We start from the raw sequence: 55,834 nt of genomic DNA, 5'->3' as shown, positions 1-55,834 counted from the left end.
GCCCAGCAGCTTGCAGAAATCCAGAAAGTTGAACTTGTACGGCTCCGCGGTCTGGGAAAAGAGCGGCGTCCCCCGGGCCATGGAGGTAAGCGACGCCAACAGGGCCCTCAGCCGATAGAGCGTGTCGTACTGCCCGTCGCCGGTGGCGACGATGATCAGCTTTTCCAGGTGCTCGCCCTTGGCGAACAGGTGATAGCCCGGAATATGGTTCTGTTCGAACTGCTGTGCGGCCAGCCCGACGACGAACGCCGCCCGGGAGCTTTCCGTTGCTTCGGCAGCCGGCTTGGTGTCGGAGACGTAGGTTTCGCGCGTTTGCGGTTCCGGATAATAATACCCGGCATGAGAATCGAAGCCTTGCGCCCGCACAGTCAGGACTGACAGCAAGACCGCGATGACCAACGAACCGGACAAGACCGGTAATCCCAGCAAATGACGCATGACTTCCCCCTGTTTCCAGGGAACGTTAGCGTCTCGGGCTGCGATAATACAAACGGATAATCGGGCCTAGGGTTTCGGCCCTGCCATCACCAGGGACCAGAACACCTTGTGTTTGGCATTCGGCGCGTAAGCCGTCGCGATCCCCAGCCGGGTCGCCTTGTCGTCGAGCATGACCTTGTTGTGCTTGGGCGAGTCCCGCCAGCCGGAAAAGGCTTCGGCCAGCGTGCGGTAACCGCCGCTGACGTTTTCGACCGCGTAAGTTCCCGGCTCGCCGATCGAGGCCATGCGGGTTTCAAGCTGTTGCGCCTTCGGCAAGGACGCCCGGACGTCGCCCGCCTTGGCCATGGCCCGCGCCTGGGACAGGGCGATGGCGGTCAGCGCCGGATCGACCGTGACCGGTCCGAGCCCGCTGTTGGCCCGGTACTGGGAAATCATCTGCGCCGCGGTCTGCTGATCGACGGCGGCATCGACCCGGGCCATGCTCCTGTAAAACGACGGCGTCTCCGTCGTCTCCGAAACACAGGCAGACAGGAGAAGAGCGGCCAAACCGGCAAGGCCGATTCGCTTTGCCGAGCCGGTCAACATCTTGAATGCATTCATGAACTTCGCTCTGCCTGAAATAAATCCCCGAAGGGACCGTCCGATCCTGAAACAGGAATTGCCGCCGAACAAAGCATATTTGAGGCGAAGCGCGGGATATGCGGGAAAAAGCGGCGCAGTTGAAGGCGCCCCCCGACCGTCACCCCGGACGCAGCGAAGCGGAGATCCGGGGCCTACTCGTTTGCAGAGCTCTTGTCGTCCCGATTGAAGCTGCGGCAAGCGGTGTTGCGAGTAGGCCCCGGCTCAAGGCCGGGGTGACGGTTGTGTGTGGGGTAAGGCCGTGCCTAACCCCAACACCAAAGGCGCCAACATCCCAAAACCAACCCACCGGAGTGGGCTGCCACCACCTCAAAAACAAAACCAGCCCGCCGAGGCGGGCTGGTCGGTGTGGCCTGCCGCGAGAGACAGGCCCGGGCGGCTCAAGCAGACCTTGAGCCCCTGGGAGCTTTTAAAAAATCAACTTTTGCCCGCGTCGAGCACGTCCTCGAAGGTGCGCAGGCCCGTGGTCGGCGCGTTGACCAACACGGCCATGTTGCCCGGCGCATGTTCGTTCTTCCACATCTTGGTATGCGCCTTGGGGATCTGCGACCACGGGAAGACCTCGCTCATGCACGGATCGATCCGCCGCTCGATCATCAGCTTGTTGGCGGCGGACGCCTGCTTCAGATGGGCAAAGTGCGATCCCTGGATACGCTTCTGGTGCATCCACACGTAACGGGCATCGAAGGTGATGTTGAAGCCGGTCGTGCCGGCGCAGAACACCACCATGCCGCCGCGCTTGGCCACGAAGGTGGAGACCGGGAAGGTCGCCTCGCCCGGGTGCTCGAACACCATGTCGACGTTGACGCCCTTGCCGGTGATGTCCCAGATCGCCTTGCCGAACTTGCGCACCTCGTTGAACCAGGCCTTGTATTCTTCCGAATTGACCTTCGGCAACTGGCCCCAGCACTTGAAGTCCTTGCGGTTGATCACGCCCTTGGCGCCGAGGCTCATGACGAAATCGCGCTTGTCCTCTTCGGAAATCACCCCGATGGCATTGGCGCCGGCCGCAGCGCACAGCTGGGTGGCGAACACGCCGAGCCCGCCCGATGCACCCCAGACCAGGACGTTATCGCCCGGACGCAGGATGTGCGGACGGTGGCCGAACAGCATGCGGTAGGCGGTCGCCAGCGTCAGCGTATAACAGGCTGATTCTTCCCAGGTCAGGTGCTGCGGCCGCGGCATCAGCTGGCGCGCCTGGACGCGGGCATACTGGGCAAACGACCCGTCCGGGGTCTCGTAACCCCAGATCCGCTGCGAGGGCGAGAACATCGGATCGCCGCCGTTGCACTCCTCGTCGTCGCCGTCGTCCTGGTTACAGTGGATCACGACCTCGTCGCCCACTTTCCAGCGCTTCACCTTCGACCCGACCTTCCAGACGATGCCCGAGGCATCGGATCCGGCGATGTGATACGGCACACTGTGCACGTCGAAGACGGAGATCGGCTCACCCAGGCCGGCCCAGATGCCGTTGTAGTTGACCCCCGCGGCCATCACGAGCACCAGCACCTCGTCGTCGCCGATTTCCCACGTCGGCAGCACTTCGAGCTGCATCGCCTCTTCGGGCGGACCATGACGCTCGCGCCGGATCGCCCAGGCATACATCTGCTTCGGCACATGGCCGAGCGGCGGAATTTCGCCCAGTTCGTACAGATCTTTCACAGGTGCCGTCACGAGTTCAGCCTCTGGCGTCTGGTTGTCATTGGCTTGTGCCGTTGACGTCATTCTTGTCTCCTCCGGTTCCGTCCTTGCTTGCGAAAGCTGGCTCAAACTATCGCAATGCAAAAGCCGATCAGGGCCCAAAACCCCTGTTTGCGCAACTATCCTGCTTAAAACAGCCGATTTCTATACGACTATTGCTTAACTTGCCTTTCAATCCAAGCTGCTTTTTGCATTGCATATAAAAGGGCTTTTCAGCCCCCGCAGAAAACGGCATGGTTTCAGAAAACAAAAACCAGAGCGCGAATAGGGCATCAAACGGCGAAAACGAGCCGAATTTGAGGCCCCTTGGGAGATAAAAGATGAGCACGCCCGAACAAGGCCGCGACCGCCCGTGGATTTTCCGCACCTATGCCGGCCATTCCACGGCCTCGGAATCCAACAAGCTCTACCGGTCCAACCTGGCCAAAGGCCAGACCGGGCTGTCGGTCGCCTTCGACCTGCCGACCCAGACGGGCTATGACCCGGACGATCTGCTGGCGAAGGGCGAAGTCGGCAAGGTCGGCGTGCCGATTGCAAATCTCGGCGACATGCGTGCCCTGTTCCACGAGATTCCGCTTGAACGCATGAACACCTCCATGACGATCAACGCGACGGCGCCCTGGCTGCTGGCGCTTTATGCCGCTGCCGCCGACGAACAGGGCGCGGATCGCAAGCTCCTTTCCGGCACCACCCAGAACGACATCATCAAGGAATATCTCTCCCGCGGCACCTATGTGTTCCCGCCGGCGCCGTCTTTAAAGCTGACTACGGACGTGATCGCCTGGACCTATTCCAACATGCCCAAGTGGAACCCGATGAACGTCTGCTCCTACCATCTGCAGGAAGCAGGCGCGACGCCGGTCCAGGAACTCTCCTTCGCGCTGGCAACGGCAGTCGCCATTCTCGACAGCATGAAGGCCTCCGGCGCCATCCCGGACGCGGAATTCCCCCAGGCCGTCGGCCGCATTTCCTTCTTCGTCAACGCGGGCATGCGCTTCGTTACCGAAATGTGCAAGATGCGCGCCTTCACCGAACTGTGGGACGAGATCTGCCGTGAGCGCTACGGCGTCGAGGACGAAAAATACCGCCGCTTCCGCTATGGCGTGCAGGTAAACTCGCTTGGCCTGACCGAACAGCAGCCGGAAAACAACGTCTACCGCATCCTTCTGGAAATGCTCGCCGTGGTGCTGTCGAAAAACGCCCGCGCCCGCGCGGTCCAGCTGCCGGCCTGGAACGAGGCCCTCGGCCTGCCGCGGCCCTTCGACCAGCAGTGGTCGCTCCGCATGCAGCAGATCGTCGCCTACGAGACCGACCTTCTGGAATACGCCGACATCTTCGACGGTTCGACCGAGATCACGAAAAAGGTCGAGGCCCTGAAGGAAGAGGCCCGCGAAGAACTCGCCCGGATCGACGACATGGGCGGGGCGATTGCCGCCGTGGAATCGAGCTACATGAAGCGCAAGCTGGTGGAATCCAACTCCGCACGCCTGGCGGCGATCGAGGCCGGCGAGCAGATCGTCGTCGGCGTCAACAAGTGGACCGAGACCGAGCCCTCGCCGCTGGCAGGCACAGAGGGCGGCGCCATCCTGACCGTGCCCGAGCACGTCGAGGACGAGGCCATCGAAAAGATCAAGGCCTGGCGCGAGGCGCGAGACCAGGCCGCCGTCGACGCGGCGCTCGCCGAACTGAAATCCGCCGCCAGCGAAGGCCGCAACATCATGGAACCGTCGATTGCCGCCGCGAAGGCCGGCGTCACCACCGGCGAGTGGGGCCGGACCTTGCGTGAGGTCTTCGGCGAATACCGCGCGCCCACCGGCGTCGGCCAGTCGGCCCGTGACGATGCCGGCGACCTGGCCACCGTGCGCGAAGGTGTCGACGCGCTCTCGGCCAGGCTCGGCCGCCGGCTGAAGTTCCTGGTCGGCAAACCCGGCCTCGACGGTCATTCCAACGGCGCCGAACAGATCGCCGTGCGCGCCCGCGACTGCGGCATGGAAGTGGTCTACGAAGGCATCCGCCTGACCCCGGCCCAGATCGTCAACGCAGCGGTGGAAGAGGACGTGCACGTCATCGGCCTCTCCATCCTCTCCGGTTCCCATCTGGCACTGGTGCGCGATGTCATGGACCGGCTGCGCGCCGCCGGTGTCGACGACATTCCGGTCGTCGTCGGCGGCATCATTCCCGACGAGGACGCCGCCAGCCTGAAGGCCATGGGCGTTGCCGCCGTCTATACGCCGAAGGACTTCCAGCTCACCGACATCATGGCCGACGTGGTCAATATCGTTGGCGCGGGAACCGAAAAGGCGGCCTAGTTATGCCGGTGTCGAGCGACACGATCCCGGCGCAACCGGCCCTCCGCGCTTTTTTGCAGGAGGCGTCAAATCGCAACTCGCAGATATCACTCGACTATGGAATTTCACTTTTTAATAACTCACCCCGGTTATTATTTAACCGGCTTGTGTTGAATTTATGCAGGTTTTCTCACATTGACCCTGGCCGCACCCGAAAAAATTTCAGGGCAAAATCTCGGCGCGAATTTCGCCGTAACGAGATATGACCAGCCTACGCTGGCTGAATTGAAGGATCTGTGGTCCTCAATGCCCGGCGGTCCGGTCTCGACCCCCTTTCAGTCACCTCATGTGCTTCATGCCATTCAAACGGAAAGAGCCGGTTTTTCCAATCCGACCTTCTCCGTTTTCAGCATCCGCCGGCAGGATGATACGCATCCGCTTATGTTGGTGCCGCTGATGACGATCGACAGAGGCATTTTCAAAGTTGCCACCATGGCGGATCTGGACGTCGTGGATGTCAATGCGCCCGTTCTTGCGAAAGAACGGCCCATTCGAAAATGCGAATACGACAGTATCCTCGATGCGATTTTGGAGAAGCTGACGGATGTCGATCTTTTTGATGCCTTCAATCTCCCGGAAAAGATAGGCGGCCTGGACAATCCTTTTTTCCATTCGTCCCGAATGAAAAAACTGACGGAAGTCCTGGCTCTGTCTCTGGATGGAGAGCAGAGCATAGCGCAACTGAAAACCAAGTCCGTGTTTAAGGAGGCCAGACGAAAAGGCCGGAAACTGGCGGAGCAAGGTGTCGAATTCTCGGAAATCAAGACCGCAGCCGAGCGCGAAAAAGCCCTGTTGTCGCTGATGGAATACAAGAGGCGCCACTTGCGGGAGGCCGGTATTACCCGTGATCCCTGGAGTGAAAAGCAGGAACGGTTTTTCAAAAATGCGCTGAACAGTTATTCCGATGGCTATGCGCAGACAACACTTCTGGCATTGAGACGAAATGACGAAATAGTCGCGGTCGCCCTCGCCTTTGTCTCAGACAGCGAGTTTCACGGCTCGCTGATCTCAATGGGTGACGAGCACTGGTATAGATACTCGCCAGGTTCAGTGTTGATCTGCAAGACGATCGAATGGGCTCTGGAAAGAGGGATTCGTCAGTTTTACTTTGGACCGGGCCCACACGACTACAAGAAGCACTTCGGTGCGCAAACCTATCCGCTAGGCCGCATTCTGGTTCCGCTCACCGCGAAGGGGCGATCCTATTTGGCCCTGAGAGCCTTGAAGCGCATTAAAAACGAGCTGATTCAGACCATCAAATTGTGTGATTAGAGCGAATCGCGTTTGCGTTGATATTTGACGGCAACCCGCTCCAGGACTACCGGTGCGCACTGCCGATCAGCAGCGCCGCCACCTTGTCCAGATGGGCGTTGCCGTTCTGCCGTGAGGAGACGGTGAGCACCAGGTTGCGGCCGGTCTCAACGCGGGTTGCAAACGGCGCCACGAGCCGGCCCGCTTCCAGATCGGCGCGGACCAGGGCCTCGTGCCCGATCGCGATCCCGGCCCCGTTGCGGGCCTCTTCGATCGCCAGCGCATAGAGCGAAAACGCCGGCCCGCGCGAGAGTTCGAGATCCTGCGCTCCGGCGGCTTCCAGCCATGCCGGCCAGTCGCTGCTCCAGGTGACGTCCTCCAGGCAGGCGAACCCGGCAAGGTCTTCGAGCTGCCTGATCTGCGCAGCCAGCTCCGGCGACGCCACGGGAAAGATCACGTCCCTTGCAAGCACGATCCCGTCGCCGCGTTCGCCGTCTTCCCTGTAGAACAGGCTGAAGTCGAACAGTTCCCGCTTCGGATTGGGCGGCTGCTCCATGGCCGTCACCGAAATCGAGACGTCCGGCAACGCCTGGCGGATGGCCGGCAGGCGCGGCGACAGCCAGAGCTGGGCGACGCTCGGCAGCGCCGCAATGCTGAGCCGATGGGGCGAGGCCTTTGATTTCAATTTCCGGGTCGCCTCGCCGAGCCGGTCGAAGGCATCGGTGAAGTCGGGAAGGACGCTGGCACCGGCCGCCGTCAGCCGGACCCCTTGCGACCGGCGCTCGAACAGCTGCGCCCCGGCCCAGTCCTCCAGCGACTTGATGTGCTGGGCGACCGCTCCGGACGTGACCGACAGTTCTTCGGCGGCGGCGGCGAAGCTGCCGAGCCGGGCCGCGGCCTCGAACGCGCGCAGCGCATTGAGCGGCGGTCCCTTGGGACGGGGTGGCGCAACCGGCATATTTTAAGCCCTAAAATTTAGCCCTAATTTTTCTAGGCCTAGTATTCAGAAAAACTGGTTTGCGGCAATTGGGAAACGCTGCTTTCCTGTGGTCATTATCAAACCGGAGTTGCCCGAATGACCGCGCTCAGCCCCCGCCCTTGGGTTCCCGCCACCTGTGAAGCCCACGTCCAGGCCCTCGCCAGGCATGCCGAGGAGCCATCGGCCAATGTGGCCGGGCGCATCGACGCGCTGATTGCGGAAAACCGCCGCATTCACGAAGAGGCCTGTTTCAACCTCAACCCGGCCTCCAACGTGATGAACCCCAAGGCGGAGGCTGTGCTTTCCGCCGGGCTCGGGTCACGCGCGTCCCTCGGCTATCCGGGCGACAAATACGAGACCGGCCTGGAGGCGATCGAGGAAATCGAGGTCATTGCCGCCGAGCTCTCAGCCGAGATCTTCAAGGCCAAATACGCGGAATTCCGCGTTCCCTCCGGCGCCATCGCCAACCTTTATGCCTTCATGGCGATCTGCAAACCCGGCGACACGATCATTGCCCCGCCGGCTTCCATCGGCGGCCACGTCACCCATCACGAGGCAGGCTGCGCCGGGCTTTACGGTTTGACAATCCACAACGCCCCGGTCAATGCGGACGGTTACACGGTCGACCTCGGCGGGTTACGTGAGCTGGCGAAAAAGGAAAGCCCGAAACTGATCACCATCGGCGGCAGCCTGAACCTGTTCGAGCATCCGGTGAAAGAGATCCGCGCCATTGCCGACGAGGTCGGCGCCCGCGTCCTGTTCGATGCCGCCCACCAGTGCGGGATCATCGCCGGTGGCGCGTGGTCCAACCCGCTCGACAACGGCGCCGACCTGATGACCATGAGCACCTACAAGAGCCTCGGCGGCCCGGCCGGCGGCCTGATCGTTACCAATGACGCCGACCTCGCCAGAAGGCTCGACGCCATCGCCTTTCCCGGCATGACCGCCAATTTCGATGCCGGCAAGACGGCCGCCCTGGCGCTCACCATGCTCGACTGGCGTGATCATGGCGCAGCCTACGCCAAGGCCATGCAGGACACGGCCAAAGCCTTCGCAGCGGAACTCGACTCACGAGGTATCCCGGTCTTCGCCAAGGCGCACGGTTTCACCACCTCGCACCAGTTCGCCGTGGAAGCAGCTTCCTTCGGCGGCGGTCAGACGGCGGCAAAGAAGATCGCCAAGGCCGGCTTCCTCGCCTGCGGCATCGGCCTGCCCATCGCGCCGGTCGACGGCGACCTCAACGGCTTGCGCATCGGCACGCCGGAACTGGTCCGCTGGGGCGTGACGGTCGAGGACATCCCCGCCCTCGCCGGCCTTCTGGCCGAAGCCCTGACCAGCGAAACCCCGGAGGTCCTCGCCCCGAAGACCGCCGCCCTGCGCAAGACCTTCAACAAGGTGCATTACGTCAACGGGTAGGCCGCATACGCCGACAGGTCAGGCGCTTGCAGCGTCCCGTTCGACACCCCTCACCGAAACGCCCCTTCCGGCCGGTAGCGATCCATCACCGAATCCAGAAACTCGTTGGTGATCGCCGGGTTCGCCTTTTGCAGGCAGGGGAGCAGGATGGCCTTGTTGGCGCGCTGTTTTTCGCGGCTTGGATATTTGTTTGGTTCCGGCCGGACCGGATCGAAGCAGTTTAAAAATACCTCTTCCGGAATGCCGAGATCGGCGGCGATCTTGTCGGTCGGGCGGTTCGGATCCCGGTCGGCATGGGCAATGGAGCCCGGAAGGCCGAGGCCCGGACCGAGGACAAGACCGAGGACAAGACCGAGGACAAGCGTCGCCATCCGGATCAGTTTTTTCATGGCAAATCCATTCCCTGAAAGTGTCCGGTCACATGCCGCCGGCGCGGCTGGGAACGCTATTCGAAAAGATGGAATGGGGAAAGGTAACTGGAGCCTGTGGCCTGTGAATGCGCTTCCCCTCCCCCAAACGGCGGACTTGCACTTGTGCGGTGCAAACGGCTTAATCGGCAAAACGAGAACCAGAAGGCGGGAGCGAGCCGGTGACCAAGACCAATGCGGGCAATTTCTTTGAGGACTTTTATGTCGGCCAGGTGATCCGGCACGCGACCCCGCGCACGGTTACCAGCGGCGATGTGGCGCTTTATACCGCGCTCTATGGCTCCCGCTTTGCCGTCCAGTCCTCCGATGCCTTCGCCAGGGAACTCGGCTACGCCCATGCGCCGGTCGACGACCTGCTGACCTTCCACGTGGTCTTCGGCAAGACCGTGCCGGATATTTCGCTCAACGCCGTCGCCAATCTCGGCTACGCGGGCGGGCGCTTCCTCGCCCCGGTCTATCCGGGCGATACCCTGTCGGCCGTCTCGGAAGTGATCGGCAAGAAGGAGAATTCCAACGGCAAGACCGGCGTCGTCTATGTCCGCTCCACCGGTTATACGGCGGACGGCACCGAGGTGCTGGACTATGTCCGCTGGGTCATGGTCAACAAGCGCGATCCGGAAAGCTCGGCGCCAGACACCGTGGTTCCGGACCTGCCCGGCGCCATCACCCCGGACGCCCTCGGCAACGCCGTGCCCATGCTCGACACCGCCTATTGGGACAACGATCTTTCCGGCTCCAAATTCCGCTTCGGCGACTACGAGGTCGGCGAAAAGATCGACCATGTGGACGGCATGACCGTGGAGGAAGCCGAGCACCAGCTCGCCACCCGGCTGTTTCAGAATACGGCCAAGGTGCATTTCAACCAGCACACGGAAGGCCAGGGCCGTTTCGGCCGCCGGCTGATCTACGGCGGCCACGTCATATCGCTCGCCCGGGGCCTGTCCTTCAACGGCCTCGGCAATGCCTTCCATATCGCAGGGATCAACGGCGGCCGCCACGTGGCCCCGCTCTTTGCCGGCGACACGGTCTATGCCTGGTCGGAAGTGCTCTACAAGTCGGAGCTGGAAGGCCGCACCGATGTCGGCGCCCTGCGCCTGCGGCTGGTCGCCACCAAGAACCGCCCCTGCGCCGATTTCCCGCTGAAGACGGACGACGGCACATACGAAGACGGCGTCATCCTCGATTTTGATTATTGGGCGCTGATGCCGAAGTAGGGTGGGGCTGCCGCCTCAGTCCCCCGTCATTCCAGACCGTGTGGCGCGCCAGCGCCATCACGAGATCCGGAATCCAGCTGACAGCGCGAGCGCCAGCGAGCACTTCTCCGAAGGGGAGTTTTCAGCGGTGTTTACGCAAGCCCTTTTTGAGGCAACCAATTCTGATATTATGCGGCTAAGCTAATCACCAATATCAATTATTTGATGTAGGTTTGTTACCGCGTAGGCCGCAGGTCTGCCTCCGTTTGCGATTTTTACGCTAACGTCCACAATGAAGCCTTTGTGATAAACGTTATCGTGAGCGTCCCGAATTTCGTGCTTGATTTGCTCTTCGGCGATTTCAGAGCCGTAAACTAGAGGCATCGGCTGATCGGATATTTCTTCGATCTTCACTAACTCGCCGGTTCGCTTGCCAACATTTACGTCGCTTACGTCAGACCGTGTAAACGTCATCAAGACACGCTGATGGGTTTCAGTCTCCGGCTTATTGAGCAGCTTCTTTCGATCCTCGATATTTTGCAAAGCCGTCCGAGCCTCAGAAGCCTTGAACTGAAATGATGCCTTTACTTGCCTTTTTCCATCTTCAAAATGCGCCACCTCAAGGCGGTGTCCTGCCAATGGATCGGTCGCAATTGATTGTGCGGCATCTGCCCAGTCTTTTAATTCCTTGGCGCCTTCCAGTTCACCCGCGGGAACCTCTCCTTTCAGGAGAAATGTGAACCTCTGGCCCCACCGCTTGACGAAGTCTTCTAGGATCAAAATTTGATCCATATGGGTGATCGTTGCTGCAGCAACCGCCATTAATCCCGTGAACAAATCCGCCTCAATACACCCGCTCCTGACTTCGCGGACATACATTTTGGGATCTGTTTTTACGTCGCTATAGGTCGCATCTACATAACGCTCAAATTCGTTGGCGAGAGAAGTGAATGCGCCAACGAAATCCCGTAATTCAACGGGCTCATCTGTATCAATTTTTAATGTCAATATTGCTGACTGTTCTCCCATGAGTTGAGAATACGTTTTTTCAATCACTTGTCACCCTCCTTTCGGATTGGTGAAAGCAAGCTGCTTTGGGACACTAAAGAACTAATTTCTTTCATTAGAACTTTGGACGCGCTTAGGCGCGGCTGATTTCTGGATTCCAGATCAGCGTTCGGCCCACGCCTCACTTGTCTGGAATGACGAAATGGGGAGGCAGCAGGCTTCCCGACCATCCTCTACCGCCCCCACCTCACATTCGGGATAGCCCTGACCCCGCCGCAGCGCTATCATCCTCCCCGTAGGAGGAGGACATGCTGACGACACTTTCGTCCCGCGAAACGTCCCTGCTGCTCGGGATCATGCAGGACCTGACGCGCATCGGCGACGGCACGCGCCTGCGCGAGCGCGTCGGCGAGCGGCTGCTTGATCTTTTAAAGGCCGATTACTTCGCCTCCTATGTCTGGAAGTCGGACAAGGACGGCGACACGGACCGGGTGTCGATCAACATGAACCCGGCGAATCTTTCGGCCTACGAGCGCTACTACCAGTACCGCGATCCGATCACGAAAGCCCTGCGCCACCGGCGAAGGGCGACCCATGTCAACGAGATCATGGCCCAGGACGATCTCAGGAAGACCGAGTTCTTCAACGATTTCCTGGCACGCGACGGGCTGCATCACGGCATGAATTTCCATGCCTATGACGGGCGGACCCATGTGGGCGATATCCGGATCTGGCGCGGCCGCAACCGGGACACCTTCGACCAGCGGGACGTGGAAATCCTGGAGGCGATCGGCACCGCCTTTTCCAACGCGCTCTGTTCTCTGCGCGCCTTCGAAATCCGGTTGTCCGCCGCCGACCCGGTGACAAGGATCCGCGACTGGGCCGGTGAGCTCCACCTCACGGCCCGGGAAACGGACGTAGTCAAGCTGGCCATGGCCGGCCGGCGCGATGCGGATATCGCCGAAGCCCTCGGCATCTCGGTGACGACCGTGCGCACCCACCTGCGCAACGTGTTCCAGAAGTCAGGGCTCGACAGCCGCGCGGCCCTGCTTGCCCATATCAACGGCCTCCGACCGAACTGAGATTTTTCAAATAAATGCCCTTCCCTCCTCATTTGTGAGGATGTGCGTTGCCTGGTTCCCCGCTTTCATGAGCCTTCCGGAAAACCGGACAAGAGGGGAAAACCATGAAAACCAGACTTCAAACGGCCGTCCTGGCCCTGGCGCTTGCCGCCACACCCGCCTTTGCGGCGGACGATCTCACCAGCCTGACCGCCGGCGAGGCCGCAAAGGCCATCGCGGACGGCAAGATCACGTCCGAAAGCCTCGTCGAGGCGCTGCTCGCCAACGCCAAGGCGAACGAAGCCGGCCATGCCTTCATCACGCTCGACGGCGACGGCGCCCTGGCAGCCGCCAGGGCGGCGGACGCTGCAATTGCCAAGGGCGAGGCCGCAGGCCCGCTTGCCGGCGTGCCGATCGTCGTCAAGGACAACATTTCCGCAGCCGGCCTGCCGACGACCGCCGGAACGCCCGCGCTGAAGGACTGGGTGCCGGCAACGGACGCCCCGGTTCTGGCAAAGCTAAAGGCCGCCGGGGCGATCCTGCTCGGCAAGACCAACATGCATGAGCTCGCCTTCGGCATCACCTCCAACAACGCCGCCTTCGGCGCGGTTGCCAATGCCTATGACCCGTCCCGCTTTGCCGGCGGCTCCAGCGGCGGCACCGGCGCCGCGGTCGGCGGGCGGATGGCCCCGGCAGGGCTTGGCACCGACACCGGCGGCTCGGTGCGTATTCCCTCAGCGCTTAACGGCGTTGCCGGCCTGCGCCCCAGCGTCGGCCGCTATCCGCAAGGCGGGATCGTGCCGATCTCCCACACCCGCGACACCGCCGGGCCGATTGCCCGCTCGATTGCCGATCTCGTCCTCTTCGACGGCGTGATCACCGGCGATGCGACGACGATTGAGCCCGCCGATCCGAAATCGCTGCGCATCGGCGTTCCCTCCGCCTTCAACGACAATGTCGATCCGGAAACCGGCCGGCTGATGACCGCCGCGCTGAAGGCCCTGGAAGACGCCGGCGCCACCCTGGTGCCGCTCGACATGAGCGACGTTGCGGCCTTGAACGACAAGATCGGCTTTCCGGTTGCCCTGTGGGAGGCCAAGGGCGATATCTCGGCGTTCCTGAAGGACAACGGCACCGGCATCACCATCGAGGACGTCGCCGCCAAGGTCGCCAGTCCGGACGTGAAATTCGTCTTCGATGAGCTGATCCTCGGCGACAAGGCCATTCCGGAAGAGGTCTATCTGGCCGCCATCAACGACTTCCGGCCGAAGCTGCAGGCGCTTTATGCGGAAACCTTCGTCGTCAACGATCTCGACGCCATCGCCTTCCCGACGACGCCGCTGCCGGCCCAGCCGATTGCCGGCTCCGACGAGACGGTCAAGCTGAACGGCCAGGACGTGCCCACGTTCCCGACCTTCATCCGCAACACCGATCCGGGCTCGAACGCCGGCATTCCCGGCCTGACCCTGCCGGTCGGCCTGACGAAGGACGGCCTGCCCGTGGGGCTGGAACTGGACGGCCCGGCCTTTTCCGACCGGCACCTGCTCGCCATCGGCCTGACCCTGGAAGGCCTGCTGCCGGCCATGCCCGCGCCGTAAGCTAGAGCATCGGGCGATAACTTTGAGCCATTTGATGTCTGAAAGCAGTTCATTCGGCTAGGCGCGTCGTGAAGCGCGATGCGGCGCATCGTGCAAGCGGCGCAACGCAGTCGATGGGCTGCTTTCTGACACCCGAAGGGCCGGGCTCTTTTGCCCGCTGACTGCGTTGGCTCGCGCTTGTGGTGGGAAACACCACGGCACGCGACCCGCCTTGTCAGCAAACAAAAGCGCGCCGGTCAAATGTTTCAAAGTTATCGCCCGATGCTCTAATACCGCTCCCTCGCGGACACCGCGGGGGAGCTTACCTTTTCGCCAGCGGATGGGCGCTTTCGACCAGCTCGCGCAGGCGTTCATCCAGCACATGGGTGTAGATCTGCGTGGTGGAAATATCCGCATGCCCCAGAAGCTGCTGGACCACGCGGAGATCGGCCCCGTTCTGCAACAGGTGCGAGGCGAAGGCATGGCGCAGCACGTGCGGCGACACCTTGGCCGCAGGCAATCCGGTCGCAACTGCCAGGTCCTTCAGATCCCGGCCGAAGGCCTGCCGGGTGAAATGGCCGCTCTCCCCGTGGGAGGGAAACAGCCACGGGCTTTTTTCATAGGCGCCTTCGGCGGCGCGCAGGCCCACATAGTCGCGCATGGCCGCCTGCGCGGCCTTGGAAAGCGGCACGAGCCGCTCCTTGCCGCCCTTGCCCCGGATCTCGATCAGCCGCGCATCCCGCTTCGCCGCCGTCACCGGCAGCGACACCAGCTCCGAGACGCGGAGCCCGGTGGCGTAAAGCACCTCCAGCAACGTGTAGAGCCGGTGGCAGCGCAGCCGTTCGGCGGCACTCTTGTGCGACTTCTGCGTCATTTCCCTGGCTGCTTCAATCAGCCGGTCGACCTCGTCGACGGACAACACCTTCGGCAGGGATTGCCGTTTCTTCGGCGCCGACAGCGTCCGGGTCGGATCGTCCTCGCGCAGGCCTTCCGCATAGAGAAACTTGAAATACTGCTTCAGCGCCGACAGGCGCCGGGCCTGGGAGGTTGCGGCAAAGCCGCGGTCGTTCAGGTCGCTGAGATAGGCGGCAATGTCGGCGGTGCCGGCTTTTGCCGGCTTTTTGTCCGCCAGGAACTCGCCGAAATCCTCCAGGTCCCGGCGGTAGCCCGCCAGCGTGTTTTCCGCCGCCCCGCGCTCGGCAGTGAGCATTTCCAGGAAGCTCTCGCACGTGTAGTCAATCGCCACGATCACCTGCCCTCATTCCGGGTGCCAGCCGGAGACACCGGTTCAGCGCCCGAAGCCGTCCTTCTTGATCCTGACCTCGATTTCACGGTCCCGCGGGTGCACGAAATGGGCCAGCGAATAGACGATCCCGTAGCCGGTCGCACCGAGAAGAACCAGAACAATCAGCAGTCGTGTAAGGGTCGGCACGCGGAAGGCTCCGTCGAATCACTTTGGCACAGTGTTTCCCCTCGGGCACCGGCGCGCAAGCCGGACGGCATTGAGCCGGAAATTTCGCATATGCGCCGGATTGCAAAGGGACCTTTCTTTTTCGGTGAATGTGCTACAAAGCCGCCATGGCACACAGAAGCGACCAGAAAGCGGAAAACGCGACAGCTCAACGAAGCGCAGGCGAGCGCGCCGAAGATGCCCGCCTCGTGAGGGCGTTGGGCAAGCGCTCCATCGTGCTCGTCGGCATCATGGGCTGCGGCAAATCCACCGTCGGCCGTCGCCTGGCGCACCGCCTCGACATCCCTTTCGTGGATGCGGACACGGAAATCGAACAGGCCGCCAACATGACCGTGCCGGAAATCTTCGCCGCCCACGGCGAACCCTATTTCCGCAAGGGCGAAGAGCGGGTGATCGCCCGCCTGCTGAAGGAAGGCCCCCAGGTTCTGGCGACCGGCGGCGGCGCCTACATGAGCGAGGCCACCCGGGACGAGATCGCCGAAAACGGCATTTCCGTCTGGCTGAAGGCGGATCTGGACACGGTCATGGAGCGGGTCCGCAAACGGGCCAACCGGCCGCTGCTGCAGACCCCGGATCCGGAAGGCACCATGAAAGAGCTGATGGCCAAACGGTATCCGGTTTACGGAATGGCGGACCTGACCGTGAATTCCCGCGACGTTCCTCACGACATGGTCGTTGAAGATATCGTCGAAGCCCTTAAATCCAGACTGCTGGCGGAAGACCTGACGTCTTCTGCCCAAGAAACCGCAACAGGCGCACAATGAGCGAAACACTGGACATCGCCTCCGAAAAGGAAACGGAGCTTAGAACCGTCAGCGTGGATCTGGGTGAGCGTTCGTACGGAATCGAGATCGGCCGCGGCCTCATCGAACAGGCCGGCGACAAGATCGCCAAGCTCCTGCCCGGCAGCCGGATGGCGATCGTCACCGACGAAACGGTGGCGGGCCTGCATCTGGACACGCTGAAAAAGAGCCTCGGCAAAGCCGGGGTGGATCACGTGGTCATGACCGTTCCGGCGGGCGAAGCCACCAAGTGCTTTGCCATGTACGAACGCCTGTGCGACGAGGTCCTGGCGGCCCGGCTTGAGCGCAGCGACGCGGTTGTCGCGCTCGGCGGCGGTGTGGTCGGCGACCTTGCCGGCTTCGTCGCGGCCTCGGTCCGCCGCGGCATGAAATTCATCCAGATCCCGACGACCCTGCTCGCCCAGGTGGACAGTTCCGTCGGCGGCAAGACCGGGATCAACTCCCGCCACGGCAAGAACCTGATCGGCGCCTTCTACCAGCCCGCCCTCGTCCTCGCCGACACGGCAATCCTCGACACCCTGCCCCTGCGCGATTTCCGCGCCGGCTATGCGGAAGTCGCCAAATACGGCCTGCTCGGCGACGAGCCGTTCTTTGCCTGGCTGGAGGAGAACTGGCAGGCGGTCTTTGCCGGAGGCCCGGAACGCGACGAGGCGGTCGCCCGCTCCTGTCAGGCCAAGGCGGATGTGGTCGCCGCCGACGAGCTGGAATCCGGCCGCCGGGCGCTCCTGAACCTCGGCCACACCTTCGGTCATGCGCTGGAATCGGCGGTCGCCTACGAGACCGTCCGGCTGGTCCATGGCGAGGGCGTCTCCATCGGCATGATGCTCGCCCATGAGTTCTCGCAGCGGCTCGGCCTGATCGATGGCGCCGTTGTCGAGCGGGTGGAAAAACACCTGACGGATGTCGGTCTGCCAATCCGCATGTCGGACATTCCAGGCCAGCTCCCGCCCGCCGAAACCCTGATGGACATCATCGCCCAGGACAAGAAGGTCACCCGGGGCCAGCTGACCTTCATCCTCAGCCGCGGCGTCGGCGAGAGCTTCGTCGAAAAGGGCGTGGAACCGGAGACCGTACGGACCTTTCTGGAAGAAAAGCTGAAGCAATGATGGAACTTACCCTCTGGCTGGCCATTGCCGCCGTCTTCATCCTGCTGTTCCTGTCGGGCTTTTTCTCCGGCTCGGAAACGGCGCTGACCGCAGCCTCGCGCGCCCGCATCCATCAGCTGGAAAAGACCGGCGACGGCAAGGCGCAGACCGTCAGCCGCCTGATTTCCTCCCGCGAACGGCTGATCGGCGCGCTGCTGCTCGGCAACAACCTGGTCAACATCCTTGCCTCCGCCCTGGCCACCAGCGTGTTCCTGACCCTTTTCGGCCAGGCGGGCGTTGCTTTTGCCACCCTGGTCATGACGGCCCTGGTGGTGGTCTTCGCCGAGGTCCTGCCGAAGACCTGGGCGATCTCCAATCCGGAACGCTTTGCCCTGGCGGTCGCGCCGGTGGTCAACGTCATAGTTGCCGTTTTCGGCCCCGTCGTCATCGGCGTCGAGGCGATCGTCCGGGTGATGCTGCGCCTGGTCGGCGTCAATGTGGGCGAGGACGCCTCGATCCTGTCCGCCCACGAGGAACTGCGCGGCGCGGTCGACCTGCAGCACAAGGAAGGCGGCCTGGTCAAGGCGGAGCGCGACCGTCTCGGCGGCGTTCTCGATCTCGCCGAACTGGAAGTCTCCGACGTCATGGTCCACCGGACCAACATGGTCGCCCTGAACACGGAAGAGGATCTGCCGAAGCTGATCGAGCAGGCGCTGTCCTCCCCCTATACGCGCCTGCCGCTTTGGCGCGGGGAAAGCGACAACTTCGTCGGCGTGCTGCACGCCAAGGATCTGCTGCGCGCCCTGCATGCCGCAGGCGGCGATTTTTCCAAGATCGATCTCCTGCAGATCGCGACCCCGCCGTGGTTCGTGCCCGATACGACGAGCCTGCAGGACCAGCTCAACGCCTTCCTGCGCCACAAGGCCCATTTCGCCCTCGTCGTCGACGAATACGGCGAGGTGATGGGACTGGTCACCCTGGAAGACATTCTGGAGGAAATCGTCGGCGAGATCGCCGACGAGCATGACGTGGAACTGGAAGGCGTGCGGCCCCAGGCCGACGGCTCGGTCATCGTTGACGGCTCCGTGCCGATCCGCGACCTCAACCGGGCGACCGACTGGCGCCTGCCGGACGACGAGGCCACCACCATCGCCGGCCTCGTCATTCACGAGGCTCGGATGATCCCGGAAGAACGCCAGATCTTCACCTTCTACGGCTTCCGTTTCACGGTGCTGCGCCGGGAAAAGAACCGGATCACCCGCCTGCGGATCATGCCGCTCGGCCAGAAGCCCAACCTGCTGGCGGCCGGCGCGGCCCAAACCCCGCCCCCGCCAACGGTTCCGGCCAGTAAGACCTAGGGCTGCCGGTTTCACGCATTTTCAGCCGCCTTTCCATTTGGCTGATGCGAGTGGATTGCCCGGACTTCGCCGGGCAATGACACCGGGGATAAGGGCACGCCCTATCCACCCATTCTGCGTCATCACACGGCGAAGTCCGGGTGATCCAATCCACTTCGCCGTAAATTCGGATGGCCGGAAGGACCGGAAAAACCCTCCGCTTCCTGTAAAAATATTTGCTCGAAAGCCCTAGGACGCGGTTGCCCGCGCCGCACGCGGGTCGGCCTCGTCCGGTGCGCGCGCTTCGATGGCGAGCGCGTGGACGCCGGCGGCGAGTTCATCGGCCAGCAACTCGTTGACCTTGCGGTGCCGGTTCACCCGGCTCATGCCGGAAAAGGCGGGCGACACGATCACCACCCGGAAATGGGTCTCGCCGCCTTCGCGCCAGCCGCCGTGTCCGGCGTGCTTGTCCGATTCGTCGATGACGTCCAGCGTCTGCGGCGCCAGCGCCTGTGTCAGTTTGGCAATGATGCTGTCCCTGGTGCTCATGCTATGGTTTCCCCTCTCCGGCGGTTCGCGCTCACAGTCCGGCGTCGAACCGCTGACAGTCCCTGGACCCGAATTAAACGTAAATGTGCATGAGTGATACCAGTCTCAAGGAACATTGGAACCGTGCCTGGACGACACAGGACGACACGAAGGTCAGCTGGTTTCAGGAAAAACCGGAGCCGTCGCTGTCGCTGGTGAGCCGCTACGCAACGGATCGGACGGCGGCAATTGTCGATATCGGCGGCGGTGCCTCCCGTCTGGTCGATGCGCTCCTCGATCTGGGATTTTCCGACCTCACCGTCCTCGATCTTGCCGGTTCTTCCCTGAAAATTGCCAGGCAGCGCCTCGGCGAACGAGCGGATACGGTCACGTGGATCGAAAGCGATGTCCTGAAGTCGGAGCCGGAACGCCGGTTCGACATCTGGCATGACCGGGCCACGTTTCACTTTCTGACCGACTTGGCGGACCAGCAGCGCTACAGGTACCTTCTGGACCGCGGACTGAAGCCCGGCGGGATCCTGATCCTCGGCACCTTCGCCCCGGACGGACCGGAAAAATGCTCCGGACTTCCCGTCTGCCGGCACGACAGTGCGACGATCTCACACGTGCTCGGCGACGGTTACGAACTTGTCGAAACCCTTGGTAATGACCATCTAACCCCTGCGGGGCGCACCCAGCATTTCAGCTACAGCGTATTTCGCCGCAGCCGGTAGTTATGATAATGTCTCCGGCTGCCGTTACCTGCCATTCCAACCCTGATGATGAAAACTGTCGGGACAGCCGCCCAAACCGACTTGTCCCGAAGCGCCGTGCGGACGATATTGACGCTCATGAAACTGGACTCAAAGATATTCGACAGCATCCGGGTCAAGCCCGACAAGGAGCGTCTGGAGGAGGATCTCCATCCGGCCTGCGAACACCCCGGCTGCAAGCGGCCCGGTGTCCATCGCGCGCCCAAGGGCCGGAACATGGAAGGCCAGTACTACCGGTTCTGCGTCGACCATGTCCGCGAATACAACAAGTCCTACAATTATTTCGCCGGCATGCAGGACGATGACGTCCGCAGCTATCAGAAGGATTCCATGACCGGCCACCGGCCCACATGGAAAATGGGCGTCAACCGGCAGGCGGCCGACGGCCCGGACGGCTATGATCCGCGCGCCAACATGCGTGCGCATGCCAACCGCAGGTCCGCCGATGCCCGCCGTCCGCGGCAAAGAAAACTTCTGGCGCTTGAAAAACGCTCCCTGGATGTGCTGAATCTCCCTGAAACAGCACGTGGCGGCGAGATCAAGGCGCGCTATAAGGAACTTGTGAAATTAAACCATCCGGATGCCAATGGCGGTGATCGTTCCTCCGAGGACCGCCTGCGGGAAATCATTCAGGCCTATAACGTCCTGAAGAAAGCCGGTTTCTGTTAGTCTGTATATTCTGCAGGCTTTTTCCAACAAGAACGCCGCCCGGCTGTCTGCCGGGGCAGCGGAGGACCGATGACTGAGACGACGAACGCGGCTGCAAGCATGCCGGATACCGAAATTTCCGTGGAAGAGGTCTTTGGGTTCAAGACCGACCTGAGAGTACCGGCGTTTTCGGTCCCGACCGAACACGTTCCGGACCGCGACGAAGACTACCTGTTCGACCGCGCGACCACGCTCGCCATTCTGGCCGGCTTTGCCCATAACCGCCGGGTCATGGTCACCGGCTACCACGGCACCGGCAAGTCGACCCATATCGAGCAGGTCGCCTCGCGCCTCAACTGGCCGTGTATCCGCGTCAACCTGGACAGCCACATTTCGCGTATCGACCTCGTCGGCAAGGACGCCATCGTCATCAAGGAAGGCCAGCAGGTCACCGAATTCAAGGACGGTATCCTGCCCTGGGCCTACCAGCACAACGTCGCCCTCGTCTTCGACGAATATGACGCCGGCCGCCCGGACGTGATGTTCGTGATCCAGCGTATCCTGGAATCCTCCGGCCGCCTGACTCTGCTCGACCAGAGCCGCGTGATCCGGCCTCACCCGGCCTTTCGCCTGTTCGCCACGGCCAACACCGTCGGCCTCGGCGACACCTCCGGCCTCTATCACGGTACGCAGCAGATCAACCAGGCGCAGATGGACCGCTGGTCGATCGTCACCACGCTGAACTATCTGCCCCATGACAACGAAGTCGACATCGTCCTGTCCAAGGCCAAGCACTACCAGAACGCGGAAGGCCGCGAGATCGTGTCGAAGATGGTCCGCCTCGCCGACATGACCCGGAACGCCTTCATCAACGGCGACCTGTCGACCGTCATGAGCCCGCGGACCGTGATCACCTGGGCGGAAAACGCGGAAATCTTCGGCGACGTCGGTTTTGCCTTCCGCCTGACCTTCCTGAACAAGTGCGACGACATGGAACAGACCCTGGTGGCCGAGTTCTATCAGCGCTGCTTCGGCGACGAGCTGCCGGAATCCGCCGTCAATGTCGTGATGAGTTAAGAGTGAAATGGCAGGTCCCGGAGACAACAGCCGCCCCGGCAAGGGCAAACCGGTCGATACGGAACCGTTCAAGCGGGCCGTAACCGGCACCATGCGGGCGATTGCCGGCGAGCCCGAACTGGAAGTGGTGTTTTCCGGCGACCGGCCGGGTGTGTCCGCCAATGCCGCCCGCCTGCCCGAGCCGTCGCGCAAACTCTCCCGTGAGGAAGTCGCCATCACCCGGGGCCTGAGCGATTCCATGGCCCTGAAGCTCGCGTGCCACGATCCCGTCGTGCATTCGCGCAACGCGCCGAGCGGGCCGGAAGCCCGCGCGCTTTTCGAGGCCGTCGAACAGGCCCGCTGCGACGCGGTCGGCTCGATGCGCATGGAAGGCGTTGCCGGCAACATCTCGGCAATGCTCGACGACCGCTTCCGCAAGGCCAATGCGCCGGAAGTCACGGGCCGGGAAGACGCCCCGCTGCAGGATGCGCTCGCCATGATGGTGCGCGAACGCCTGACCGGCACCCCGCCGCCCGCGAGCGCGGCCAAGCTCGTCGACATGTGGCGGGAGTGGATCGAGGACAAGGCCGGCCACGACCTGGACCGGCTGGTGCCCGAACTGGAGGACCAGGCCGGCTTCGCCAGCCATTTCCGTGACGTTCTGAAAGCTCTCGACATGGGCGACGAGATCGGCGAGCACGACGAAAGCGAAGACCAGGACGAAAGCCAGGACAACGGCAACAACGACGAAGCCGAAACCGGTGGCGACACCGAGCAGGACACCGGCGAACAGGAAGCCTCTCCCCAGGAAATGGAGATGTCCGGCGAGGAACAGGACGCCGGCGAGACCGAGGCCGCCGATGCCGAGTTCGAGGACTTTGCCGAAGACGACATGGCGGAGGACGCCGAGGAGGCCGGCGAAAGCGAACGGCGCGACCTTCCGTTTTCCAACCGTCCGCCGGTTTCCGACTACAAGGTCTTCACCACCCAGTTCGACGAAACCGTCACCGCCGAAGACCTGTGCGACATTGCCGAACTGGACCGCCTGCGCGGCTTCCTGGACAAGCAGCTCGTCCATCTCCAGGGCGCGGTCGCCCGGCTTGCCAACCGGCTGCAGAGAAAGCTCATGGCCCAGCAGAACCGGGCCTGGGACTTCGATCTGGAAGAGGGTCTGCTCGACACCGCCCGCCTGACACGTGCAGTCACGGACCCGATGGCCCCGCTTGCCTTCAAACAGGAGCGGGACACCAATTTCCGCGACACGGTCGTCACCCTGCTTCTGGACAATTCCGGCTCTATGCGCGGCCGTCCGATCACGGTTGCCGCGACCTGCGCCGATATTCTCGCGCGCACGCTGGAGCGCTGCGGCGTGAAGGTGGAAATCCTCGGCTTCACCACCAAGGCCTGGAAGGGCGGCCAGTCCCGCGAGGCCTGGATCGGCGCCGGCAAGCCGGCCACGCCCGGCCGGCTGAACGACCTGCGCCACATCATCTACAAGTCCGCGGACGCCCCCTGGCGCCGGTCGCGCCGGAACCTCGGGCTGATGATGCGCGAAGGGCTCCTGAAGGAAAACATCGACGGCGAAGCCCTGACCTGGGCCCACGAGCGCCTGCTCGCCCGGCCGGAACAGCGGCGCATCCTGATGATGATCTCCGACGGCGCGCCGGTGGACGACTGCACCCTGTCGGTCAACCCGGGCAACTACCTGGAGCGGCATCTGCGCCACGTCATCGAGGACATCGAGACGCGGTCGCCGGTGGAACTGATCGCCATCGGCATCGGCCATGACGTGACCCGCTACTACCGCCGGGCGGTGACCATCGTCGATGCGGAAGAACTGGCCGGCGCCATGACCGACCAGCTCGCGGATCTCTTCGACGACGAGATCCAGATGGCGACGCCTGTCCGCGGACGGCGGAAACGGGCCGGAAGTCACCGTTAATGAGGCGCCGCGACGGATACGGCAGTCTGCTTGCCGCGATCTTCGTCTTTGCCTTCCCGCTGCTCACGGCTTCTGGCCCGGCGCATGCCCTCGACCTGCTCAGCGAGGGCACGCCGGCCAAGGTGACTGTCCGACAGATCGACCAGTTCCAGATCGGCCGGTCTGAAACGAAGTTCGGCTCCCTGACCTATCTGGGCGGGCTGGAACTGATTTCCCCCGACCGGAACGTCGGCGGGCTGTCCGGCCTGATCAGTCTGGAAGACGGACGGCAGATCCTGGCCGTTACCGACAATGGCATCTGGTTTTCCGCCGACATAGAACAGGCCCCGGACGGAAAGCCCCTCGAGCTTTCCAACGCCCGCTATGCCGACATGCTCGACCAAAAGGGCCGGGCCCTGCGGAAGGGCAACGGCAGCGACACCGAGGCGCTCGCCATCGACGGCAACACGGTTCTGGTCTCCGCGGAACGGGTCAACACTGTCTACCGCTTTCCCTGGCCCCTGAAGACGGGCAAGGAGCGCCTTGTCGGCGAACTCGCGCTTTCACCCGAGATCCACACACTGCGGGGAACCAAGGGGCTGGAATCGATCGCCGTCGCCCCGCCGGGCTCGCCGATTGCCGGCACCCTGGTCGCCATCGCCGAGCGGGGCAAGACCGGGCACGACAACCTGCCGGGATTTCTGATCGGCAAGGGCAAGGTGGAGCGCTTTGCCGTCGTGCGCTCCGACCGGTATGACGCGACCGACGCCGCCTTCCTGCCGGACGGAACCCTGCTTCTGCTGGAACGCCGCTTCAACCTGCGCGATCTCGTCGGCATGCGGATCCGCCGATTTGCCGCCGACAGCCTCCGCCCCGGCGCGGAACTCAAGGGCGCGGTCCTGATGGAGGCCGACTACGGCAACCAGATCGACAACATGGAAGGCCTCGACATCCACCGGGATGCCCAGGGCCGCACGATCCTGACCCTGATTTCGGACAACAACCGGTCCATCCTGCAACGGACGCTGTTGCTCAGGTTTATGCTCGACGACAAATAACCGGTTCGAAATTTCCCCGGGAGGCAATTATGGACGCCATCAATTACCCGCTTATCCTCGGGGCCGCATTGATCGCAATTCCAAGCCCCGGTCCTGCAACCCTGGCCATAGCCGGCGCCTCCATGGCCTCCGGGCGCCGGATCGGCATGGCGCTCGGGGCCGGTGTCGTGTGCGGCTCCCTGACCTGGTCGACATCGGCCGCCTTCGGGCTGAGCGCCATCATGCTCGCCCACGTCTGGATGTTTGAAGCCGTCCGTTATGCAGGCGCCGCCTATCTCATCTATCTGTCCATCGTCTCGGCGAGATCCGCCTGCTTTGGCAAAGGGAAAAAGGCCAGTCCGGTGGAAATCAGTTCGATGGGCGCGGCGTTTCGAAAAGGACTGGCCATTCACCTGACCAATCCCAAGGCGATCTTGTTTTTCGGGTCGCTCTACTCCATCGGCGTTCCCGCCGGGGCGACGGCCGGAGATCTGGTGTCCATCATTGCCGCTGTCGGCTCGCTCAGCGCCTTCATAATGATCGGCTACGGCTGGCTGTTTTCCATCGCCTCCGTTCGGCAGGCCTATATTCGGCTCCATCGCTGGTTCAGCGGCCTGTTCGCCCTGGCCTTCGGCGCCATCGGCTTCAAGCTCCTGACCACACGGCTAGTCTGAAACGCATGCCAAAGAAAAAGGCGCCTGCAAGAGGCGCCTTCGCTAAATTGTCTGCGGGTCTTTGTCAGGCGACCGATCTCTTCGGCAACGGCACCAGGAAGCCGAGCAGGATGCGATAAGGGGCAAGCAGGAAGATCGCGACCAGGATCTTCACCGAAAAATCGCCCACAGCCCAGGAAATCCAGCGCGGCACTTCCGGCGCGAACACGCCCAGCAACGGCGCCGACTGCACCGCGAAGTCGTCGTAATAGCCGAGCAGGACAGCCATGCCGCCGGAAAAGGCGATGGAGAAAAACAGCAGCGTGTCGATCACCGACCCGAACAGGGACGATGCGAACGGGGCTTTCCACCAGCTCAACCGGCGCAGACGGTTGAAGACGGTCACATCGAGCAGCTGCGCCACAAGGAAGGCCGAGCCGGACGCGACCGCGATGCGCGGCGTCGACAGCAGGATCGACAGGGCCACGGCCAGGACGAAGCCGACCGCCACAACAAGTCGGGCCGGATTCGGTCCGAATTTGCGGTTGGTCAGGTCCGTGACCAGGAATGCGGCCGGATAGGTGAACGCACCCCAGGTGAGCAGATCGGCCAGGTTGATCGCGCCGAGCGTGCCCTGGACCGGAAACTGGACCAAATAATTGGACGCAACAACGACAACCGCCATCGCGGCGACCGCGATGGCGAAGTGGCCCACGGAGAATCTCCGGGTAGCAGTCATTTCAGATCCCCGAAAGGGTTCAGGCAGCGGCTTCAGCCTGCTGGCGCTTGATGCTGACCTTGATCTGACGGGCCTTGTCCGACAGCGTGTCGTCGGAAGCCTTCAGCAGGTAAGCGTCGAGACCGCCCTGATGTTCGACCGAACGCAGGGCATGCGCGCTGATGCGCAGCTTGAAGGTCTCACCGAGCGTATCGCTCAGCAGCGAGACGTTGCACAGGTTCGGCAGGAACCGGCGACGGCTCTTGTTGTTTGCGTGCGAGACGTTGTTGCCCGTCATCACGTCTTTGCCGGAGAGTTCGCAGCGGCGTGCCATGATATCACCTTTTGTCTTCGGGCCGGGTTTGAATGGCCGGCAGTTACGACCGGAAAGGAGCGGGCCACCGGCCCGGCTGCGGCATTTCCGGCATTTTTCGGAAAAAAGTTGCCCCGCTATAAAGGGCGCGCGCGTCATCGTCAAGACATCTGCGCATTCAGCCTGAATTTCTCGCACAAGAGGCCATTTTCCGAGGAACGCGGGTCCCCATTCCCGCGCGTGCCACGGTCCTGCCCACCTTTCCGCATTTTTCAATGGTTCATCTGTGTTATGTTAACCATAGAGTTACCATGACAACGAACAATTACGCCATTGGTATTCAGGATTGCGGAAGAGGGTCCGACAATCTTCCCACACGTGATGGGCCATACACAATGGGTTAGGCGCGGGGGCGCAGCAACTCTGCCCGATAACGGGCAGTGTGGAGGTTTGAAGTGTCAGGTCTTAAGTCATTCGGACGGTTTCTGGCTGTACCGGTTCTTGCCGCCGTCCTTTGGACGGCCCCTGCGGAAGCGCAGAAGAGCAGCATCGGCGGTCTGTATGATATCACCATCGCCGGCCTGACGATCGGACGCGGCAGCCTGGCGCTCGTTCTGCAGGGCAACGCCTATTCGGCCAAGGTTGGACTTGAACCGGCCGGCGTCGGCACCTTGTTCAGCACCGGCAAGGGCGGGGCCCAGGCCTCCGGCTGGCTTCTGGGCAACAAGGTCGTTCCGTCGAAATACGAGATGGCCTCCCATGCGGCGAACCGGGATTTCTATGTCGCCCTCGGCCAGGGATCCGGACACATCCGCTCCATGGAAGTGATGCCCCAGTTCAAGCCGAACGCGGAACGGATCAAGGTGACGGCCAAGCATCGCCACAATGCGATGGATCCCCTGAGCGCCGCCCTGATGCCGGTCCCGACCGCGGACGACCTGATCGGCCCTGAAGCCTGCAAGCGGAAACTGCCGATTTTCGACGGCTGGACCCGTTTCGACATCAAATTGAGCTACAAGGGCACGAAAAACGTGTCCGGCCACGGCTACAACGGTCCTGTCGTCATCTGCAAGGCGAAATGGATTCCGGTGGCCGGCCACCGTCCGTCCAAGGAATCGGTGAAATACATGGCCAAGGCGGGGATGGAAACCTGGCTGGCCCCGCTCGGCGGCAATGTCCTGATCCCCTACCGGATTTCCATCGATACCAAAACCGGCAGGCTGGTGGTGCAGGCCTCCCAGCTCAACATCAAGTCCGGGGCCGGGGACCAGGCCGCCAGATAGGCTCTTGATATCGCGAAAGACGTTTCCATATCCGGCGGCAGTCCTTGTTGCCATCGGACCAAGCGCTCTTGCGCCCGGTCCAGTCTCTTGATAGAGCCCATGGCAATTGTTACGCAATCAACCAGCCCAGCTTTGTGGGAAATACGGCCCTCCTCTTCATTCAGGCTGTGGCGCGTTTCAGGTGTGAGAGTAGATGCACAGCTATCTGGAATTCGAAAAGCCCGTCGCCGACATCGAAGGCAAGATCCAGGAACTGCGGGCACTGGCCGCAGGTGGGGAAGCCGTCAATGTCGAGGACGAGATCAACCGCCTGAAGAGCAAGTCCTCGCAAACGCTGCAGGATCTCTATTCCAAACTGACCCCCTGGCAGAAAACCCTGGTCGCCCGCCATCCCGACCGGCCCCATGCCGCGGATTACGTTGCCGGTCTGATCGAGGATTTCACCCCGCTGGCCGGTGACCGCAATTTTGCGGAAGACCATGCGATTATCGCCGGTCTCGGCCGGTTCCGCGGACAGTCGGTCGCCATCCTCGCCCAGGAAAAAGGCTCCGATACCCAGTCGCGCCTGAAGCACAATTTCGGCATGGCCCGTCCCGAAGGGTACCGCAAGGCGGTCCGGATCATGGACATGGCCGAACGGTTCGGCCTGCCGGTGATTTCCCTTGTCGACACCGCCGGCGCCTATCCGGGGATCGGCGCGGAAGAGCGCGGTCAGGCGGAAGCCATTGCCCGGTCGACCGACAAGGGCCTGGGGCTCGGGTCTCCGACCGTTTCCGTCGTGATCGGCGAAGGCGGGTCGGGCGGAGCGATTGCCATCGCCACCGCCAACAAGGTCCTGATGCTGGAACACGCGATCTACTCGGTGATCTCCCCGGAAGGCGCCGCATCGATCCTCTGGCGCGACAGCGCACGGGCACAGGATGCGGCGACCAACATGAAGATCACCGCTCAGGACCTCCTGCAGCTCGGCGTGATCGACGGCATCATCGAGGAACCGGTCGGCGGCGCACACAGGGCCCGGGAAACCGTTATCGACCGCGCCGGATCGGCCATCGAGACCGCCCTCGCCGACCTTGCCGGCAAGAGCGCTGACGAGATCCGCAAGCATCGCCGCGAGAAATTCCTCGCCATCGGTCGCACCCTGTCCTGACGGACGCCTTTTTCATTTCCGCCACAGGAATTTCGCCGCGCTCGTGACCGGGCGTGGCACTGCCGTTGTTTGGCCAGAATTTCAGGGCATTGAACGACTTGGCTGATGTCCATACATAACTTAGGGGCAGTCAGGCGTTGACGAAAACGTGCTGAACCGTAGTCTTCCAACAGGCGGACTGTTTTAGGTAACCTGCTGGCAACCATAATCTCATAGATAATCGGGATTGGGGTGCGGGTCCGGATGACGGAATTCTGCGACAGCGGGAAACGCCGCTCAGGACACGACCACCAACGGTATGAAGCGTATTTGGGAAAATCACATGGCGGCATGGCGCCTTCCGACAAGACAGTATCCAGTCACACGGTTTCCAGGCACCGCTGGTTTGGGCCGGATTGCCGGCAGGATCGCGGGAATGGTTCTCGTTGCCGGAGTTCTCGCCGCCTGCCAGCCCGATGAGCTCGGCTACGGCCCGAAGGCCCAGCGCCCTGTCAGCGACCCCATCAAGCGCAAGATGACCGATCTCGACATGCCGTCGACGTCGCCGATCATGATCCGGATCTTCAAGGAGGAATCCACCCTTGAGGTCTGGAAGGAAAAACGCAACGGCCGGTTTGCGCTGCTTCAGTCCTTCGAGATCTGCAAATGGTCGGGAAAACTCGGCCCGAAAATCAAGGAAGGCGATCGCCAGGCGCCGGAAGGCTTCTACGAAATCACCCCGGGCCTGATGAATCCGAATTCCAGCTACCACCTGGCCTTCAACCTGGGCTTCCCGAACCAGTATGACCGCTCCTATGGCCGTACTGGGACCAATCTGATGGTCCACGGCGCCTGTTCGTCGCGCGGCTGCTACGCCATGACCGATGCCCAGGTCCAGGACATTTACGCGCTTGCCCGCGACAGCTTCAAGGGCGGCCAGCGTTCCTTCCAGGTCCAGGCCTTTCCGTTCCGCATGACCCCGGAAAACATGGCCAAGCACTATGACAGCGAGTACATGGATTTCTGGGGCATGCTGAAGGTCGGCTACGATCACTTCGAGCTCACCAAGGTCCCGCCGAAAATCTCCTTCTGCGAAAAGAAATATGTTTTCGACGCCACACCGCTGGTGGACGGCGTTCCCTTCCGCGCGGCCGCGAAATGTCCGGCCTATGAGGTTCCGCCCCGGCTGCAGCAGCTGGTTCAGGAAAAGCAGCGCAAGGACGACGAGAAATTCCAGCAGCTGGCCGCTAGATACGAGGCGCGCGCCGAACGCGAAAAGCGCTGGGAGGAACGTCAGACCAAGTTCGCCAACATTCTCGGCGGATCTGCCGAAGCAAGCACGGACGGAACGTCTGAAAACACGGAACCCGCTGCCACCGAGGCAACCGCGTCCGTCGTGCCGGCACCCCAGCAGACCCGGCCCGGAACGGCTGTAGAGACCCAGGCGGTCGCCCTCCAGCCGGAAAAGAAGGAAAGCCCGACGGCCGGTTTCTTCAAGCGCTGGCTCCCCTTCGGTTCCAAAACGGAAGACACCGAAGGCACGGTCGGACCTATTGAGACGACTGCGACGCCTGCTCCGAAGCCTTAGAGACATTCCTGTTCTGACGATGGCGCTTGCCGCCGCCCCCCTAATTTCCTCTCCCATGGGAGAGGGAGCAGTGCAGCCAGTTTCCCGTCCAGAAAGTGAAACTCTAGGCCCAGATCGCCATCCTGAGGCCCTTGCCGTCGCGCTGGAAATCCTTCGGAAACGGCTCCGCACCTCCATTGGCGATCCGCTCCGCAATCAGGCAATTCGCGGCCGCATCCAGAAGATCGTCCCGTCCGCAGCCGCGCGGCGGCTTTTGGTCGAGGAAATCCCGCTCAAAGCCGCAGGAGACAAGCAGGTCCCGGCGCTGATCGAGACCCGGCCCGTTGGCGCGGCTCTTGATCTTTTTCGGCAGGCTCATCGCCTCGCCGTTGTTGAGGCGCCAGAAGGCGAGTTCGGGATGGACCTCGTAAACACGCGCCTCCAGTTCCGGTGTCATCAGCCCGTCGATCTCGCGGATTTTCGGAAACAGGTAGAAGGCCTGCTTGGAGACTTTCTTCGGCGGCTCGGAGGTCGTCTGCGCGATCTCGCAGGCCTGAGCATAGTCCTCGGCATAGACCGCGCTACGTGCCGGAACCGCAAAGACCGATGACTGCCGTTCGCCCAGATGCCGGCGTGCCGCCTTTTCCGGTCCGCGTCCGCCGGCTCCGATCCTGTCGGGAAGGCCGATCGGCATGTCGACGGCGATGACGGAAACGGTCGGGGAATGTTTAAGAACCTCCGAAAAGGAGGAAAACACCGCCAGACGAACCTCTGCCGGTTCTCCCAGTCGCCAAAGGACCGCAACCCAGCCGGCCCTGCAGCCGTCGACGCCGGCGACCCAGTCCGGGCCGTCAGGCACGGCTCGTGGTTTCCAGAACCCGGCGGCTCGAGACGAGGGCCATCGGCCGGCCAAGCGATTGCTGCTCTTCGGCGAACAGCAGTTCGTCCGCCCCCTTTTTCACGCTGCGGGCAACCAGTTCGAAGGCGGACCCGGCGGCACGCACCAGCGCGTCCTCGTCGGACAGGCCGTCGAGGTGCCGCGACAGGAACAGCCCGGCAATCAGATCCCCGGTGCCGTGCGGCGCATCGGCAACCATGGCATGCTCGGCAACCACCGCGCCGCGCGGTCCTGCCAGAAGGTTTGCGATCGCATTGCGCCGAAGCGCCGGCGCCGATGTCACCAGCACCCGGTCAGATCCCAGCGTCCGGGCCGCAGACAAGGCCTGAAGTTCGCTCTTCACCTCGCGCCCCGTCAGCCAGGACAGTTCGAAACAGTTCGGCGTGACGATATCGGCCAGCGGCACCAGCGTGTCGCGGATCGCCTCCGCGGTTGCCTGCGGCACGTAAAGACCGCCGTCACCGTCATCGGTCCGGTCTCCCATGACCGGATCGCAGACGTAAGGCGCGTCGGGGGTATGGCGCTTGACCGCCTTTACCAGCTCCGCAATCGCTGCGGCCTGGTCCGGATGGCCGAGATAGCCCGTCAGGACGCCGCCGATCTCGCCAAGCTTGGGCGAAGCCGCAAGATCGGCCACTATCGAGGAAAAATCCGCCGGGCTCGGCGTAATCCTGGTACCCTTGCCCTGACCCGGATGCCAAGGCAGCAGAATCGTCGGCAGAAACCAGACGGAATGGCCGAGCCGCTCCAGGGAGAAAACCAGTCCGCGGCCGCTGATCCCGCCGCGCACGACCTGGGAGGTAACGACCAGCAAGGGCTTCTTGGCCGCCGCCGGCTGGCCTTGAGTGATGTTCATGTCCGGGTCTTTCGTCAGGCGCTTTTAGCCGGGGTCGCTTGGGAGGCGCCGCGACCATAGCGGTTTTCGATATAGTCGAGAACCATCTGCTTGAAGTCTTCGGCAATCCCCTCACCGCGCAGGGTCGCCACCTTCTCGCCGTCGATGAAGACCGGGGCGGACGGCGTTTCGCCGGTGCCGGGAAGCGAAATGCCGATATCGGCATGCTTGGATTCCCCCGGCCCGTTCACGATGCAGCCCATGACCGCCACATTGAGGCTTTCCACGCCCGGATACTGTTCCCGCCAGACCGGCATCGACACCCGGATATGCTCCTGAATGTCGCTGGCAAGCTCCTGAAACACGGTCGACGTGGTCCGCCCGCAGCCCGGACAGGCCGCCACCACCGGAACGAAGGCGCGGAAGCCCATCACCTGGAGAAGCTCCTGGGCCACCTGAACTTCCCGTGTCCGGTCGCCGCCCGGTTCCGGCGTCAGCGAGACGCGGATCGTGTCGCCGATCCCCTGCTGCAGCAGGATGCCCATGGAGGCGGCGGACGACACGATTCCCTTGGTTCCCATGCCCGCCTCGGTCAGCCCGAGATGCAGGGCGTAGTCGCAGCGCCGGCCAAGGTCGGCATAGACGGCAATCAGGTCCTGAACCTGGCTGACCTTGGCCGAAAGAATGATCCTGTCCCGGCCCATGCCCAGCGCTTCGGCCCGTTCGGCGGACAAGAGACCGGACTGGATGATCGCCTCGCGCATGACCGCGGCAGCCGAGACAGGCGTGTCACTTGCCGCGTTCTCGTCCATCAGCCGGGTGAGAAGTTCCTGGTCGAGCGATCCCCAGTTGACGCCGATGCGCACTGCCTTGTCGTGTTTCAACGCCAGATCGATGATCTGCGAGAACTGGGTGTCCCGCTTGGCCTTGAAGCCCACATTGCCCGGATTGATCCGATACTTGTCGAGCGCGGCCGCGCAGTCGGGATAATCCGCCAGCAGCTTGTGGCCGATATAATGAAAGTCGCCGACCAGCGGCACGTCGATCCCGATCCGGTCGAGCCGGTCCTTGATCCGGGCCACCTGGGCCGCGGCTTCCGGCCGGTCGACGGTGATGCGGACAAGTTCCGACCCGGCGCGCGCCAGGGCCGCCACCTGGGCGACCGTCGCATCCGCATCGGCCGTATCCGTATTGGTCATGGACTGCACCACGATGGGCGCATCGCCGCCGACCGTGACATTGCCGACGCGGACAGGCACCGATACCCGTCGTGGCAGGGGTTTTGCGAAATCGTCGATCATGGGATCAGCCAATTCAGTTTGCCGTCGTTTTCCGTGACAGGGCATTCATACCGATTGATTAGTGTTCCTTCGGCAAAAGGGCAATGGTCAGGGCATGTCAAAGCCTGATGACAATTCGCCCCTTCCCTCTAAACTGGTAAAAACGACAATAAAAACAACCTGCACTTAGAATCGGACCAAGAGGCCCACGTGTTCAGACGCATTCTCAATGACTCCTTCTCCCTCGTTTTCGGCAACCTGGAAACGGTCTTCAAGGTCTGCGGCGCCTGGTTTGTCCTGCAATTCGTCCTGTTGCTTGTGCTGCAGGTGATCCTTGGAAGCCCTCCCGACGACCTGGCCGTCACGGCAGGCCAACCGGTTCAGGTGTCCCCGGCCCAGATGCTTGCGGCGTTCCTCGTGGTGATTGTCGCAATCGTGGCCTCTGCTTCGATCGCCGTCGCCTGGCACCGGTTCGGTCTGCTCGGCGAGCAGCCGGGGCTCATCCATTTGCGCGTCGGAGCGATCGAGGGCCGTTTCATTTTGAAAATGTTCCTGATCGGGCTCATTACCATCGCGATATTTCTGCCTCTCGAACTGTTCGTAAGCCTTTTCGGCACCATGCTCGATATCCTGATCGGCGTCCCAGTTGTCACCGTTGTCAGCTTCCTGGTCCTGAGCGCATTTATCATACCGCATATCGTCCAACTTTATCTCTCGCTGCCTGCTGTGGCGATCGAACGCCCGATCGGCCTGAAGGAAGCCCACAAGCTCGGACAGGGCCTCGGCTGGCCCATGATCGGTGCCGGTGTCGTTCTCGTCCTCCCGTTCGTGCTGGTTGCCCTCGGGCTGCAGTACCTGTCACAGATGGTCGCCGGCGGCGGGTTGCTGGCGCTTCTGATCGCGATCAAGCTCGCCCTGTTGAACGTTCTTTTGCAGATCATCCTGACCGTGCTGAGCATCTCCGTGATCTCCGCCGCCTACCGGATCGCCTTGGAACGGCAACATGCGAACTTTGGGGAGACGCCTTCAAACCCGGACTGAAATTGCTATATCAGAGCCGGATTCTGACCCGGATTGCGAAGGGAGTATTTCGCCCGTGTTCCTCACTCTGCTTGAACGGTCCTGGTCGCTCGCCCAGCACAATATCGGCACGCTGTTCCGGACCGGCTGGGCCTATATCCTGGTCCTGGTCGCAGTGAATTTCGCGATCGGAGCGACCCTTTCGCCGACCGCCGGGTTTTCGACCGTGTCCTACATGACCGAGCCGGTGGCAGCCGCGGATGAGGGCGGGCTCCGCCTTCTGGCAGTGCTCGCAAACGCCCTGCTGGGCTTTTCCATCGCCATCGCCTATGTGCGGCGGATCCTGATCGACGCCCATGATTTTCCGCTCAGCATCGGCAAGCGGACGCTCAACGTGATCCTGAACCAGATCCTGCTGAGCCTGATCGGGGTCGCGGCCCTTGTCCCGCTCATCATTACCGCGCTGCTGCTGGCAGCGGTGACGGCCGGGATCGGGCTGTTTCTCCTGTTCGCCGCTCCGTTCGTGGCGCTGATGGTGGTGCAGAAATTTTCCGTCATCCTTCCCGCAGCCGCTGTCGACGATCCGCTCACCTTGAAGGACTCCTGGCGGGCAACCTCCGGTCTCGGCTGGGCCATGGCCTTTTCCGCTCTGGTCATGAGCCTGCTGGCGGGATGCCTGATCGGGCTTTGGATGCTGGCGCTCCAGGCATTGAACGCCGTTCTTCCCGCGGATCCGACCATGATCCAGATCCGTTCGGCCCTGTTTCCGGCGGGACTGACACTGATCGGCGTGTGGATTTTCGCCAGTCTTCACGCCACCTTTTACGGCCTGATCCGCGAGCGCTTCGCGGCCCGGCTGGGATTGACCCGGACGGATTATGAAACGGCGGACGCGCGCCGGGTGATTGCCCGGAAAAAGGCGGAAAAGGCGCTCGCAAGGGTACGGCGGCTCCGCAAACCTTGAACCCGTAAGGCCGATTCTCACAATTACAAAATCATCATGCTGCACCGCAATCAGTCTGTGCTAGTTTCACCGAACTCAAATTGCTGCGGCCTCGGCGCGCCAGAACAAAGGGAACGGGAAACGCCACAGACAGGCCTGCCGCCTTCAATCCCGTTTTATTGATGAGGAGATATCAAATGCTCGAAAAGAAGACCGCTGTCGTCACCGGCTCCACCTCCGGGATCGGGCTCGCCTGTGCCCGGGCGTTTGCCGAACAGGGGGCCAATGTGGTGATCAACGGTTTTGGCGAGGCGGATGCCATCGAGGCCGAGCGTTCCGGCATCGAGAAGGACTTCGGCGTCCGCTGCATCTATTCGGCCGCCGACATGACCAGGCCGGACGAAATCGCGAACATGATCTCGAATGCGGAAAACGAGCTCGGCTCCGTCGATGTCCTGATGAACAACGCCGGTATCCAGCACGTGGCGCCCGTCGACGAATTCCCGATCGACAAGTGGAACGCGATCATCGCCATCAACCTGTCCTCCGCCTTTCACGCCATTCGCGCGGCCGTGCCGGGCATGAAGAAACGCGGCTGGGGCCGGATCATCAACACCGCTTCGGCCCATGCGCTGGTGGCCTCGCCTTACAAATCCGCCTATGTGGCCGCCAAGCACGGCATCGCCGGCCTGACCAAGACCGTCGCGCTGGAAGTTGCCCAGCAGGGTGTCACGGTCAACGCGATCTGCCCGGGCTATGTCTGGACGCCCCTGGTGGAAGCCCAGATCCCGGACACCATGAAGGCGCGCAACATGACCGAAGATGAGGTCAAGCGCGATGTCCTGCTGCAGGCGCAGCCGACCAAGCAGTTCGTCACCGTCGAGCAGGTCGCGGGCTTCGCGGTCTTCCTTTGCTCGCCGACCGCCTCCGCCATTACCGGCAGCATTCTGTCGATGGACGGCGGCTGGACGGCCCAGTAGTCGCGGCCCGAACGGCCGCATGTAAAGGCACACAACCGGCACTCCTACCTGTGCGTGTTACCCCAAATTGCCAAGACCCCGTTCCTGGCACATCATAGGGGACCGCATAGGGAGGAGAACCGAAAATGTGGTACAGATCGATTGCCGCCGCGTGTTTGGGAAGTCTGCTTTTTGTCCTGCCTGCCGGGGCCGAGCAGATTTCGAAGCTGACAATTGGAAACTGGGATGGCGGCGCCTATACCCATACCCAGACAGGCGAATTCAGCCACTGTGCCGCATCGGCGGATTACAAGAGCGGGATCACGCTGGTTTTTTCCATACACCGCGACCTGACCTGGGCGCTGGGACTGGCCAATGACAGTTGGAAACTCACCGAAGGCGACACGTACCCAGTGGAATACCGGGTCGACCGCAGCAAGACATATGAGGGCACGGCAACGGTGATCGCCCCCAACCAGGTGAAAGTTCCGCTTCCGGGCGACGATCGCCTGTTCAACCGGTTCCGCCATGGCAGCATGCTGACCATCGTCGCCGCGAACCAGACCATGCACTTCAGCCTCAACCAGACGAGCCGGATGCTGTCGGCCCTGTTCGACTGCGCGAAGCACTGGCGCGACAACTACTCCAAACCCACGGACAACCCGTTCGGCAGTAGCGGCGGCAGCGGTGGCAGCGACAATCCGTTTCAATAAGCCCGCCACCCGCGGCCGGTCGGCGCTGACCTGAAGCATCGGCCGGCGAAATCAGTGCCGGTTTCCTGTCGGAGGTTAAGCGCCATTAAGGTCCGGGTCGCATCCTGCCTTGCATTTCGCAACGCAGGCATCGTTACTTGTTCCTTAAGGCAATCAATATCTTGAGACGAAGCACCGGACACGCCTCTAGGTCTTGTGACCGGCGGCGTGGAAACCAGTTGGCAAGGCTTTTGCGATAGCAATGGCACGCTGATTGTCAGGTTGTGCGTCGTCAGCGACAATGGATGGAAGAGGCAGGCAACTGCGACCCCGCCTGCTTCTTCCCTCCGTCCCTTTCAGGAAAATCGATGCGAAATTTTGCCCGGCGGCTTCGGCCTACCGGGTCACGATGATCTTTGTGTTCTGCTTGCCGTTTTCATTGATCAGCGAGAACAGACGGGCCGCATTGTCCGGGTGCAGCCGGATGCAGCCGTGCGAGGCCGGCCGGCCCAGGTTTTTGATGGCCGTGGTGCCGTGAATTGCATAGCCGCCGTAAAAGAAGACCGAATAGGGCATGGGCGAATTATGGTATTTCTTCGAAAAATACCGCACGTGCATACGCCCGGGACGAAACGTTCCGACCGGTGTGCGATATCCGCGCCGCGCGGTCGATACCGGCCAGGAATGTCTCGGAATGCCGTTGATATAGACCCGCATCTTCTGGTCTGACAAATCGACTTTGGCAACGATGGTTGCGGCATTCGCCCCGGAACCGGCGCACCAGATCGTAAAAACAAAACAAGACACCAAAAGGGCTTTGAGAAAACGCATTACTTACCCCCATCATGAGAACGGGGCAGAGATAGCATGAATAGCCTTTCTTTTCTATCAACAGTCCGAAATCAGCCGGCCGGATACCTCATTTAACGTAAATGGCGGGCTTGGCCGATACCCGGCCTGAAAACAGAATTTTATGAATCCGCACCCTAGTCTGGCATTCTCCGCCAACATGCCTTTAAGGTGCCACGGGGACGACCTATGTGATTGAGGTAAAGCAGGATCAGGGAACCGACATGCGATCCACACATTCGTTAAGGCATATCCGCGTATTTCTTTCCGCTGCTGTCATAGGCGTCATAACCGCGACGGCCATGCCTGCATCCGCACAGGACATCGACAAGATCAATGCCGACAAGGGCTGCAAGGACTGCGACCTCCGGCTGGGCGAACTCCGGGAGTTGAATATCGACGGCGCGAATTTCGACGGCGCCATCTTGCGTGAAGCCGACATGAAGGGCGCCGTCCTGCCGAACAGCTCCTTCCGCGAGGCGGACCTGCGCCGGACGGAAGCAGAGCGCGCGGAGTTGCAGGCCGCGGATTTCACCGGCGCGTCCATGCGCGGTGCCGATCTGGAAAAGGCGAACCTTCCCCGCGCCATCTTCAAGGGGGCGGACCTGAGGAACACCGACTTCAACGAGACGAACCTGGAAGGCGCGGATCTCACCGGCACGGATCTGCGCGACAGCACCCTTATCCGGGTCAACGCGGCCCATGCCAGCTTCAAGGGCGCGAAGATGGATGTCGTCGATCTTGAACGGAGCGACCTGTCCGGTGCGGACCTCTCCGGCGCCCGCCTGAAACACTCCGACCTGGACCGGATCAAGGGCGTGGGTGCCTCCTTCGAGGGCGCCGACATGAGCGGGGTCCGCCTCTCCAGCGCAGACCTGACAGGCGCGAACCTGAAGAATGCGGACCTTTCCGAAGCCCTTCTGCGCCACACACGCCTTCCCGGCGCCGATCTGACCGGTGTCGAAGGCCTCGATCCGGCACGCATCATCGGGGCGTGCGGCGATGCGGAGACGAAGCTGCCGAAGGGCATAACCCTGGAGCCCTGTTCCTGATCAGGGCGCCTCACATAAAAAGCGCGGCTCAGGCCGCGCTTTTTTCTGCTGGATCATGTGGGGTTCGATCGAGATCTAGTTGAACAGATCGAACGAAAACCGGTAGGTCGCTCCGAGACCGACATTGAACTGGTTCCTTTCGCCCGCCTTGGCGATCGGGCTGGAGGCGGCATCCCCGACCAGGCGATCGTAACCACCCTGCAGGTGCAGCCGGACATTGTCGGTGAGGTTGTAGCTGATGCGCGACGCCAGACCGACGGACTTGAACCCGGCGCTGGGATTATAGGCGGTCAGGCGTCCGCCGCTTGCAGCCGCTTCGGCCGCGCTCACCCCGAAATAGGTATCCATGTAATCGCCGGCGGCGAAGCTCGTGCGCGGACCGATGCTCCATTCGATCTTGTCCGTGGGATAGAAGATCGCGTCGGCGCCAAGCTGGCCCACCTGGCTGGTATGACCGTTGAAGCCTTGGCGCAACTCGGCGAAGGCGCGGAAATATTCGGTCCGGAACCCGGCGCCCAGCCCGAGTTCCAGCGCCCAGTTGACCGTGTTGGTGCCGGTCAGGTCGATACTGTCGCTGGCTTTGCGTTCGCCGATATAGTTGAACGACGGATAAACGAAGAAGCCGCGCTTCTTCCGCTCGTCGGCAATCTGGCCCAAACCCGGAAAATAGAAATTCGCCACCGAAATGATCGGGAACGGATAGATCAGGTAGGTATCCGCACCTTCATAACGGGGCTGGTACATTGCGCCGCCGCCGAGTTCGATCACGTACTGGCGCGTCGGTTGCGGAGCCGCCGGATAGGCATCCTGTGCCTGGACCGGAACAACGAGTGCCGCAAGGGCGGTTGCGCTCAACAGGCAGCGTGCGAAATGAGTGGCCATCTGGATTCCCGAGGACTTTAATTCGAATTTGAGGCGACATTAGCACAGAAAAAGATTACCGGCGGTATACGGCAAAACCGATTGTCGCGATCTGTTGCATTTACGCACCGGTAAATGGCTTGAAAGAGGATTTGGCATTTACCGTAACGCCCGCCGGGACACGCTGCGTCTTGCAGGAACGCTGCGAGAAAGCTACATGAAGCAGCAAGACGAACCCAAATTGGCCCCAAATTGGCAATGGACGAAAACTGATGCTGGCAATTCTCAACGTTATTATGATGGCGCTGAACCTCTACATCTATGTGGTCATCGCCAGCGCGATCTTTTCCTGGCTCTACGCGTTCAACATTGTCAATTCCAGCAATCAGCTGGTCGCGATGATCGGGCAGGTGCTCTATAACCTGACCGAACCGGTGCTTCGCCCCATCCGCCGCTTCATGCCGAACCTCGGCGGCATCGACATTTCGCCGATCATTCTGCTGCTCGGCATCTTCCTGATTCAAAACATCATCGTTCTTTATATCGCACCAAACGTCTATTAAGGCCTGGAGCCCAATCGGTGTCCACAGACCATCCCTGGCGGCGATCCGGCGATGGTCTTCTGGTGGATGTGCGCCTGACGCCGAAATCGTCAAAAGACGGGATCGACGGCATCGAACAGCTCGCCGATGGACGCTGCGTGCTCAAGGCCCGGGTCCGGGCCGTTCCCGAAAAGGGTGCCGCGAACACCGCTCTGATCAAGCTGGTCGCCAAGGCTGTCGGCCTGCCGAAATCGGCTGTCGACTTGGAAAGCGGCTCGACTTCCCGGATCAAAATCTTGCGGCTGAGTGGCGACGCGGATCAGTTCGCCGCCGCACTCGCTTCGATCTGTTCGGAATGAGCGCCGCACCGGCTGCCGCCGATCAGTCTTCCAGGGGCCTTGCTTCCTCCGCCAGCATGATCGGAATGCCGTTGCGGATCGGATAGGCCAGCTTCGCGGCCCGGGAAATCAGTTCCTGATGTTCCGCGTCATATTCCAGCGTGGTTTTCGTGACCGGGCAGACCAGGAGTTCCAGGAGCTTGCGGTCGACCTTGCGTTCTGTCTGTTCGTTCATTTCCCACTCCCGCGGAACCCGCATCTACTGCAGGGTCGTTCCGCCATCGCCGCCGTTGTTCGTTCTGGCGAGGTCCATCTCCGTAATGGCGATCAGGGTCTCCGCCCGCGTCTTCAGGTCCCGGGCTTCCAGAAGCGCCTGTTTTTCCTGCGCGCCGTAGGGGCACATCATGCACAGCGCGTTGACCAGCACTTCCGTCTCCGCTTCCGACACGCTCTGCCAGTCCGCTTCCAGGTTGTTCGCATCGAGGTAGTCGCGCAGCACCTTCAACAGGCCGTTCCGGTCCACATCCTCTTCGCCGATGCCAGTTGTCAGGTCATGGGAGAAGGCGGCAAAGTCGCATTCCACCTGCCGGAATGACGTGATCGTGTCGAGTTCCCGGCCGAGGGCGAACCGGGTGACCCCCTGCAGGGTGATCAGATAGCGCCCGTCGCCGGATTCCTGGAAGCTGGTCAGCCGGCCGACGCAGCCGACCGGAGCGAGAACCGGATGATCCGGATCCATCTGGATCATGTCCGGCGAGGGCTGGACCATGCCGATCAGCCGGTTTCCGGCAAGAGCCGCATCGACCATGTCGATGTACCGCGGCTCGAAGATATTCAGCGGCAGCTGGGTCCGCGGTAGGAGGAGCGCACCTTCCAGCGGAAACACCGGAAGAACCGGCGGCAAGTCCGCAATGGTTTCATAGATCGCATTTCCCGCCTGCATCACTTCAAGCCTTCCAGATCTTCGTGTCCGGCGCCGCAATACTGCGCCCGCCGTTCATGGATATCTGTTGCTGTCCGGCGTGACGTCAAGAAAACAGGACCGCCGACAGCTTCCGCCGTCCATAATTGGTCGCCGGCTCCTTGGCGCCCCAGGCTTCGAAAAACTGCAGAAGCTGCTTGCGCGCGCCGTCCTCGTTCCATTCCCGGTCGCGGCGGACGATTTCGATCAGCTGATCGACCGCCCCGGTCCTGTCGCCGTTGCCGTTCAGGCCCAGTGCCAGATCGAACCGGGCCTGATGATCGAGCGGGTCCTTGGCAAGGCGTTCCTCGAACTCCGAAAGATCTCCGAGCGCCTCCGCCTGTTCGGCCAGGTCCAGAGCGGCCTTGGCCGCCATATAGGCGGCATCGCTCTGCTTGTCCGCGGGCACCATCTCCAGTGCCTGTTTGGCGCGTTCGACCTCGTTCACGCTGAGGTAGCACTGAGCCAGTCCGGAAATGGCGCGGACATTGTCCGGCTCCGCCTGCATGGCTGCGCCGAAAAGCTGGGCTGCCTGTCCGAAGTCCTTGGCTTCAAGCAGCGCCTCGGCCTGCTCCAGGAACTGGTCCGCCTGGCTGACCGGGGCCGCGCCGCCGAGCTTTTCGATGAACGCCTTCACCTGGCTTTCCGACTGGGCGCCCATGAAGCCGTCGACCGGCTGTCCGTCCTTGAAGGCAATGACGGCCGGGATCGACTGGATGCCCATCTGGCCGGCCACTTCCGGATGTTCGTCGATGTTCATCTTGGCAAGCTTGACCGCGCCCTTGGCCGCCGTCACCGCAGCCTCGATCACCGGCGTCAGCTGACGGCACGGGCCGCACCACGGCGCCCAGAAGTCGACCAGGACCGGTTGGGTTTTCGAGGCCTCGATCACGTCCTGCATGAAGCTCTGGGTGGAGACTTCCTTGATCAGGTCGCCGGCTTCCCCAGTTCCGTTGCCAGCACCGTTACCGGTACCGCCGCCATTTCCGCCGCCGAAGCTTCCGCCCATGCCTCCGCCGAAACTGCCGCCGAATTGGCCGCCCACGGAATAATTGCCAGTGTTCATCGTCTATGCCTCAATTTTTCAGACGCCGCGGTTTCCCGGGCGTTTATCCGCTGCTGCGGCGCTTTCGGATGCGTGTCCCGCACACGCCGCAAGTTGTCCCTAACATGGCCCCGTCAGGGCCGAATTACAAACCCGCCGATTGCGCTTCTTCGCTGACCGCCAGCACCTGCGGTTCGTGGCCGCAGCCCCTGGCGAAAGCAAGCAGATCGTCGCGCGAAATCGTTGTCGTCGCATCGTTCGACAAGGGGTGAAAATTCAGGATGTCGTGGCGCATCATCGCCGCGTCGAAAACCGGCGTGACCCGGTGCGCCTCGCGGTCGTTGATCAGGGTAAACGGCGTCACCGACCCCGGTGTGACGCCCAGGACCTCCATCAGCAAATCCGCATTGCCGAAGGACACACGCCCCTGCCCGCCGATCAACTGATGGATCTTCTTCAGATCGATGGTGGCGTCATGCAGGGCGACGACCAGGAACAGCCGGCCCTTCTTGTCCTTCAAAAACAGGTTCTTGGTATGCCCGCCTTCGATCAGCTCGTGCAGGTCGCCGGATTCCGCCACGGTAAAGACCGGCTCATGGTCCACGGTAGTGACCTTGATCCCGAGGCTGTCGAAAAATTCCATCAGGTCGTCGCGGCTGGCAGGCATCAAGGTCCCCTAAAAATTTTACTCATCTCCTGCGCTGTCTAACCCGAACCGGCCCGCGTCTCAAGAACGCCATTGCGGCTACAGGCCCCGATTTCCCTTGATCTTCCCTTGACCCTGCGCCGATGCATCCACAAAAGATCCACAATGGAGGTCGCAAAAAATTTTGCTGAATTTGCCTGTTGCAATCCGTCCCGGCTTGGTCCATATACTGCGCACCTCGCCGACGGACGGCGCTGATGAAGCGACGCGGTCGGACAAAAATGCGGGTGTAGCTCAGGGGTAGAGCACAACCTTGCCAAGGTTGGGGTCGTGGGTTCGAATCCCATCGCCCGCTCCAAATTCCAAAACAAAAGCCGCGGATCTCCGCGGCTTTTGTTGTTTCTGGCCCATTGTATCTCAACCCCCAAAAACTTCCAAAGGCGCCGCGGAATGAACCGGCTGCCGATCTGTAGGCGCATTGCTCCGAAGGACTGTTTTTGTCTGCAGGCCGGCCGCTCTCGTCCCAGTCAACAACGACACGCCCGGTAATCCGGCCTGCGTGTTTCTGCGTATCTCCTGTACGATCACAGGAGGGTTCGATGCAAAATCTCAACACTGGCAATTGGAATTTTCGTTGTCTGCTCGTTGGCGCCATCGTCTCGGTCGCCTTGATGTCTCCGCCAAGCCTGGTGTCGGCACGGGCGGATCTTGGCGTGGCGGCAAATCATGTGCCCTCGGCGGACCTGGTGGGAAAGGGACGCCTCACCTTCCTGGGTTTCAAGGTGTTTGATGCCGAGCTTCACGCACCGGGTGGAACCTATTCGCCAACAGAGCCGTTCGCCTTGAAGCTGACCTATCTCCGCAACTTCAAGGGCAGTGCCATTGCCAAGAGGTCTGCCGACGAGATGCGCAAGCAGGGTGCGTCGGAGCGAGAACTGGAAAAATGGATCCCGCAGATGGAAGCGATCTTTCCGAACGTTTCCGCAGGGCAGTCCATCACAGGCGTAAGGACGTCATCCGGCAACGCCGCCTTTTATCTTGGCAACCGGAGAATAGGTACGATTTCCGACGCGGCCTTCACCAGGCACTTCTTTTCCATCTGGCTCGGGGACCGCACGGGAAACCCTGAACTGCGCGCCAAACTGGTTGGCGTGGACTCGTGAACGACGCAGACGCGTCACTGCTCCAATCCGCATCGGCGGACCGATCGTCTTGTCGGGATCCGGCAACTCAAACGCGGATCCCGGCCAAGGCGCTGCTGACCTATGGCGCCCTTGCCTTTCCCCTGTCCTCCGCGGGACTGCCGATCTATCTCCATGCGCCCGACTTTTATGCGGTCACACTGGCCCAGCCCTTGGCAAGCCTGGGTCTGGTCCTGCTCGCGCTGCGCCTGATCGATGCCGTCCAGGATCCGCTGATCGGAAGTCTCAGCGACCGTTTTCATGCCCGCAGACCGGCTATCTTGCTGGCCGGAACGGTGATGCTGGGAGGCGGCTTCTGGATGCTGTTTCATCCGATCGCATCAGCTCCCCTCACCTGGTTTGCCGTTTCGGTCCTGATATGCACCACGGGCTTTTCCGTCGTAACCATCAATCTTCAGACCCTCGGCGGCTTGTGGAAGACGTCCCCGGCTGAGCGGACGCGGATCACCGGCGGCCGGGAGGCGCTCGGGCTCCTGGGCCTGCTGGCCGCCGCGATCACTCCGACCTTGCTGACACAGTGGACCGGACAAACGCTTGCCTTTCACTATCTCACCCTTGCGTATCTGCCTCTGCTCGCCGGCGCCTTCTTTCTTTTGATGGTGTGGTTGAAGTCGGCAAGGCTGTCTCTGCCATCGACAACCTCCCCGCCGGAAAGTTGGCGAACAATGCTTAAAGACCGTTGGCGAGCGACTTTTTTCTCCCTGGTGCTGCTGAACACCTTCGCCAGCGCCATTCCAGCGGTTCTGGTGCTGTTTTTCGTCCGAGACAGACTGGGGGCCGAAGCCCTTACGGGACTGTTCCTTCTGATCTACTTCCTGGCCGGCACGGCCTCCATGCCACTATGGATCCGCCTTGCTGCCGGATTTGGAAAAGTTCGGGCCTGGCAACTGTCGCTCGGCCTCGCCGTGGTCACGTTCATCTGGGCGGCCTTGCTGGGGCGCGGGGACCTGGCGGCCTACGCCGTCGTTTGCGGCCTGTCCGGACTTGCGCTCGGTGCGGACCTGGCGCTGCCGCCGGCACTGCTCGCCGATCATATCGAGGCGGACAAGCGCCAGGGCGAAGCGTCTCGCCTGTTTTCGTTCATGGCGTTCTTGTCAAAGTCATCTCTGGCCGCGGCCACGGGCATGGCCCTGCCCATCCTGGGCCTGCTCGGATACGCACCGGGGAACGAAATGACGCCGCAACTCGACCGGGTTCTCAGCCTGGCCTATGCCGCCTTGCCTTGCACCTTGAAAGTCGCGGCCCTGATCGGGCTATTGATGGCGGAAAACACGCTCACGTCCCGTTTCCGCACAGACCAGTCATCCGCTAACGATCAAACTGGATCTCTCAGGTGAGGCTGATCAAAACTCCGGAACCATTTTCCGGGTTTACCGTTCAATCCGCCAACCCGTTCGGAAACCTTTTCACCGCCTTGCGCTGGACCCGCAGCCAGGTCTGGCCGTCGAAGGCCTTGCCCGGCAGGAAGTCGACCCGGAGACCGCGCCGGATACATTGGGCCTCTATCCAGGCAGGGCTGTGGCGCACGATGCCAGCTTCCGTGGACTCGTGGCTGGTGCCGACCCAGACGTCGCCTTTGTAATCAGGCTCGGCGTCGGTCGGGGCGAGATAGGAGGCCAGGAATATGGCGTGGTCCTCGGAATTGTTGATGAAGCCGTCCAGCATGGTTTCGATGTGCCCCTTGGCGCAATGGGTCCAGATGGAACCGGCAAGAAACATGTCGAAGGTCCGGCCGAAGACGGACAGGTCGAAATCCGCATTGTAGTCGAAGCGCGGCGCCTTGTGGTCGAGCATGTCCTTGTCGAACAGGGTTTCCAGCCCCCATTTGACCCGGTCGCGATGGGGTTCGATGCCGCAATAGGCGCCGCTATCGAGGAAGCGGATCAGCCAGTAGGCGGTCCGGAGACAGCCGCAGCCGATTTCGCAAAGCCTCGTTTCCGGTGCCAGGCCTTCCCGGAGAAGGGCGATGAATTGCCGGCGGCCGCCCTCGTCGAACCGATGGGTCGGAACGCCGAGAAAGCCTTGGGCTTGAGCCATTTTCTCGCCGAGGCGCTGAACATCAGACATATGGGAAATCCAGTTTCAAGAAAGAGCCACCGGGGGACCCGGTTATGCCGGTGCCGGCATTAAAGGGGATCCGGCCCGGCATGACCAGTCCGCCTTTACCCCCTGATGGCCTGACCTGGGCACCCGGAGTTTTCTGATGAGTTTGCCGGATGGCGATGATATGTCATTGTCAAATTTCAGTAAAAAGACGCTAGGGTATTTTTGGTGACAACATGCAGAAAAGCTTGGAAGAGCGGTTTCCGGACGTCCTGTTTTACAACGCCGGCCTGACCGAGGTTCAGGACAATGTCGTCATCGGGGCAGGCTCGCGCGTCGGGTCGATGACGATCGTTCACCGGGACGCCCGGGTGGGAACCGGAACGACGATCGGATCCCATTGCAACATCTGCGCCTGCACCATCGGCAACAACGTCTCGATCCAGACCGCCTGCCACATCACCCGCGGCGTCACGGTCGAGGACGACGTCTTCATCGGGCCGCATGTCGTTACCCTGAACGACAAGCTGAAGGGCGATCCGATGATTTACCCCTATATCGAAAAGGGTGCGAAAATCGGCGGCGGCAGCACGATCCTTCCCGGCGTGCGGATCGGGGCAAACGCAGTTGTGGGCGCCGGCAGCGTGGTGACGAAAGACGTCCCGCCCGGCGCGCTGGTCGTCGGCAATCCGGCCCGGATCAGGCAGCCTGCTCCCGACGCCCCGGCATAGCGTTCGCCATGAAGGACCTCATTCTCAATCTTGCGCCGACGGGAATGGTTCCGACCAGGGACATGTCGCCCCATGTTCCCATTTCGCCGCAGGAGATCATCGCCGATTGCCGGCGCTGCGCCGATCTCGGCGCGACGATCCTGCATGTGCACGCCCGTGACGAGAGCGGAAAGCCGACCTGGCGCAAGGAGGTCTATGCCCGGATTATCGGCGGCATCCGGGAGACCCATCCGGATGTGATCATCTGCGTGTCACTGAGCGGGCGGAACTTTCCGGAATTTAAACACCGCAGCGATCCGCTGTTTCTGGAAGGCGACCTCAAGCCGGACATGGCGAGCCTGACCCTTGCCTCGATGAATTTCGCCCGGAACGAAAGCGTGAACGCCCCGGACATGGTGACACGGCTTGCCGAAACCATGGCCGAGCGCGGGATACGCCCCGAGCTCGAGGTGTTCGATGCCGGGATGGTCAACTACGCCAATTACCTGGCCGACCGGGGCATCCTGACCGGGCCCCACTATTTCAATATTCTGCTCGGCAACCTCGCCAGTGCGCAGGCGACACCGCTCCATCTGGCCGCCATCACCCAAGACCTGCCCGATAACGCTTACTGGTGCGCCGGCGGTATCGGCGCCGCACAGCTTGCCGCGAACGCCCTGGGGCTGCTGTTCGGAAACGGGGTGCGGGTCGGACTGGAGGATTTTCTCTGGCTGGATGCCGAGCGCAAACAACCGGCAACGAACGCGCAGATGGTGGGGAGAATCCGGCAACTCGGCACAACCTTCGGCAAGTCGTTCGCCAGTGCGGGCCAGGTGCGCGAAGCACTCGGGATCGGCCGCCATGACGCCTGAGACCCGTCCGCTGCGCATCCTGATGACCAACAACACCCTGAGCCTTCGGGCCGGGTCGGAGCTTTATCTGAGGGACCTTGCGATCTCCTTCATGAAGCGCGGGCATTTTCCTGTCGCCTACAGCCGGACGCTCGGTGCGGTGGCAAACGAGCTGCGCGCCGCCACGATCCCCGTGATCGACGACCTGAACGAGATGGCGATTGCCCCGGACATCATCCACGGCCAGCATCACCTGGAAACCATGACCGCCGCGACGCATTTCCCGCACGTGCCGGTCGTCTACACCTGTCACGGCTGGGTTCCCTGGCCGGAACTGCCGCCGGCCTTTCCCAACATCATGAGATACGTCGCCGTCGACGACCTGTGCCGGGAACGCCTGCTGACGACCCACGGCATCGAACCGGAACAAATCACCACGCTTTACAATTTCGTCGATCTCAAGCGGTTTCACCGGGTGCGCGAACTGCCGGAAAAACCGGGTTCCGCATTGGTCTTCAGCAATACAAGGCCCGAGATCCCGCAAGCCATAAGGCAAGCCTGCGACCGGCTCGGGATCGACAAGGTTGATATCGTCGGTCAGGCTTCCGGCAATGCGGTGGCGCACCCGGAAATGATCCTTGCCGATTATGACATCGTATTCGCCAAGGCACGCTCGGCAATCGAGGCAATGGCGTCCGGATGCGCTGTCGTGGTCGCCGACAAGGAACGCCTCGCCGGGATGGTCACGCCGGAGAACCTGGCAACCTTCCAGGGCCTGAATTTCGGCATTCGAACCCTGCAGCAGCAGGCGTTTACCAGCGACAATGTGGAACGCGAACTGAAGCTCTATAATGCGGCCGCTGCAGGCAGGGTCACGCAGGCGATCCGCTCCAGCGCCGACATGGAGGCTGTTGCCGACGCCTGGATCGGCTTGTACCGCAATGCCATCGACCGCTGGCGGGAGCTGGGCCCGGCCATTACGGACGAAGCGCGGTTTGCCGCGATCTCGGAGTATCTTGCCGGCGCGCTGTCGCCGCGCATCAAGGCGGCCGACCAGAACATCCGCGACCGGAAAAACGCCGAGGCGGAATTGGCCCGCGTGTCCAGGGAAGCGGAGAAGGTTCCCGAGCTTGAAAAAAAGCTCCGGAACGAAAGGGCCGAGCACGAAAAGGAGCTGGCAGCGGCCCGGAGCAAATCGAACCAAATCAAGTCGTCGAAACTGAAATTCATTCTTGGCAGGCTGAAGCTTTGAACACGATCGTTTCCTCTCCCCTCCAGCGGCTTCCGGTCCGGGTTCTTTTGATCGGCCTCGGACGGATGGGGCAGTTGCATCTGAAGTGCCTGTCCGGACTGACGTCAGTCGATTTGGCCGGCGTGGTCGATACCGACGCAGGCAGGGCAGGCGCCGCGAACGGCCTGCGCTTTTCCTCCGACCCCGCCGATTTTGCCGGCGAATTCGATGCCGCGATCATCGCCGTTCCGGCTGACAACCATGCCGAAGTTGCCCTGCCGCTCCTCGCCAGGGGCGTGAATTGCCTGGTCGAAAAGCCCCTGGCGCTCAGTTCCGGCGAGATCGGGAAAATGATCGCCGCGGCACGCGCAGGCGGCGCGGTTCTCGCCGTCGGACAGGTGGAGCGTTTCAACCCGCAAATTGAAAACTGCACCGCCCGGCTTGGCAGGCAGGCGGGCGATATTCGCGTCGAACGCCTGTCTCAAGGGTCCGGTGCGCCCGGCGAAGCGGATGTGATTTCCGACCTGATGATCCACGATCTGGACTGGATCATCAGGCACGAAGGCTCCACCGATTGCGCGATCGATCTGCTGGAGACCCGCGGACCGGTTGACCGCCTTGAATACGTCCGGTGCCGTCTGGACTTCGGACCGCGCAGGTACGATCTGAGCGCCGGTCACGGTGAAGATTGCCGGAAAAGGACGGTCCAAATTTCGGCGGCAGACGGCGTGGCGGAGGACTACGATCTTCTCGACTTCATGTGCGGAAAACGCCTCGACCCGCTGACGCGGCAGGCCCAGGCCTTTGTAGACGCCTGCCACGGCGGAGAGACTGAACTGGCAACCGCATCCGACGCTCTGGCCGTTTATCATCTGATCGAGCGCATCCGCGCGCTTGGCGATCCCGTGCTTGAACCCGCCGAGAGATTTGCGTGACGCCGAAAGTCCCCTTCGTTGATCTTTCCGCCGAGTGGGAACCTGTCCGCGCCGAGGCGCTCAGACGCATCGCAGACGTCTTCGACCACGGCCGGTTTGTCGCCGGTCCGGAGGTTGCCGAACTCGAACAGCGGCTTGCAGCGACTGTCGGGTCGAACTTCGCCATAAGCTGCGCCTCCGGAACGACCGCCCTCCTCATGGCGATGATGGCGCTCGGCATCGGGCCGGGCGACGAGGTCATCGTTCCGGCCTTCACCTTCATTGCACCTGCGGAATGCGCCCTGATCCTGGGCGCCTCGCCCGTCCTTGTGGACGTGCAGGTGCCGTCCGGGCTCATCGACCCCGATGCTCTTGAAGCGGCAATCACGCCCCGGACCAGGGCCATCGTCGCCGTTTCGCTTTTCGGATTGCCAGCCGACTTCGACAGGATCAATGAAATAGCAGCACGTAAGGGTGTCCCGGTGATCGAGGATGCCGCCCAGAGCCTGGGCGCAACCCGGAACGGCAAATCCAGCGGAACGCTGGCCGGGATCGGCTGCACCAGCTTCTTTCCCACCAAGGCGCTGGGAGGCGCCGGTGACGGCGGCGCGCTTTTTACCGATGACGCGGACACGGCGAAGCGGTTGGCCGAAATCCGCGACCACGGACAATCCGGCAAATATCATCATGTCCGCACCGGCCTGAACGGCCGGCTCGGTTCCATGGCTGCCGCCGCTCTTCTTGTCCGGCTGGAAATGTTCGAACCGCTGCTGGAAAAGCGCCGCCACATCGGCCGGACCTATGACCGGCTGCTCGGCGATGCCCGCAGGTCCGGTCTGCTGGATTTCGTGACGGATGAGGGGATCGGGCACAGCGCACGATCCCAATATGCGGTCGTGGTCAAGGATCGCGAGAACGTCGCGAAATCGCTGGAAGCCGCCGGCATTCAGACGGCAGTCCATTATCCGCAGGCGCTTCACCGGCAACCGGTTCTGCAGGACTGCCGCTGTTCGGGATCGCTCGAAAATGCATTGGCAATGGCGGAGAAGGTGCTGTGCCTGCCGATCCATCCGGCCCTGAGCGACGATCAGGTGGACTTTGTCGCTGAGACCTTGTGCAAAGCGCTCACGAAATGAATCAGGTGTCGGGCGGCTGTTTGGCGTACAAGGCCTATTCCGGGGTGCGGGTCCCGTTTTACACAATCACTTCATGGGACCTTGACCTCAGACAAGGTGACTGATCAGGTGCGAATGGCATAGTCTGCCGGGGGTTATCCTGAAAATCCCGTTCAGGCAGCGACGAGGGAGAGTTTGCTTTGACAGGCTGGAACACGCTCAAACGCACCGGATTTGCAGCAGTCATCACCGCCATGGCCGCCGGTCCGGGTTTTGCGGCAGATGCAGACCACGGCAAGGAACTCGCCCTTCAGTGGTGTTCGGCCTGCCACCTTGTCTCCAACGATCAGGAAAAGGTCAGCGGCGCTTCCGTGCCGAGCTTCTACGACGTTGCCAAGGCGCCCGGTTTCGACGAGGAGGGGCTGAAGATCTTTCTCGCCGATCCCCATCCCAAGATGCCGAACATGACGCTTTCCAACGGCGAGATCGCGGATATCGCGCGCTACATCAGCTCGCTTTCCGAATAGCCTCTAGAATTCGAAACACGCGCGGACGGCGGCATGAAACGAGCCGTCTTCCGCGAGCGTGCCCTCGTCCAGCACCTCGTCGGCCAGGTCGTCGTTGAAAACCTCGATATCCCGCATCCGGCTGAATAGCGCCGGGCTTGCCAGGATGTGATCCAGCGCCTGCCCGCGGCCCTTGTGAATGACGGTCCGGCGCAGTTCCGGCGGCAGGGCCGCATCGAGCTGAAAGAGCTGGCGGTTCGCCAGATCCGGGTTGCCGGTGTCGTCCGGATCGGCCAACAGCAGGCGCAGCGCGGTGGAATCCTCCGTGGCGTTGAAATCGCCGGCAACCGCGATCAGCGGCTCGGGGTGACGATCGAACAGACCGTCTATTTTCAGGCGCAGGTCGAGCGCCTGCACCGTCCGCATCATGGAGGCCAGAAAATAACCCTCTGCCCACGCCGGCACATTTTTCCAGACCTTGGGCGCCGTCTTGCCCCCCGGGATCGGGGCTGCGATCGGTGCGCGCAGATGAACCGCAAACAGGTGAAGCGGCGTCTCTCCTCCGATATCGAGCGTCAGTTCCAGGACCGGACGGTCAAAGGAAAGCGCTTCCGGCGCGTCCATGGCCGGGCTCGCATGATCCGGCTGCCACAGCGGCACATGCATGGCGGCCTCGTGGTGGATCCTGCTTTCAAGAACGGGAAACCGACTCAGCACGACGAGATTGTGCCGGTCGCCGGGGGACGGGGCATCGGGCCGTGTCGTGGTCACCGCGTGAAACGTCTCATAAGGCGTCCCGGCAAGAAGCGCATCGAGCGCCAGGAATTTCCGTTCGCTTTCGCCGGGAAGCTTCTGCGCGTTGACCTCCTGCAGGCAGAGGATATCGGCTTCCAGTTCCAGAAGTTTCGGGCGTAATGCCCTGATCCTCGGCTCCAGCCGCTCCGCCTTGAACTTGTCATCCCCGAAGGATTCAATGTTGAACGTGGCCAGCCGGATCAAGGGTTTCTTCCACAACGTTCGGGTTTCGTTTTTTCGAGACACAGTCTCTGACCATAGCCTTGCCCGACAGCCGGTGATAGGACAAGGCACTGGTTTTTTAGATGAGATCCCGATGAGCGAATCAGACTGCCCCTGCGGCTCGGGCCGCAGCCTGTCCGCCTGTTGCGGCCCCTGTCTCGCCGGCGAACGCGTTCCGGAAACGGCCGAGGCCCTAATGCGCTCGCGCTACACGGCTTATGTGCTTCAGCAGATCGATTACCTGAAAGACACGCTCTGGCCGAAGGAGCAGGCACGTTTCGATTTTGCCGGCACGGCGCGATGGGCCGCGGAGAACCACTGGACCGGCCTGACGGTTCTGAAAACGGAAAAGGGCACGGCGGAAGACCGGGAAGGCACGGTTCTGTTCGAAGCGAAGTTCCTTGCCGGCGTCAGGTTCAACACCCACCGGGAACTCAGCCGCTTTCGCAAGAAGGCCGGACGCTGGTATTACGTTGAGGCCCTGCCCGAAAGTCAGGCCTGAAACCCGTCCGAAGCTTGCCAAGAATGGAGAAAACCCATGCAATTCGCCGGCTATCCCAGCCTGGAAAACCGCGTCGTCTTCGTGACCGGCGGCGCGTCGGGCATCGGCGCGGAAGTGGTCAGAGCCTTTGCCGACCAGGGCTCAAAAGTGGGCTTCGTCGATCTGGATGAGAAAAACGGCACGGCGCTCGCCGCGGAACTTGGCGGCAACGTTCATTTCATCGCCTGCGACCTGCGCGACATCGATGCGCTGAAAGCGGCCTTTGCCGGGCTTGAGGCGGCGATCGGACCGGCGGAAGTCCTGGTCAACAACGCCGCCCGTGACGACCGCCACGGCTGGCAGGACGTGACGCCCGACTATTACGACGAGCGGATCGCCACCAACCTGCGTCACATGTTCTTCGCCATCCAGGCGGTCGCGCCGGGCATGATCGCCGCCGGCAAGGGCTCGATCATCAACTTCGGCTCCAATTCCTGGTTCGAGGCGGTCGGCGGCATGCCTGTCTACACCACCGCCAAGGCCGCCGTGCACGGCATGACCCGCTCCTTTGCCCGCGACCTCGGCCGACATCGCATCCGGGTGAACACGGTGGTGCCGGGCTGGGTCATGACCGAGCGCCAGAAGGAACTCTGGACCACGCCGGAGAAGCTGGACCGGCAGCGCGAAAGCCAGTGCCTGCCGGACCTGATCGAACCGGTCTACCTCGCCCGCATGGTCCTGTTTCTCGCCTCCGACGACGCCGCCATGTGCACGGCCAACAACTACATGGTCGAGGCCGGATCGATCTGAGGCGAAGCCGTCCCAATAAGACGGGACGGATATCCGGAATGATTAGGCTATTCGTCATCCGGATCCGGAGTAAGAGGATGCTGCCTGCCGTGCCTGATCGAGATGACCTCGATCAGGTCGTCTGAGCAGACATAGTCCAGCAGATAATCTCCGGCCACCAGCGTTCGGGCACCCGGGATGGGCAGGCTTCGCCAATCATTACCAAGATCGGGGAAGCGCAGTAGATTACGGCGCGCTTCCTGAATGACGACAAGAAAATCCTGGGCGGCTTTGGGGCTGTGAGCACGCAGATACTTAGCCTCGGATCTTAGGGTCAGGATCCAATAATTTTACACATTCTGCGGGAGTGGCTTTGTCTGCAGACAAGGCAGAGAGCCGCAGGAAACCATCCGGTTTTCAAGGGTCTCTAACGCTGTCAGGAGGCAAAGACGCCCCGCCCTACGGGTTTGCCAGGGAAGGCCGGCCTGACCGCAAAATCGAGCTTGGATAGAAACAACCTGTCCTGCGCTCGCTCTTACGCTCATTCCAACCTTCCCTGGCAAACAGAATGAGCAAAATTATTGGATCCTGACCCTAGATAATCCGCAGCCTACGACGACAGGCGTATGCGCATCAGGCGACCTTGCCGGCCACAATCTGCTCGATGTCACGAATGACGTCGTCCATATCCTCATGCCGGCCTGCGTCGATTTGCTTTCGACCGTTCTTGAACGCCAGAATGTCTGCACCTTCATTGAGAAGATAGGTCTTCAAGGCGCGAACGATCACCCAACTGCGAGTCCGTTCGGTCATTTCGGCAATCTCATCGATCGATGACAGGACATCGACGGGGATTCGGGTGGCAATGGGATCGGATAATGGGGATTTGGCCATGCAAGCCTCCTTTTGTAATACATCGTATAACAGAATTGAGTTCCTTTCACCAAACCTCCCAAAACACCGGACAGCGCTCGGTGGGTTTCAATGAAAATTCCGGCCGCCGGGCAGGGCCTTCAGGGTCTGGCGCGGCACCTCGGGCGCCAGGTCCTGCCGGAGTTCCGGCACGTCCCTGACAAGCTGGGCCAGGCGGCTCGCCGGCTTGATCTTTTCCGACAGCTCGATCACCGGGCGCTTGACCTCGTCCGCGCGGGCAAGACCGGCATTTTCGATGGCCATGTCCGACAGGCGGGCCAAGAGCGGCGTGGCGTCCTCCACATGATCCGCCACCACATGGATGACGCCGGATTCCGACTGCAGCTTGCCAGTTACCTTCAGGAACCGCACGCCCATGATCAGGGGGCGGTATTTCTCGAAGGCCTTCGGCCAGACGATGATATTGGCGACACCGCCCTCGTCCTCCAGCGTGAGGAAGATGACACCCTTGGCCGAACCCGGGCGCTGGCGCACCAGGACGAGACCGGCCACCGTCACCACCCGGCCCGAGCGGATCCGATCCAGATCCTTGCAGGGCAGGACCCGCATCTCCGACAGGGCGCCGCGCACGAAGGACACCGGATGGGCTTTCAGGGACAGGCTTAAGGCACGGTAATCGGCCATGACATGGGCGCCGGGCAACATCGGCGGCAGGTCCGCATCCGGCTCGGGACGAAGATCGGCAAGGCGGGCCGTGTCGAACAGCGGCAGGCGGTCGCGCGCAACACCCCTTTCAAGTCCCTGCGCCGCCCACAGCGCC

At 62.0% G+C, this 55,834-nt stretch carries 60 protein-coding genes and 1 tRNA gene (2 of these 61 running past the window's edge); 36 read left to right on the top strand and 25 right to left on the bottom strand.

What is annotated here, in order from left to right:
* From HK439_RS11720 to ccrA, 3 genes are all read right to left on the bottom strand, one after another.
* Positions 1–438, bottom strand: partial view of a hypothetical protein gene (locus HK439_RS11720; RefSeq protein ID WP_190291679.1) — the 5' portion only. It extends 60 nt beyond the left edge of the window; only the first 438 of its 498 coding nucleotides appear in the window; it begins with the start codon at positions 436–438; its stop codon lies beyond the left edge, outside the window.
* A gap of 66 nt (positions 439–504) precedes the next feature.
* Positions 505–1,038 (bottom strand): CAP domain-containing protein, encoded by a 534-nt coding sequence (locus tag HK439_RS11715; protein ID WP_235987809.1) that lies wholly within the window; start codon positions 1,036–1,038, stop codon positions 505–507.
* 456 nt (positions 1,039–1,494) lie between these two features.
* A complete protein-coding gene (gene ccrA / locus HK439_RS11710) occupies positions 1,495–2,802 on the bottom strand; it encodes a crotonyl-CoA carboxylase/reductase (protein ID WP_190291678.1) in 1,308 nt (435 codons plus the stop codon).
* Between the two features lie 296 nt (positions 2,803–3,098).
* On the opposite strand from ccrA, the gene HK439_RS11705 reads away from it, so the two are divergent.
* Both HK439_RS11705 and HK439_RS11700 read left to right on the top strand, forming a co-directional pair.
* Entirely contained in the window at positions 3,099–5,087 is a 1,989-nt protein-coding gene (locus HK439_RS11705) for a protein meaA (RefSeq protein WP_190291677.1), read from the top strand.
* A 174-nt stretch (positions 5,088–5,261) separates the two neighbouring features.
* Complete coding sequence (locus HK439_RS11700) at positions 5,262–6,398, top strand: GNAT family N-acetyltransferase (RefSeq protein ID WP_190291676.1); 1,137 nt, start codon at positions 5,262–5,264, stop codon at positions 6,396–6,398.
* A gap of 46 nt (positions 6,399–6,444) precedes the next feature.
* Here the strand turns inward: HK439_RS11700 and HK439_RS11695 are convergent, their stop codons facing one another.
* Positions 6,445–7,335 (bottom strand): LysR family transcriptional regulator, encoded by an 891-nt coding sequence (locus tag HK439_RS11695; protein WP_190291675.1) that lies wholly within the window; start codon positions 7,333–7,335, stop codon positions 6,445–6,447.
* A 117-nt stretch (positions 7,336–7,452) separates the two neighbouring features.
* On the opposite strand from HK439_RS11695, the gene glyA reads away from it, so the two are divergent.
* Complete coding sequence (gene glyA, locus HK439_RS11690; RefSeq protein ID WP_190291674.1) at positions 7,453–8,772, top strand: serine hydroxymethyltransferase; 1,320 nt, start codon at positions 7,453–7,455, stop codon at positions 8,770–8,772.
* A gap of 50 nt (positions 8,773–8,822) precedes the next feature.
* Here glyA and HK439_RS11685 read toward each other — a convergent pair whose 3' ends face one another.
* On the bottom strand, positions 8,823–9,161 hold the full coding sequence (locus HK439_RS11685; protein WP_209011737.1) for a hypothetical protein: 339 nt from the start codon (positions 9,159–9,161) through the stop codon (positions 8,823–8,825).
* Between the two features lie 200 nt (positions 9,162–9,361).
* Here HK439_RS11685 and HK439_RS11680 point away from each other — a divergent pair, with 200 nt between their 5' ends.
* Positions 9,362–10,414 (top strand): MaoC family dehydratase, encoded by a 1,053-nt coding sequence (locus tag HK439_RS11680; protein WP_190291673.1) that lies wholly within the window; start codon positions 9,362–9,364, stop codon positions 10,412–10,414.
* A 180-nt stretch (positions 10,415–10,594) separates the two neighbouring features.
* On the opposite strand, the gene HK439_RS11675 is transcribed toward HK439_RS11680, so the two are convergent.
* Positions 10,595–11,449 (bottom strand): hypothetical protein, encoded by an 855-nt coding sequence (locus HK439_RS11675; protein ID WP_328804141.1) that lies wholly within the window; start codon positions 11,447–11,449, stop codon positions 10,595–10,597.
* Positions 11,450–11,709: 260 nt separating this feature from the next.
* Here HK439_RS11675 and HK439_RS11670 point away from each other — a divergent pair, with 260 nt between their 5' ends.
* A complete protein-coding gene (locus HK439_RS11670) occupies positions 11,710–12,483 on the top strand; it encodes a helix-turn-helix transcriptional regulator (RefSeq protein ID WP_209011736.1) in 774 nt (257 codons plus the stop codon).
* A 104-nt stretch (positions 12,484–12,587) separates the two neighbouring features.
* A complete protein-coding gene (gene iaaH, locus HK439_RS11665; protein ID WP_190291672.1) occupies positions 12,588–14,060 on the top strand; it encodes an indoleacetamide hydrolase in 1,473 nt (490 codons plus the stop codon).
* A gap of 301 nt (positions 14,061–14,361) precedes the next feature.
* On the opposite strand, the gene xerD is transcribed toward iaaH, so the two are convergent.
* A complete protein-coding gene (gene xerD / locus HK439_RS11660) occupies positions 14,362–15,285 on the bottom strand; it encodes a site-specific tyrosine recombinase XerD (RefSeq protein WP_190291704.1) in 924 nt (307 codons plus the stop codon).
* 42 nt (positions 15,286–15,327) lie between these two features.
* Positions 15,328–15,471: a hypothetical protein gene (locus HK439_RS11655; RefSeq protein WP_190291671.1), complete on the bottom strand. Its 144-nt coding sequence runs from the start codon at positions 15,469–15,471 to the stop codon at positions 15,328–15,330.
* Positions 15,472–15,617: 146 nt separating this feature from the next.
* Here HK439_RS11655 and HK439_RS11650 point away from each other — a divergent pair, with 146 nt between their 5' ends.
* The 3 genes from HK439_RS11650 to HK439_RS11640 are packed head-to-tail and all read left to right on the top strand — an operon-like array spanning position 15,618 to position 18,756.
* Entirely contained in the window at positions 15,618–16,274 is a 657-nt protein-coding gene (locus tag HK439_RS11650; RefSeq protein WP_190291670.1) for a shikimate kinase, read from the top strand.
* Positions 16,271–17,419, top strand: a complete 1,149-nt coding sequence (gene aroB, locus HK439_RS11645) for a 3-dehydroquinate synthase (protein WP_190291669.1) — start codon at positions 16,271–16,273, stop codon at positions 17,417–17,419. The genes HK439_RS11650 and aroB overlap by 4 nt, the downstream gene beginning before the upstream one ends.
* A complete protein-coding gene (locus tag HK439_RS11640) occupies positions 17,416–18,756 on the top strand; it encodes an HlyC/CorC family transporter (protein ID WP_190291668.1) in 1,341 nt (446 codons plus the stop codon). The genes aroB and HK439_RS11640 overlap by 4 nt, the downstream gene beginning before the upstream one ends.
* A gap of 228 nt (positions 18,757–18,984) precedes the next feature.
* Here HK439_RS11640 and HK439_RS11635 read toward each other — a convergent pair whose 3' ends face one another.
* A complete protein-coding gene (locus HK439_RS11635; protein ID WP_190291667.1) occupies positions 18,985–19,284 on the bottom strand; it encodes a BolA family protein in 300 nt (99 codons plus the stop codon).
* An 89-nt stretch (positions 19,285–19,373) separates the two neighbouring features.
* Between HK439_RS11635 and HK439_RS11630 the strand changes: the two genes are divergently transcribed.
* The 6 genes from HK439_RS11630 (at position 19,374) to HK439_RS11605 (ending at position 25,372) form a co-directional block, all read left to right on the top strand.
* The gene (locus tag HK439_RS11630) at positions 19,374–19,997 is read left to right on the top strand and encodes a class I SAM-dependent methyltransferase (protein ID WP_190291666.1); all 624 of its coding nucleotides are present in this window, start codon (positions 19,374–19,376) and stop codon (positions 19,995–19,997) included.
* Between the two features lie 117 nt (positions 19,998–20,114).
* Positions 20,115–20,705: a DnaJ domain-containing protein gene (locus HK439_RS11625; RefSeq protein ID WP_190291665.1), complete on the top strand. Its 591-nt coding sequence runs from the start codon at positions 20,115–20,117 to the stop codon at positions 20,703–20,705.
* Positions 20,706–20,774: 69 nt separating this feature from the next.
* Complete coding sequence (gene cobS, locus HK439_RS11620; RefSeq protein ID WP_190291664.1) at positions 20,775–21,761, top strand: cobaltochelatase subunit CobS; 987 nt, start codon at positions 20,775–20,777, stop codon at positions 21,759–21,761.
* A gap of 7 nt (positions 21,762–21,768) precedes the next feature.
* The gene (gene cobT / locus HK439_RS11615) at positions 21,769–23,682 is read left to right on the top strand and encodes a cobaltochelatase subunit CobT (protein WP_190291663.1); all 1,914 of its coding nucleotides are present in this window, start codon (positions 21,769–21,771) and stop codon (positions 23,680–23,682) included.
* Positions 23,682–24,719, top strand: coding sequence for an esterase-like activity of phytase family protein (locus HK439_RS11610; protein WP_190291662.1), 1,038 nt, complete (start codon positions 23,682–23,684; stop codon positions 24,717–24,719). Before cobT ends, HK439_RS11610 begins: the two co-directional genes overlap by 1 nt.
* 29 nt (positions 24,720–24,748) lie before the next feature.
* Positions 24,749–25,372 (top strand): LysE family translocator, encoded by a 624-nt coding sequence (locus HK439_RS11605; RefSeq protein WP_190291661.1) that lies wholly within the window; start codon positions 24,749–24,751, stop codon positions 25,370–25,372.
* Positions 25,373–25,436: 64 nt separating this feature from the next.
* On the opposite strand, the gene HK439_RS11600 is transcribed toward HK439_RS11605, so the two are convergent.
* On the bottom strand, positions 25,437–26,090 hold the full coding sequence (locus HK439_RS11600) for a queuosine precursor transporter (protein ID WP_190291660.1): 654 nt from the start codon (positions 26,088–26,090) through the stop codon (positions 25,437–25,439).
* Positions 26,091–26,109: 19 nt separating this feature from the next.
* Positions 26,110–26,403, bottom strand: a complete 294-nt coding sequence (rpmB, locus tag HK439_RS11595) for a 50S ribosomal protein L28 (RefSeq protein WP_190291659.1) — start codon at positions 26,401–26,403, stop codon at positions 26,110–26,112.
* A gap of 434 nt (positions 26,404–26,837) precedes the next feature.
* Here rpmB and HK439_RS11590 point away from each other — a divergent pair, with 434 nt between their 5' ends.
* From HK439_RS11590 to HK439_RS11580, 3 genes are all read left to right on the top strand, one after another.
* Positions 26,838–27,665 (top strand): DUF3108 domain-containing protein, encoded by an 828-nt coding sequence (locus HK439_RS11590; protein ID WP_190291658.1) that lies wholly within the window; start codon positions 26,838–26,840, stop codon positions 27,663–27,665.
* Between the two features lie 193 nt (positions 27,666–27,858).
* The gene (locus HK439_RS11585) at positions 27,859–28,815 is read left to right on the top strand and encodes an acetyl-CoA carboxylase carboxyltransferase subunit alpha (protein WP_190291657.1); all 957 of its coding nucleotides are present in this window, start codon (positions 27,859–27,861) and stop codon (positions 28,813–28,815) included.
* Between the two features lie 415 nt (positions 28,816–29,230).
* A complete protein-coding gene (locus HK439_RS11580) occupies positions 29,231–30,382 on the top strand; it encodes a L,D-transpeptidase family protein (protein ID WP_190291656.1) in 1,152 nt (383 codons plus the stop codon).
* Positions 30,383–30,485: 103 nt separating this feature from the next.
* Here HK439_RS11580 and HK439_RS11575 read toward each other — a convergent pair whose 3' ends face one another.
* From HK439_RS11575 to ispG, 3 genes are read right to left on the bottom strand one after another with little or no spacing between them, the layout of a single operon-like run.
* Positions 30,486–31,220: a DUF429 domain-containing protein gene (locus HK439_RS11575; protein ID WP_190291655.1), complete on the bottom strand. Its 735-nt coding sequence runs from the start codon at positions 31,218–31,220 to the stop codon at positions 30,486–30,488.
* The gene (pdxY, locus tag HK439_RS11570) at positions 31,213–32,115 is read right to left on the bottom strand and encodes a pyridoxal kinase (RefSeq protein WP_190291654.1); all 903 of its coding nucleotides are present in this window, start codon (positions 32,113–32,115) and stop codon (positions 31,213–31,215) included. The genes HK439_RS11575 and pdxY overlap by 8 nt, the downstream gene beginning before the upstream one ends.
* A gap of 14 nt (positions 32,116–32,129) precedes the next feature.
* Positions 32,130–33,395 carry a flavodoxin-dependent (E)-4-hydroxy-3-methylbut-2-enyl-diphosphate synthase gene (ispG, locus tag HK439_RS11565; RefSeq protein WP_190291703.1) on the bottom strand — a complete coding sequence of 422 codons (1,266 nt, stop codon included), beginning with the start codon at positions 33,393–33,395 and terminating at the stop codon, positions 32,130–32,132.
* Positions 33,396–33,584: 189 nt separating this feature from the next.
* Here ispG and HK439_RS11560 point away from each other — a divergent pair, with 189 nt between their 5' ends.
* The 4 genes from HK439_RS11560 (at position 33,585) to HK439_RS11545 (ending at position 37,009) form a co-directional block, all read left to right on the top strand.
* Complete coding sequence (locus tag HK439_RS11560) at positions 33,585–34,415, top strand: hypothetical protein (protein ID WP_190291653.1); 831 nt, start codon at positions 33,585–33,587, stop codon at positions 34,413–34,415.
* Positions 34,416–34,470: 55 nt separating this feature from the next.
* Complete coding sequence (locus tag HK439_RS11555) at positions 34,471–35,358, top strand: 4-hydroxy-3-methylbut-2-en-1-yl diphosphate synthase (protein WP_190291652.1); 888 nt, start codon at positions 34,471–34,473, stop codon at positions 35,356–35,358.
* A gap of 176 nt (positions 35,359–35,534) precedes the next feature.
* Positions 35,535–36,317: a 3-hydroxybutyrate dehydrogenase gene (locus tag HK439_RS11550; RefSeq protein ID WP_190291651.1), complete on the top strand. Its 783-nt coding sequence runs from the start codon at positions 35,535–35,537 to the stop codon at positions 36,315–36,317.
* A 125-nt stretch (positions 36,318–36,442) separates the two neighbouring features.
* A complete protein-coding gene (locus HK439_RS11545; protein WP_190291650.1) occupies positions 36,443–37,009 on the top strand; it encodes a hypothetical protein in 567 nt (188 codons plus the stop codon).
* A gap of 375 nt (positions 37,010–37,384) precedes the next feature.
* Here HK439_RS11545 and HK439_RS11540 read toward each other — a convergent pair whose 3' ends face one another.
* Positions 37,385–37,819, bottom strand: a complete 435-nt coding sequence (locus HK439_RS11540) for a L,D-transpeptidase (RefSeq protein ID WP_190291649.1) — start codon at positions 37,817–37,819, stop codon at positions 37,385–37,387.
* A gap of 320 nt (positions 37,820–38,139) precedes the next feature.
* On the opposite strand from HK439_RS11540, the gene HK439_RS11535 reads away from it, so the two are divergent.
* A complete protein-coding gene (locus tag HK439_RS11535) occupies positions 38,140–38,889 on the top strand; it encodes a pentapeptide repeat-containing protein (RefSeq protein ID WP_209011734.1) in 750 nt (249 codons plus the stop codon).
* 75 nt (positions 38,890–38,964) lie between these two features.
* Here HK439_RS11535 and HK439_RS11530 read toward each other — a convergent pair whose 3' ends face one another.
* Entirely contained in the window at positions 38,965–39,771 is an 807-nt protein-coding gene (locus HK439_RS11530) for a MipA/OmpV family protein (protein ID WP_190291647.1), read from the bottom strand.
* Between the two features lie 251 nt (positions 39,772–40,022).
* On the opposite strand from HK439_RS11530, the gene HK439_RS11525 reads away from it, so the two are divergent.
* Positions 40,023–40,313, top strand: coding sequence for a YggT family protein (locus HK439_RS11525; RefSeq protein WP_190291646.1), 291 nt, complete (start codon positions 40,023–40,025; stop codon positions 40,311–40,313).
* A 17-nt stretch (positions 40,314–40,330) separates the two neighbouring features.
* Positions 40,331–40,651 carry a DUF167 family protein gene (locus HK439_RS11520; protein ID WP_190291645.1) on the top strand — a complete coding sequence of 107 codons (321 nt, stop codon included), beginning with the start codon at positions 40,331–40,333 and terminating at the stop codon, positions 40,649–40,651.
* Between the two features lie 22 nt (positions 40,652–40,673).
* Here the strand turns inward: HK439_RS11520 and HK439_RS11515 are convergent, their stop codons facing one another.
* The 4 genes from HK439_RS11515 to HK439_RS11500 form a co-directional block, all read right to left on the bottom strand.
* Positions 40,674–40,865: a Trm112 family protein gene (locus tag HK439_RS11515; RefSeq protein WP_190291644.1), complete on the bottom strand. Its 192-nt coding sequence runs from the start codon at positions 40,863–40,865 to the stop codon at positions 40,674–40,676.
* Between the two features lie 24 nt (positions 40,866–40,889).
* Positions 40,890–41,573, bottom strand: a complete 684-nt coding sequence (locus tag HK439_RS11510; protein ID WP_190291643.1) for an LON peptidase substrate-binding domain-containing protein — start codon at positions 41,571–41,573, stop codon at positions 40,890–40,892.
* Positions 41,574–41,658: 85 nt separating this feature from the next.
* Complete coding sequence (trxA, locus tag HK439_RS11505) at positions 41,659–42,600, bottom strand: thioredoxin (protein WP_209011748.1); 942 nt, start codon at positions 42,598–42,600, stop codon at positions 41,659–41,661.
* Positions 42,601–42,781: 181 nt separating this feature from the next.
* A complete protein-coding gene (locus HK439_RS11500; protein WP_190291641.1) occupies positions 42,782–43,303 on the bottom strand; it encodes a prolyl-tRNA synthetase associated domain-containing protein in 522 nt (173 codons plus the stop codon).
* A gap of 262 nt (positions 43,304–43,565) precedes the next feature.
* Between HK439_RS11500 and HK439_RS11495 the strand changes: the two genes are divergently transcribed.
* The 3 genes from HK439_RS11495 (at position 43,566) to HK439_RS11485 (ending at position 45,821) form a co-directional block, all read left to right on the top strand.
* Positions 43,566–43,640: transfer RNA gene (locus HK439_RS11495), tRNA-Gly, on the top strand.
* 241 nt (positions 43,641–43,881) lie between these two features.
* Positions 43,882–44,445, top strand: a complete 564-nt coding sequence (locus HK439_RS11490; RefSeq protein WP_190291640.1) for a chalcone isomerase family protein — start codon at positions 43,882–43,884, stop codon at positions 44,443–44,445.
* Entirely contained in the window at positions 44,442–45,821 is a 1,380-nt protein-coding gene (locus HK439_RS11485) for an MFS transporter (RefSeq protein WP_209011733.1), read from the top strand. The genes HK439_RS11490 and HK439_RS11485 overlap by 4 nt, the downstream gene beginning before the upstream one ends.
* A 40-nt stretch (positions 45,822–45,861) precedes the next feature.
* Here the strand turns inward: HK439_RS11485 and HK439_RS11480 are convergent, their stop codons facing one another.
* Positions 45,862–46,551 carry a hypothetical protein gene (locus tag HK439_RS11480; RefSeq protein ID WP_190291639.1) on the bottom strand — a complete coding sequence of 230 codons (690 nt, stop codon included), beginning with the start codon at positions 46,549–46,551 and terminating at the stop codon, positions 45,862–45,864.
* A gap of 212 nt (positions 46,552–46,763) precedes the next feature.
* Here HK439_RS11480 and HK439_RS27350 point away from each other — a divergent pair, with 212 nt between their 5' ends.
* From HK439_RS27350 to HK439_RS11450, 6 genes are all read left to right on the top strand, one after another.
* A complete protein-coding gene (locus tag HK439_RS27350; RefSeq protein WP_190291638.1) occupies positions 46,764–47,258 on the top strand; it encodes an acyltransferase in 495 nt (164 codons plus the stop codon).
* 8 nt (positions 47,259–47,266) lie between these two features.
* Positions 47,267–48,109, top strand: a complete 843-nt coding sequence (locus tag HK439_RS11470; RefSeq protein ID WP_190291637.1) for a 3-keto-5-aminohexanoate cleavage protein — start codon at positions 47,267–47,269, stop codon at positions 48,107–48,109.
* Positions 48,099–49,340 carry a glycosyltransferase gene (locus HK439_RS11465; RefSeq protein ID WP_190291636.1) on the top strand — a complete coding sequence of 414 codons (1,242 nt, stop codon included), beginning with the start codon at positions 48,099–48,101 and terminating at the stop codon, positions 49,338–49,340. The genes HK439_RS11470 and HK439_RS11465 overlap by 11 nt, the downstream gene beginning before the upstream one ends.
* The gene (locus HK439_RS11460; RefSeq protein WP_190291635.1) at positions 49,337–50,254 is read left to right on the top strand and encodes a Gfo/Idh/MocA family protein; all 918 of its coding nucleotides are present in this window, start codon (positions 49,337–49,339) and stop codon (positions 50,252–50,254) included. The genes HK439_RS11465 and HK439_RS11460 overlap by 4 nt, the downstream gene beginning before the upstream one ends.
* Positions 50,251–51,369 carry a DegT/DnrJ/EryC1/StrS family aminotransferase gene (locus tag HK439_RS11455; RefSeq protein WP_190291634.1) on the top strand — a complete coding sequence of 373 codons (1,119 nt, stop codon included), beginning with the start codon at positions 50,251–50,253 and terminating at the stop codon, positions 51,367–51,369. The genes HK439_RS11460 and HK439_RS11455 overlap by 4 nt, the downstream gene beginning before the upstream one ends.
* A 179-nt stretch (positions 51,370–51,548) precedes the next feature.
* A complete protein-coding gene (locus HK439_RS11450) occupies positions 51,549–51,875 on the top strand; it encodes a c-type cytochrome (RefSeq protein ID WP_235987807.1) in 327 nt (108 codons plus the stop codon).
* A gap of 3 nt (positions 51,876–51,878) precedes the next feature.
* Here HK439_RS11450 and HK439_RS11445 read toward each other — a convergent pair whose 3' ends face one another.
* A complete protein-coding gene (locus tag HK439_RS11445; RefSeq protein ID WP_209011732.1) occupies positions 51,879–52,853 on the bottom strand; it encodes an endonuclease/exonuclease/phosphatase family protein in 975 nt (324 codons plus the stop codon).
* Positions 52,854–52,965: 112 nt separating this feature from the next.
* Between HK439_RS11445 and HK439_RS11440 the strand changes: the two genes are divergently transcribed.
* Complete coding sequence (locus HK439_RS11440) at positions 52,966–53,373, top strand: YchJ family protein (RefSeq protein ID WP_190291633.1); 408 nt, start codon at positions 52,966–52,968, stop codon at positions 53,371–53,373.
* Positions 53,374–53,409: 36 nt separating this feature from the next.
* On the top strand, positions 53,410–54,162 hold the full coding sequence (locus HK439_RS11435) for an SDR family NAD(P)-dependent oxidoreductase (protein ID WP_190291632.1): 753 nt from the start codon (positions 53,410–53,412) through the stop codon (positions 54,160–54,162).
* Positions 54,163–54,209: 47 nt separating this feature from the next.
* Here the strand turns inward: HK439_RS11435 and HK439_RS27345 are convergent, their stop codons facing one another.
* The 3 genes from HK439_RS27345 to HK439_RS11420 form a co-directional block, all read right to left on the bottom strand.
* On the bottom strand, positions 54,210–54,479 hold the full coding sequence (locus HK439_RS27345; protein WP_209011747.1) for a type II toxin-antitoxin system RelE/ParE family toxin: 270 nt from the start codon (positions 54,477–54,479) through the stop codon (positions 54,210–54,212).
* A gap of 295 nt (positions 54,480–54,774) precedes the next feature.
* A complete protein-coding gene (locus HK439_RS11425; protein ID WP_190291631.1) occupies positions 54,775–55,035 on the bottom strand; it encodes a CopG family ribbon-helix-helix protein in 261 nt (86 codons plus the stop codon).
* 87 nt (positions 55,036–55,122) lie between these two features.
* Positions 55,123–55,834, bottom strand: partial view of an error-prone DNA polymerase gene (locus tag HK439_RS11420; RefSeq protein WP_190291630.1) — the end only. 2,648 nt of this gene lie beyond the right edge of the window; 712 of the gene's 3,360 nt are visible here — the last part of the coding sequence; its start codon lies off the right edge, out of view; the stop codon is at positions 55,123–55,125.

This window comes from Roseibium aggregatum, from assembly GCF_014692675.1.
Classification (GTDB): Bacteria; Pseudomonadota; Alphaproteobacteria; order Rhizobiales; family Stappiaceae; genus Roseibium; species Roseibium aggregatum_C.
The sequence above is the reverse complement of the archived record's forward strand: the minus strand, read 5'-3'. Positions and strand labels throughout refer to the sequence as shown.

Coding starts and splice junctions, on each gene's coding strand:
- HK439_RS11715 (WP_235987809.1), bottom strand. CDS start 1,038: ATGAATGCATTCAAGATGTTGACCGGCTCGGCAAAGCGAATCGGCCTT.
- ccrA (WP_190291678.1), bottom strand. CDS start 2,802: ATGACGTCAACGGCACAAGCCAATGACAACCAGACGCCAGAGGCTGAA.
- HK439_RS11705 (WP_190291677.1), top strand. CDS start 3,099: ATGAGCACGCCCGAACAAGGCCGCGACCGCCCGTGGATTTTCCGCACC.
- HK439_RS11695 (WP_190291675.1), bottom strand. CDS start 7,335: ATGCCGGTTGCGCCACCCCGTCCCAAGGGACCGCCGCTCAATGCGCTG.
- glyA (WP_190291674.1), top strand. CDS start 7,453: ATGACCGCGCTCAGCCCCCGCCCTTGGGTTCCCGCCACCTGTGAAGCC.
- HK439_RS11685 (WP_209011737.1), bottom strand. CDS start 9,161: ATGAAAAAACTGATCCGGATGGCGACGCTTGTCCTCGGTCTTGTCCTC.
- HK439_RS11670 (WP_209011736.1), top strand. CDS start 11,710: ATGCTGACGACACTTTCGTCCCGCGAAACGTCCCTGCTGCTCGGGATC.
- iaaH (WP_190291672.1), top strand. CDS start 12,588: ATGAAAACCAGACTTCAAACGGCCGTCCTGGCCCTGGCGCTTGCCGCC.
- HK439_RS11650 (WP_190291670.1), top strand. CDS start 15,618: ATGGCACACAGAAGCGACCAGAAAGCGGAAAACGCGACAGCTCAACGA.
- aroB (WP_190291669.1), top strand. CDS start 16,271: ATGAGCGAAACACTGGACATCGCCTCCGAAAAGGAAACGGAGCTTAGA.
- HK439_RS11640 (WP_190291668.1), top strand. CDS start 17,416: ATGATGGAACTTACCCTCTGGCTGGCCATTGCCGCCGTCTTCATCCTG.
- HK439_RS11635 (WP_190291667.1), bottom strand. CDS start 19,284: ATGAGCACCAGGGACAGCATCATTGCCAAACTGACACAGGCGCTGGCG.
- HK439_RS11630 (WP_190291666.1), top strand. CDS start 19,374: ATGAGTGATACCAGTCTCAAGGAACATTGGAACCGTGCCTGGACGACA.
- HK439_RS11625 (WP_190291665.1), top strand. CDS start 20,115: ATGAAACTGGACTCAAAGATATTCGACAGCATCCGGGTCAAGCCCGAC.
- cobS (WP_190291664.1), top strand. CDS start 20,775: ATGACTGAGACGACGAACGCGGCTGCAAGCATGCCGGATACCGAAATT.
- cobT (WP_190291663.1), top strand. CDS start 21,769: ATGGCAGGTCCCGGAGACAACAGCCGCCCCGGCAAGGGCAAACCGGTC.
- HK439_RS11610 (WP_190291662.1), top strand. CDS start 23,682: ATGAGGCGCCGCGACGGATACGGCAGTCTGCTTGCCGCGATCTTCGTC.
- HK439_RS11605 (WP_190291661.1), top strand. CDS start 24,749: ATGGACGCCATCAATTACCCGCTTATCCTCGGGGCCGCATTGATCGCA.
- HK439_RS11600 (WP_190291660.1), bottom strand. CDS start 26,090: ATGACTGCTACCCGGAGATTCTCCGTGGGCCACTTCGCCATCGCGGTC.
- rpmB (WP_190291659.1), bottom strand. CDS start 26,403: ATGGCACGCCGCTGCGAACTCTCCGGCAAAGACGTGATGACGGGCAAC.
- HK439_RS11585 (WP_190291657.1), top strand. CDS start 27,859: ATGCACAGCTATCTGGAATTCGAAAAGCCCGTCGCCGACATCGAAGGC.
- HK439_RS11580 (WP_190291656.1), top strand. CDS start 29,231: ATGGTTCTCGTTGCCGGAGTTCTCGCCGCCTGCCAGCCCGATGAGCTC.
- pdxY (WP_190291654.1), bottom strand. CDS start 32,115: ATGAACATCACTCAAGGCCAGCCGGCGGCGGCCAAGAAGCCCTTGCTG.
- ispG (WP_190291703.1), bottom strand. CDS start 33,395: ATGATCGACGATTTCGCAAAACCCCTGCCACGACGGGTATCGGTGCCT.
- HK439_RS11550 (WP_190291651.1), top strand. CDS start 35,535: ATGCTCGAAAAGAAGACCGCTGTCGTCACCGGCTCCACCTCCGGGATC.
- HK439_RS11545 (WP_190291650.1), top strand. CDS start 36,443: ATGTGGTACAGATCGATTGCCGCCGCGTGTTTGGGAAGTCTGCTTTTT.
- HK439_RS11540 (WP_190291649.1), bottom strand. CDS start 37,819: ATGCGTTTTCTCAAAGCCCTTTTGGTGTCTTGTTTTGTTTTTACGATC.
- HK439_RS11535 (WP_209011734.1), top strand. CDS start 38,140: ATGCCTGCATCCGCACAGGACATCGACAAGATCAATGCCGACAAGGGC.
- HK439_RS11530 (WP_190291647.1), bottom strand. CDS start 39,771: ATGGCCACTCATTTCGCACGCTGCCTGTTGAGCGCAACCGCCCTTGCG.
- HK439_RS11525 (WP_190291646.1), top strand. CDS start 40,023: ATGCTGGCAATTCTCAACGTTATTATGATGGCGCTGAACCTCTACATC.
- HK439_RS11515 (WP_190291644.1), bottom strand. CDS start 40,865: ATGAACGAACAGACAGAACGCAAGGTCGACCGCAAGCTCCTGGAACTC.
- HK439_RS11510 (WP_190291643.1), bottom strand. CDS start 41,573: ATGCAGGCGGGAAATGCGATCTATGAAACCATTGCGGACTTGCCGCCG.
- trxA (WP_209011748.1), bottom strand. CDS start 42,600: ATGGGCGGAAGCTTCGGCGGCGGAAATGGCGGCGGTACCGGTAACGGT.
- HK439_RS11500 (WP_190291641.1), bottom strand. CDS start 43,303: ATGCCTGCCAGCCGCGACGACCTGATGGAATTTTTCGACAGCCTCGGG.
- HK439_RS11490 (WP_190291640.1), top strand. CDS start 43,882: ATGCAAAATCTCAACACTGGCAATTGGAATTTTCGTTGTCTGCTCGTT.
- HK439_RS11480 (WP_190291639.1), bottom strand. CDS start 46,551: ATGTCTGATGTTCAGCGCCTCGGCGAGAAAATGGCTCAAGCCCAAGGC.
- HK439_RS27350 (WP_190291638.1), top strand. CDS start 46,764: ATGCAGAAAAGCTTGGAAGAGCGGTTTCCGGACGTCCTGTTTTACAAC.
- HK439_RS11470 (WP_190291637.1), top strand. CDS start 47,267: ATGAAGGACCTCATTCTCAATCTTGCGCCGACGGGAATGGTTCCGACC.
- HK439_RS11465 (WP_190291636.1), top strand. CDS start 48,099: ATGACGCCTGAGACCCGTCCGCTGCGCATCCTGATGACCAACAACACC.
- HK439_RS11440 (WP_190291633.1), top strand. CDS start 52,966: ATGAGCGAATCAGACTGCCCCTGCGGCTCGGGCCGCAGCCTGTCCGCC.
- HK439_RS11435 (WP_190291632.1), top strand. CDS start 53,410: ATGCAATTCGCCGGCTATCCCAGCCTGGAAAACCGCGTCGTCTTCGTG.
- HK439_RS11425 (WP_190291631.1), bottom strand. CDS start 55,035: ATGGCCAAATCCCCATTATCCGATCCCATTGCCACCCGAATCCCCGTC.